Origin of the sequence: Streptomyces sp. NPDC088254 (assembly GCF_044740925.1) — a bacterium.
GTDB lineage: Bacteria > Actinomycetota > Actinomycetes > Streptomycetales > Streptomycetaceae > Streptomyces.
Genome location: NZ_JBIURQ010000006.1, coordinates 227278 through 280381 on the forward strand (window position 1 = coordinate 227278; position 53104 = coordinate 280381).

General features: G+C 67.3%; 68 protein-coding genes and 1 pseudogene (1 of these 69 cut by a window edge). 28 read left to right on the forward strand and 41 right to left on the reverse strand.

Annotated features, from left to right (window positions below; translation table 11 throughout):
* Positions 1-63 precede the first annotated feature (63 nt).
* The 8 genes from ACIOC0_RS19325 to ACIOC0_RS19360 form a co-directional block, all read right to left on the reverse strand.
* The gene (locus ACIOC0_RS19325; RefSeq protein WP_402156255.1) at positions 64-654 is read right to left on the reverse strand and encodes a hypothetical protein; all 591 of its coding nucleotides are present in this window, start codon (positions 652-654) and stop codon (positions 64-66) included.
* A 585-nt stretch (positions 655-1239) separates the two neighbouring features.
* Entirely contained in the window at positions 1240-1833 is a 594-nt protein-coding gene (locus ACIOC0_RS19330) for a hypothetical protein (RefSeq protein WP_402156256.1), read from the reverse strand.
* A gap of 182 nt (positions 1834-2015) precedes the next feature.
* Positions 2016-2174 (reverse strand): hypothetical protein, encoded by a 159-nt coding sequence (locus tag ACIOC0_RS19335; RefSeq protein WP_402156257.1) that lies wholly within the window; start codon positions 2172-2174, stop codon positions 2016-2018.
* 10 nt (positions 2175-2184) lie between these two features.
* Positions 2185-2709 carry a hypothetical protein gene (locus ACIOC0_RS19340; RefSeq protein ID WP_402156258.1) on the reverse strand — a complete coding sequence of 175 codons (525 nt, stop codon included), beginning with the start codon at positions 2707-2709 and terminating at the stop codon, positions 2185-2187.
* 55 nt (positions 2710-2764) lie between these two features.
* A complete protein-coding gene (locus ACIOC0_RS19345) occupies positions 2765-3019 on the reverse strand; it encodes a hypothetical protein (protein ID WP_402156259.1) in 255 nt (84 codons plus the stop codon).
* A 4-nt stretch (positions 3020-3023) separates the two neighbouring features.
* Entirely contained in the window at positions 3024-3299 is a 276-nt protein-coding gene (locus ACIOC0_RS19350; protein WP_402156260.1) for a DUF3039 domain-containing protein, read from the reverse strand.
* The gene (locus tag ACIOC0_RS19355; RefSeq protein ID WP_402156261.1) at positions 3296-3742 is read right to left on the reverse strand and encodes a hypothetical protein; all 447 of its coding nucleotides are present in this window, start codon (positions 3740-3742) and stop codon (positions 3296-3298) included. Before ACIOC0_RS19355 ends, ACIOC0_RS19350 begins: the two co-directional genes overlap by 4 nt.
* The gene (locus ACIOC0_RS19360) at positions 3742-4056 is read right to left on the reverse strand and encodes a hypothetical protein (RefSeq protein ID WP_402156262.1); all 315 of its coding nucleotides are present in this window, start codon (positions 4054-4056) and stop codon (positions 3742-3744) included. Before ACIOC0_RS19360 ends, ACIOC0_RS19355 begins: the two co-directional genes overlap by 1 nt.
* Before the next feature lie 650 nt (positions 4057-4706).
* Between ACIOC0_RS19360 and ACIOC0_RS19365 the strand changes: the two genes are divergently transcribed.
* Complete coding sequence (locus ACIOC0_RS19365) at positions 4707-4970, forward strand: hypothetical protein (protein WP_402156263.1); 264 nt, start codon at positions 4707-4709, stop codon at positions 4968-4970.
* 18 nt (positions 4971-4988) lie between these two features.
* Here the strand turns inward: ACIOC0_RS19365 and ACIOC0_RS19370 are convergent, their stop codons facing one another.
* From ACIOC0_RS19370 to ACIOC0_RS19415, 10 genes and pseudogenes are all read right to left on the reverse strand, one after another.
* Positions 4989-5912 (reverse strand): hypothetical protein, encoded by a 924-nt coding sequence (locus ACIOC0_RS19370; RefSeq protein ID WP_402156265.1) that lies wholly within the window; start codon positions 5910-5912, stop codon positions 4989-4991.
* A complete protein-coding gene (locus ACIOC0_RS19375; RefSeq protein ID WP_402156266.1) occupies positions 5909-6172 on the reverse strand; it encodes a hypothetical protein in 264 nt (87 codons plus the stop codon). Before ACIOC0_RS19375 ends, ACIOC0_RS19370 begins: the two co-directional genes overlap by 4 nt.
* Before the next feature lie 100 nt (positions 6173-6272).
* Entirely contained in the window at positions 6273-6821 is a 549-nt protein-coding gene (locus ACIOC0_RS19380) for a hypothetical protein (RefSeq protein ID WP_402156268.1), read from the reverse strand.
* A gap of 97 nt (positions 6822-6918) precedes the next feature.
* The gene (locus ACIOC0_RS19385; RefSeq protein ID WP_402156269.1) at positions 6919-7458 is read right to left on the reverse strand and encodes a hypothetical protein; all 540 of its coding nucleotides are present in this window, start codon (positions 7456-7458) and stop codon (positions 6919-6921) included.
* Positions 7459-8042: 584 nt separating this feature from the next.
* A complete protein-coding gene (locus tag ACIOC0_RS19390) occupies positions 8043-8201 on the reverse strand; it encodes a hypothetical protein (RefSeq protein ID WP_402156270.1) in 159 nt (52 codons plus the stop codon).
* A 58-nt stretch (positions 8202-8259) separates the two neighbouring features.
* Complete coding sequence (locus ACIOC0_RS19395) at positions 8260-8739, reverse strand: single-stranded DNA-binding protein (protein WP_402156271.1); 480 nt, start codon at positions 8737-8739, stop codon at positions 8260-8262.
* 440 nt (positions 8740-9179) lie between these two features.
* Complete coding sequence (locus ACIOC0_RS19400) at positions 9180-9497, reverse strand: hypothetical protein (protein ID WP_402156273.1); 318 nt, start codon at positions 9495-9497, stop codon at positions 9180-9182.
* A gap of 136 nt (positions 9498-9633) precedes the next feature.
* The gene (locus ACIOC0_RS19405) at positions 9634-9831 is read right to left on the reverse strand and encodes a hypothetical protein (RefSeq protein WP_402156274.1); all 198 of its coding nucleotides are present in this window, start codon (positions 9829-9831) and stop codon (positions 9634-9636) included.
* 209 nt (positions 9832-10040) lie between these two features.
* Positions 10041-10967, reverse strand: coding sequence for a hypothetical protein (locus ACIOC0_RS19410; protein WP_402156276.1), 927 nt, complete (start codon positions 10965-10967; stop codon positions 10041-10043).
* Positions 10968-11001: 34 nt separating this feature from the next.
* Positions 11002-11376 (reverse strand): annotated as a pseudogene (locus tag ACIOC0_RS19415) (IS110 family transposase); the annotation flags it as partial.
* A 476-nt stretch (positions 11377-11852) separates the two neighbouring features.
* Between ACIOC0_RS19415 and ACIOC0_RS19420 the strand changes: the two are divergent.
* The 3 genes from ACIOC0_RS19420 to ACIOC0_RS19430 all read left to right on the forward strand — a co-directional run bounded on the left by ACIOC0_RS19420 (position 11853) and on the right by ACIOC0_RS19430 (position 14063).
* Positions 11853-12314 (forward strand): hypothetical protein, encoded by a 462-nt coding sequence (locus tag ACIOC0_RS19420; protein ID WP_402156277.1) that lies wholly within the window; start codon positions 11853-11855, stop codon positions 12312-12314.
* Positions 12315-12455: 141 nt separating this feature from the next.
* Positions 12456-12863 (forward strand): hypothetical protein, encoded by a 408-nt coding sequence (locus ACIOC0_RS19425; RefSeq protein ID WP_402156278.1) that lies wholly within the window; start codon positions 12456-12458, stop codon positions 12861-12863.
* A gap of 450 nt (positions 12864-13313) precedes the next feature.
* Positions 13314-14063: a transposase family protein gene (locus ACIOC0_RS19430; RefSeq protein ID WP_402156280.1), complete on the forward strand. Its 750-nt coding sequence runs from the start codon at positions 13314-13316 to the stop codon at positions 14061-14063.
* A 30-nt stretch (positions 14064-14093) separates the two neighbouring features.
* On the opposite strand, the gene ACIOC0_RS19435 is transcribed toward ACIOC0_RS19430, so the two are convergent.
* The 17 genes from ACIOC0_RS19435 to ACIOC0_RS19515 all read right to left on the reverse strand — a co-directional run bounded on the left by ACIOC0_RS19435 (position 14094) and on the right by ACIOC0_RS19515 (position 21851).
* The gene (locus ACIOC0_RS19435; protein WP_402156282.1) at positions 14094-14654 is read right to left on the reverse strand and encodes a hypothetical protein; all 561 of its coding nucleotides are present in this window, start codon (positions 14652-14654) and stop codon (positions 14094-14096) included.
* 2 nt (positions 14655-14656) lie between these two features.
* The gene (locus ACIOC0_RS19440) at positions 14657-14959 is read right to left on the reverse strand and encodes a hypothetical protein (RefSeq protein ID WP_402156283.1); all 303 of its coding nucleotides are present in this window, start codon (positions 14957-14959) and stop codon (positions 14657-14659) included.
* 22 nt (positions 14960-14981) lie between these two features.
* Complete coding sequence (locus ACIOC0_RS19445; protein ID WP_399978097.1) at positions 14982-15146, reverse strand: hypothetical protein; 165 nt, start codon at positions 15144-15146, stop codon at positions 14982-14984.
* 51 nt (positions 15147-15197) lie between these two features.
* The gene (locus tag ACIOC0_RS19450; protein ID WP_402156284.1) at positions 15198-15506 is read right to left on the reverse strand and encodes a hypothetical protein; all 309 of its coding nucleotides are present in this window, start codon (positions 15504-15506) and stop codon (positions 15198-15200) included.
* Positions 15507-15582: 76 nt separating this feature from the next.
* Positions 15583-15891, reverse strand: coding sequence for a hypothetical protein (locus ACIOC0_RS19455; protein WP_402156286.1), 309 nt, complete (start codon positions 15889-15891; stop codon positions 15583-15585).
* Positions 15888-16340, reverse strand: a complete 453-nt coding sequence (locus ACIOC0_RS19460; RefSeq protein WP_402156287.1) for a hypothetical protein — start codon at positions 16338-16340, stop codon at positions 15888-15890. Before ACIOC0_RS19460 ends, ACIOC0_RS19455 begins: the two co-directional genes overlap by 4 nt.
* 48 nt (positions 16341-16388) lie before the next feature.
* Positions 16389-17072 carry a hypothetical protein gene (locus ACIOC0_RS19465; RefSeq protein WP_402156289.1) on the reverse strand — a complete coding sequence of 228 codons (684 nt, stop codon included), beginning with the start codon at positions 17070-17072 and terminating at the stop codon, positions 16389-16391.
* A complete protein-coding gene (locus tag ACIOC0_RS19470; RefSeq protein WP_402156291.1) occupies positions 17053-17664 on the reverse strand; it encodes a hypothetical protein in 612 nt (203 codons plus the stop codon). The genes ACIOC0_RS19465 and ACIOC0_RS19470 overlap by 20 nt, the downstream gene beginning before the upstream one ends.
* Positions 17665-17799: 135 nt before the next feature.
* Positions 17800-18057 (reverse strand): hypothetical protein, encoded by a 258-nt coding sequence (locus ACIOC0_RS19475; protein WP_402156293.1) that lies wholly within the window; start codon positions 18055-18057, stop codon positions 17800-17802.
* A 2-nt stretch (positions 18058-18059) separates the two neighbouring features.
* Positions 18060-18431 carry a hypothetical protein gene (locus tag ACIOC0_RS19480; protein WP_402156294.1) on the reverse strand — a complete coding sequence of 124 codons (372 nt, stop codon included), beginning with the start codon at positions 18429-18431 and terminating at the stop codon, positions 18060-18062.
* Positions 18432-18539: 108 nt separating this feature from the next.
* On the reverse strand, positions 18540-19229 hold the full coding sequence (locus ACIOC0_RS19485) for a hypothetical protein (protein WP_402156296.1): 690 nt from the start codon (positions 19227-19229) through the stop codon (positions 18540-18542).
* A 2-nt stretch (positions 19230-19231) separates the two neighbouring features.
* Positions 19232-19699 carry a hypothetical protein gene (locus ACIOC0_RS19490; RefSeq protein WP_402156297.1) on the reverse strand — a complete coding sequence of 156 codons (468 nt, stop codon included), beginning with the start codon at positions 19697-19699 and terminating at the stop codon, positions 19232-19234.
* Between the two features lie 2 nt (positions 19700-19701).
* A complete protein-coding gene (locus tag ACIOC0_RS19495; RefSeq protein WP_402156299.1) occupies positions 19702-20103 on the reverse strand; it encodes a hypothetical protein in 402 nt (133 codons plus the stop codon).
* An 81-nt stretch (positions 20104-20184) separates the two neighbouring features.
* Positions 20185-20670 carry a hypothetical protein gene (locus ACIOC0_RS19500; RefSeq protein WP_402156300.1) on the reverse strand — a complete coding sequence of 162 codons (486 nt, stop codon included), beginning with the start codon at positions 20668-20670 and terminating at the stop codon, positions 20185-20187.
* An 86-nt stretch (positions 20671-20756) separates the two neighbouring features.
* Positions 20757-20972: a hypothetical protein gene (locus ACIOC0_RS19505; protein ID WP_402156301.1), complete on the reverse strand. Its 216-nt coding sequence runs from the start codon at positions 20970-20972 to the stop codon at positions 20757-20759.
* On the reverse strand, positions 20960-21349 hold the full coding sequence (locus ACIOC0_RS19510; protein WP_402156302.1) for a hypothetical protein: 390 nt from the start codon (positions 21347-21349) through the stop codon (positions 20960-20962). Before ACIOC0_RS19510 ends, ACIOC0_RS19505 begins: the two co-directional genes overlap by 13 nt.
* Before the next feature lie 52 nt (positions 21350-21401).
* Positions 21402-21851, reverse strand: coding sequence for a homing endonuclease associated repeat-containing protein (locus ACIOC0_RS19515; protein WP_402156303.1), 450 nt, complete (start codon positions 21849-21851; stop codon positions 21402-21404).
* A 761-nt stretch (positions 21852-22612) separates the two neighbouring features.
* Between ACIOC0_RS19515 and ACIOC0_RS19520 the strand changes: the two genes are divergently transcribed.
* The 3 genes from ACIOC0_RS19520 (at position 22613) to ACIOC0_RS19530 (ending at position 25166) form a co-directional block, all read left to right on the forward strand.
* A complete protein-coding gene (locus ACIOC0_RS19520; RefSeq protein ID WP_402156304.1) occupies positions 22613-23314 on the forward strand; it encodes a hypothetical protein in 702 nt (233 codons plus the stop codon).
* A 296-nt stretch (positions 23315-23610) separates the two neighbouring features.
* On the forward strand, positions 23611-24018 hold the full coding sequence (locus tag ACIOC0_RS19525; protein WP_402156305.1) for a hypothetical protein: 408 nt from the start codon (positions 23611-23613) through the stop codon (positions 24016-24018).
* Positions 24015-25166 (forward strand): hypothetical protein, encoded by a 1152-nt coding sequence (locus ACIOC0_RS19530; RefSeq protein ID WP_402156306.1) that lies wholly within the window; start codon positions 24015-24017, stop codon positions 25164-25166. Before ACIOC0_RS19525 ends, ACIOC0_RS19530 begins: the two co-directional genes overlap by 4 nt.
* A gap of 451 nt (positions 25167-25617) precedes the next feature.
* On the opposite strand, the gene ACIOC0_RS19535 is transcribed toward ACIOC0_RS19530, so the two are convergent.
* Complete coding sequence (locus tag ACIOC0_RS19535) at positions 25618-25989, reverse strand: nucleic acid-binding protein (protein ID WP_402156307.1); 372 nt, start codon at positions 25987-25989, stop codon at positions 25618-25620.
* A 269-nt stretch (positions 25990-26258) separates the two neighbouring features.
* Here ACIOC0_RS19535 and ACIOC0_RS19540 point away from each other — a divergent pair, with 269 nt between their 5' ends.
* The 4 genes from ACIOC0_RS19540 to ACIOC0_RS19555 all read left to right on the forward strand — a co-directional run bounded on the left by ACIOC0_RS19540 (position 26259) and on the right by ACIOC0_RS19555 (position 30460).
* On the forward strand, positions 26259-26543 hold the full coding sequence (locus ACIOC0_RS19540) for a hypothetical protein (RefSeq protein ID WP_402156309.1): 285 nt from the start codon (positions 26259-26261) through the stop codon (positions 26541-26543).
* A 250-nt stretch (positions 26544-26793) separates the two neighbouring features.
* The gene (locus ACIOC0_RS19545) at positions 26794-26967 is read left to right on the forward strand and encodes a hypothetical protein (RefSeq protein ID WP_402156311.1); all 174 of its coding nucleotides are present in this window, start codon (positions 26794-26796) and stop codon (positions 26965-26967) included.
* Between the two features lie 284 nt (positions 26968-27251).
* Positions 27252-29627, forward strand: a complete 2376-nt coding sequence (locus ACIOC0_RS19550; RefSeq protein ID WP_402156313.1) for a DNA topoisomerase — start codon at positions 27252-27254, stop codon at positions 29625-29627.
* A 413-nt stretch (positions 29628-30040) separates the two neighbouring features.
* Positions 30041-30460 (forward strand): hypothetical protein, encoded by a 420-nt coding sequence (locus ACIOC0_RS19555; RefSeq protein ID WP_402156315.1) that lies wholly within the window; start codon positions 30041-30043, stop codon positions 30458-30460.
* A 58-nt stretch (positions 30461-30518) separates the two neighbouring features.
* Here the strand turns inward: ACIOC0_RS19555 and ACIOC0_RS19560 are convergent, their stop codons facing one another.
* On the reverse strand, positions 30519-30683 hold the full coding sequence (locus tag ACIOC0_RS19560) for a hypothetical protein (protein ID WP_402156316.1): 165 nt from the start codon (positions 30681-30683) through the stop codon (positions 30519-30521).
* A 1002-nt stretch (positions 30684-31685) separates the two neighbouring features.
* Between ACIOC0_RS19560 and ACIOC0_RS19565 the strand changes: the two genes are divergently transcribed.
* Positions 31686-32474: a hypothetical protein gene (locus ACIOC0_RS19565; RefSeq protein WP_402156317.1), complete on the forward strand. Its 789-nt coding sequence runs from the start codon at positions 31686-31688 to the stop codon at positions 32472-32474.
* An 87-nt stretch (positions 32475-32561) separates the two neighbouring features.
* Positions 32562-33647 carry an IS630 family transposase gene (locus ACIOC0_RS19570; RefSeq protein ID WP_402156319.1) on the forward strand — a complete coding sequence of 362 codons (1086 nt, stop codon included), beginning with the start codon at positions 32562-32564 and terminating at the stop codon, positions 33645-33647.
* Positions 33648-33731: 84 nt separating this feature from the next.
* Here the strand turns inward: ACIOC0_RS19570 and ACIOC0_RS19575 are convergent, their stop codons facing one another.
* Positions 33732-34562 carry a hypothetical protein gene (locus tag ACIOC0_RS19575; protein ID WP_402156320.1) on the reverse strand — a complete coding sequence of 277 codons (831 nt, stop codon included), beginning with the start codon at positions 34560-34562 and terminating at the stop codon, positions 33732-33734.
* Between the two features lie 490 nt (positions 34563-35052).
* On the opposite strand from ACIOC0_RS19575, the gene ACIOC0_RS19580 reads away from it, so the two are divergent.
* The 6 genes from ACIOC0_RS19580 to ACIOC0_RS19605 all read left to right on the forward strand — a co-directional run bounded on the left by ACIOC0_RS19580 (position 35053) and on the right by ACIOC0_RS19605 (position 43494).
* Entirely contained in the window at positions 35053-35298 is a 246-nt protein-coding gene (locus ACIOC0_RS19580; RefSeq protein ID WP_402156322.1) for a hypothetical protein, read from the forward strand.
* Complete coding sequence (locus tag ACIOC0_RS19585) at positions 35295-35630, forward strand: hypothetical protein (protein ID WP_402156323.1); 336 nt, start codon at positions 35295-35297, stop codon at positions 35628-35630. The genes ACIOC0_RS19580 and ACIOC0_RS19585 overlap by 4 nt, the downstream gene beginning before the upstream one ends.
* Positions 35631-36222: 592 nt before the next feature.
* Positions 36223-37158, forward strand: coding sequence for a hypothetical protein (locus ACIOC0_RS19590; RefSeq protein ID WP_402156325.1), 936 nt, complete (start codon positions 36223-36225; stop codon positions 37156-37158).
* A 172-nt stretch (positions 37159-37330) separates the two neighbouring features.
* Positions 37331-39508, forward strand: coding sequence for a hypothetical protein (locus tag ACIOC0_RS19595; protein WP_402156326.1), 2178 nt, complete (start codon positions 37331-37333; stop codon positions 39506-39508).
* Entirely contained in the window at positions 39505-42912 is a 3408-nt protein-coding gene (locus tag ACIOC0_RS19600; protein WP_402156327.1) for a hypothetical protein, read from the forward strand. The genes ACIOC0_RS19595 and ACIOC0_RS19600 overlap by 4 nt, the downstream gene beginning before the upstream one ends.
* Positions 42913-43014: 102 nt before the next feature.
* The gene (locus ACIOC0_RS19605) at positions 43015-43494 is read left to right on the forward strand and encodes a hypothetical protein (protein ID WP_402156328.1); all 480 of its coding nucleotides are present in this window, start codon (positions 43015-43017) and stop codon (positions 43492-43494) included.
* Positions 43495-43566: 72 nt separating this feature from the next.
* Here ACIOC0_RS19605 and ACIOC0_RS19610 read toward each other — a convergent pair whose 3' ends face one another.
* Positions 43567-44136 carry a hypothetical protein gene (locus ACIOC0_RS19610; RefSeq protein ID WP_402156329.1) on the reverse strand — a complete coding sequence of 190 codons (570 nt, stop codon included), beginning with the start codon at positions 44134-44136 and terminating at the stop codon, positions 43567-43569.
* Here ACIOC0_RS19610 and ACIOC0_RS19615 point away from each other — a divergent pair.
* A complete protein-coding gene (locus ACIOC0_RS19615) occupies positions 44135-44422 on the forward strand; it encodes a hypothetical protein (protein WP_402156331.1) in 288 nt (95 codons plus the stop codon). The genes ACIOC0_RS19610 and ACIOC0_RS19615 overlap by 2 nt on opposite strands.
* Complete coding sequence (locus ACIOC0_RS19620) at positions 44415-44741, forward strand: hypothetical protein (RefSeq protein ID WP_402156332.1); 327 nt, start codon at positions 44415-44417, stop codon at positions 44739-44741. The genes ACIOC0_RS19615 and ACIOC0_RS19620 overlap by 8 nt, the downstream gene beginning before the upstream one ends.
* 482 nt (positions 44742-45223) lie before the next feature.
* On the opposite strand, the gene ACIOC0_RS19625 is transcribed toward ACIOC0_RS19620, so the two are convergent.
* Entirely contained in the window at positions 45224-45817 is a 594-nt protein-coding gene (locus tag ACIOC0_RS19625; RefSeq protein ID WP_402156333.1) for a DNA-binding protein, read from the reverse strand.
* A gap of 749 nt (positions 45818-46566) precedes the next feature.
* On the opposite strand from ACIOC0_RS19625, the gene ACIOC0_RS19630 reads away from it, so the two are divergent.
* The 7 genes from ACIOC0_RS19630 (at position 46567) to ACIOC0_RS19660 (ending at position 52181) form a co-directional block, all read left to right on the forward strand.
* On the forward strand, positions 46567-46923 hold the full coding sequence (locus ACIOC0_RS19630; protein ID WP_340375923.1) for an SH3 domain-containing protein: 357 nt from the start codon (positions 46567-46569) through the stop codon (positions 46921-46923).
* A gap of 190 nt (positions 46924-47113) precedes the next feature.
* A complete protein-coding gene (locus ACIOC0_RS19635; RefSeq protein ID WP_402156335.1) occupies positions 47114-47644 on the forward strand; it encodes a hypothetical protein in 531 nt (176 codons plus the stop codon).
* Positions 47645-47901: 257 nt separating this feature from the next.
* Complete coding sequence (locus ACIOC0_RS19640; RefSeq protein ID WP_402156336.1) at positions 47902-49182, forward strand: MFS transporter; 1281 nt, start codon at positions 47902-47904, stop codon at positions 49180-49182.
* 121 nt (positions 49183-49303) lie between these two features.
* The gene (locus ACIOC0_RS19645) at positions 49304-50473 is read left to right on the forward strand and encodes an MFS transporter (RefSeq protein ID WP_402156337.1); all 1170 of its coding nucleotides are present in this window, start codon (positions 49304-49306) and stop codon (positions 50471-50473) included.
* Positions 50470-51189 (forward strand): HAD family hydrolase, encoded by a 720-nt coding sequence (locus tag ACIOC0_RS19650; protein WP_402156338.1) that lies wholly within the window; start codon positions 50470-50472, stop codon positions 51187-51189. The genes ACIOC0_RS19645 and ACIOC0_RS19650 overlap by 4 nt, the downstream gene beginning before the upstream one ends.
* 246 nt (positions 51190-51435) lie before the next feature.
* Positions 51436-51585: a hypothetical protein gene (locus tag ACIOC0_RS19655; protein ID WP_351836617.1), complete on the forward strand. Its 150-nt coding sequence runs from the start codon at positions 51436-51438 to the stop codon at positions 51583-51585.
* Between the two features lie 125 nt (positions 51586-51710).
* A complete protein-coding gene (locus ACIOC0_RS19660; RefSeq protein ID WP_402156339.1) occupies positions 51711-52181 on the forward strand; it encodes a hypothetical protein in 471 nt (156 codons plus the stop codon).
* A 50-nt stretch (positions 52182-52231) separates the two neighbouring features.
* On the opposite strand, the gene ACIOC0_RS19665 is transcribed toward ACIOC0_RS19660, so the two are convergent.
* A protein-coding gene (locus ACIOC0_RS19665; RefSeq protein WP_402156581.1) for a recombinase family protein crosses the window boundary here: on the reverse strand, positions 52232-53104 show its 3' portion. 540 nt of this gene lie beyond the right edge of the window; 873 of the gene's 1413 nt are visible here — the last part of the coding sequence; its start codon lies off the right edge, out of view — the gene reads right to left on this strand; its stop codon occupies positions 52232-52234.

The window sequence follows — 53104 nt, forward strand, 5'->3', positions numbered from 1 at the left end:
CGTGGTGCGATGGGTGTGTGGGTGGCGTCCGGCCGCCCGTGGACGGGGCAGCCGGTCGCGGGGTCAGCGGGTCTCGGCGGTGAGGTCTACCACGCGCTGCTGGTAGGCGACCCAGACGCTTTCGGTGTCCAGGCTGGGGCCGGTGGTGTAGCCGGTGGGGGAGGAGGCATGCGCCCACGTGCCATGCGCGGTGACGACTTCCCGGTACTCGGTGCGGCTGGCCGGGTGGGAGGCGATGGTGACCCACTGCGCGCCGGTCAGGGACGGATAGGCCGCCAGGTGGGCGGCGACGGCCGATGCCATGGCATCGGCGGCGGCGGCCGGGTCGGTGATGTCGGCGGGCGCCTCGGTGAGGTCGCAGTGCACGTGACGGGTGTTGAAATCGTCGGTGATCACGGCACTGATGCCGAACAGTCCGGCCAGCGGTACGTCATAGCCGGACACCGTGTAGTGGCCGGTGTGGGAGTGCGCCTCGATCCACACGCCCGGCTGGCCTGCAGCGGTGGTCACCAGGGAGGCACCGGGCAAGGAACGCCAGGGCTTGACCACGCGGAAGGTGACACCGTGCTCCGTCAGCGCGGCCTTGAGGATCGCGCCGGTGCGCTCGGCGGCGGCGGGGGCGGTCTTGCTCAGGTCGTGGGGCCAGGAAGTCATGGTGTACCTCTCACATCGATGGGGTGTGGGTGGGGCTGAGTGCGTGCGGCCTGGTTTGACCGGGCAACCGGCCTACCGGGCGGCGCGGGTGGATCAGAAGAGCGGTGCGTCCTGGTCCGTGCGGAGCGGCAGGGACCAGACCGGCGCTGATCGCCATACGGCGCTCGGGGCTCACCCGCCGCTGGGGGGGCACGCGGGGTCCGTGCCTCTGGGGTGGGGGCGGCCCGACCGGCCGCAGCCTCCGCCGTGGCCTCCGTGCGCGCGGTCTCGGCCGTCTCCTGCTCCTGGGTGGCCTCCGCCTCGACCGGCGCAGCCTCCGTCTGCCCGAGGGTGCCGCCCGCTCCGTTGCGGTACTCCGCCGGGGCCGGAGCCTCAGGGGTGTTGCCGTCGTGCAGTTCGGCGACCGCCGCGATGCGGGCCGCCTTGCCGCGCGCCGTGCACGGGTCCTCTGTCCTGAAGACCAGACCGGATCAGCTCCGCTGATCAGGCAGAAAAAGAGAGACCCCCGCCCGGCGAGCACCATGCTCAGTCGGCGGGGGCTCTGCGGAATTCACCTGCCGACGCCCAGAGGCAAGCCCCAGTCGGCTACGGCTGGATGCTGCCGTCCGGCACGAGGATCGTGATCCGGTCCTGGCACAGCTGCTGGCTTCCTGCGTCCGTGCCTTCCTGGTCGGGCCCGATCTTCAGCCGACTCCTGTCGTGCGGGTCGCCGGTGTAGCTCGGCTTCGACGCATCGACGGGCTCGACCGTGCAGCGCAGCCGCTCGACGCGCGGCGTTTGATCTGCTTCGTGTGGATCGATGAGTCGGACCGTGATGTCGTTGTCGAAGGTCTTCTGGTACCAGAGGAAGCCCGTCGGCCTCTGCTCCTGAGTGGTCACCGTGCCGGGCACGACGACGTCCTGGTCCTGGACCGTCGTGTAGTCGTAGCTGATGTCGGACGGATACTCCGAGGCGGTCGTGGCCCTGTAGTAGCTGCCGTCGGTGCGCTTGACGAGCTTCTGCACGGGGTCCGCGACGTAGACGATCTTCGTGTTGGCCATGGCGGCGCGGTCCTGGGTTTCCTGGCTTCTCATCTGGTTGCCCCAGATGACCAGGGTCGCGACCAGGGCGGCGATGGCCGCGATCGCGATCGCCCAGCCGCGAAGGAGCGAGCGCCTGTGTAAGGGGATGTTGTGCATGGTGGTGGTCTCTCTCTTTCTGCTGGTGCTCAGGCGGTTCCGAGGTCGCTGCGCATGCGCAGCCGCTTGGCGAAGAAGCCGGCCTCGATCTCGAAGTGGCCCTGGTGCAGCTCGTAGAGCGCGGGGCAGACGGGCCCGGAGGCCCAGGCCTGGACCGCTTCCGGGAAGAGGTCTCTGCCGTCTCAGGCGAGGTGCCAGGCCTGGCAGTAGTAGACGAGCTTCTGGAGCTTCATCGCGGTCATCGCCGGCCGATCGGGCTCGGCCGCGGCGCGCTTCTGCAGGATGTACTCGGCGGCGGCGAAGACGGATGTCTGGGACTCGGCCACCGCTTCAGCTGTCATGTCGCTCTGGTCACCACCAGTGCCGGAACAGGTAGTGGCCGCGCGGCAGCACGCCGCGGCGGATGAGGTCGGCGAGGACCAGCCTCAGCGACGGCGAGAAGGCGCGATCGGCGAAGAACCGGTCCTCGAACACGGCGTTCTCAAGGTCTTGCGTCGCCGGCGGGTTCGCCCCGACGGTGGCTGGTGTGTTCTCGTCGGCGACGCGGATGCTCAGCCAGTAGTCCAGCTCCGTCATGCCGGTCTTGAAGGCGCTCGCGCCGGTGCGGGAGTCCCAGCCCAGGTAGATCTTGGCGCCGTCGAGGTCGCCGAGTGCCTGCAGGTAGTCCTCATCGGAGGTGAGTTCGTAGAGCTTCACGCTGTCATTGCCGATGTGCTCGTCGTCCCGCTGGCATCCGCGCAGCGAGCTGTACGGCTTGCCGTAGACGCGCTCGACGATGGCCTCGATCGCAATGTATCCGTTCTCGGCGGTCACAAGATCAGCGTGCGGTTCCAGCGTGTAGATGCTGCGGGGCGTGTATTCGGGCGCATCAGGCATGACGGAGCCTCCTATGGGTGGTTCGGTGGTGGTTGCGGGGACGAGCGCGTGCGGCTCAGTACTCGCCCCGCAGGAGGTCCGCCAGAGCCTGGGCATGGGCGTTCTTCGCCTGCTCGACGGCGGCCTGCTCCTGGAGCGAGTGGATCTTCTCCCCCGCCTGGATGCGTTCCTCGACCGCGTCCATGGCGAGGATCGCCGCAGCGAGTTCGAGCCGGGCGTCTGCCAGGCGGCTCTTCAGCTTGGGGTGCTTGGAGGTCATCACGCCGAGGCGGTGCACGGCGGCGACCTTCTGCTCTTCGCTGATGGTCATGGTGCTACGCCTCCTTGAGGCTCTCCCAGATCTCCCTGCACTCCGGGCAGACCGGGTACTTTTCCCGGTTCTTCGACGGGACCCACTTCTTGCCGCAGAGGGCGAAGACGGGCTCACCCGTCGTGGAGGAGCGGACGATGTCCTCCTTGCCGACGTAGTGGCTCAGGCGGTTGTGGTCACCAACGCCGTCGTCCTTCACCCGCTCCTCGTTCTCGACGATCAAGTCGAAGAGGGCGTCGGTGTCCGTGTTGGTGCCAGGGTGGTCGAGGGTCGTGCTCATGCTGCGGGCTCGACGAGGTCGATCTTCCGGCCGCGGGCCAGCTCGGCGGCCGGGACGACGATTCGGTAGCCGCCGACCGGGTAGCTCGGGTGGTCGGAGTACACGACGGCGCAGGTCCAGGAGCCGGAGTGGCGCTTGCGCGGCACGGGCTCTTCCTCGACGCCGTCGGGCAGAGCGTCATTCCGGAACTCGATCGGCACCACGACGACGCGGTAGGACTGGTTCGTGCGCGGCGGCTCCCAGGGCAGCTCGACGAGCAGGTCCTTGGGCCACTCTTCGATGGTCACGGGAAGGGTGGACAGGTAGTGGTTCAGCGAGCCTTCGGGGGCCTGGGTCAGCCGGGCCTGCTCCTGCTCTTCGGTCTCGATGAAGCCGATGCGGCTGAGGAAACTGTGGCCGCACGGTAGCGGCCCCGGCGGGTGGTCGGTGGTCGGGCGGGTCATTACCAGTCGTCGCCCCCGGCCACGGGGCCGTCAGGCGTGATCACGACCCCCCGGCCGTCCCACAGGGCGTCGTTGAGGTCCTGGTCCTGGTCGGTGGTGGGGTCGGTGTCGGTGGTCATCGGTTCCTCCTGGGGCCAGGCGCCGGCATTTCGTGCAGGGGCCCGGCGGCGTTCGGTCAGGCTGCCGTGGTTCTTGGCCTTCGGCTTCCGTCCGATCAGGTCCGGCAGGAGGAAGGCGAGTCCCATCGTCGCGAGGGCGGCAGCGAAGACGATGAGGATGATGGGCAAGCCGGGCATGGTCTGGAGCGTGTTCATCGGCGTGGTTTCCTTCGCGACCGCAATAGAGGGGAAGAGGAAGGCAGGGCGAAGAAGCCGCTGGTCAGCGCGTCTCGCTGTAGCCGCACTCGGAACACGTGTGCGTGACCTTCTTGGCCTTCTTGCTGGCGCGGACGCCGTGGGCGTTCGACTCCATGTCGACGGCGCAGTTCGGGCAGTTCATGGCTCGGCTCCTGACGTGACGAGGATGTTCTTCAACGCCAGATCCGGATCAGCTCCGCTGATCCCTTGCGCTCACTGCCTTCACGGGACGAGCAACGCGAGCCCGAAGAAGAAAAAACAGCACCCCGGCGCAGCTGCTGCCCGAAGGCAGAGCGCGCACCGGGGTGCTGGGGAAGCCGGAGCCGCGGAGATCTCCAGGGACGCGCCGCAGGGATCAGCTGCAGCGCTCAGGAATCGAACCTGTTCCGCGGTCGGTCTGCACGGTGTGCCCACTGGCGTACGCCGAGGATCAGTCGGCGCACTGCGGATTCGAACCGCTCCGTGCAGAAGTCTGTGGCGGGCCTACTGGGTCAACCGTCAGGCGGCTTCCCGGAATTCCTCAAAGGTGACGGGCTGCGCCGCCTGGCGGCCAGAGCCGAATGCGCCGGCCCAGCGGCTCAGGTAGCGGGCCGCGGTCTAAAGAGCGCATGGATATCGCGCTCGAGCGGGATAGCGCGGCACTCCGCAGGGGCGTGGATGCGCTGACCCGCGAGTGGGCGCACACCATGACCGGGCTCGGCGCAAGTTACCGCACGCTGGCCGACCCATTCGAGAAGATCGTCATCGTGGACCGGCGAGTCGCATTCATCCGTGACTATGTCGGCGGGGACCAGACGCCGGAGTATGCGGCGTGGCAGGTACCCGACCGGCCCGTGGTCGCGCTGCTCGGCGCCGTGTTCGATGAGCGATGAGGACGATGATGAACGGGGTCAATGCGGGTTCGTCTCCTCGATCTGCTTGGCCACCTTGATGGCGTTGGCGACCCACCAGCGGTGCTGGCTGGCATGGATGGTCTGGTCGGTGGGGATGCCGTGCCTCTTCGCGATGTTCCACAGGCCCTGGTCACCAGTACAGTCGTTGTCGTCGTGGACGTGACCGGGTTCGGTGTTCTCGCAGTTCCAGCCGACCAGGACGGCCCACAGCAAGGCGTCCAGCTTGTCGGCAGTCCAGTCCCGGGAGTCCAGGGTGAGGCGGGTGCGGAGCGCCTCGAGGGAGGCCTTGACGCCGAGGAGGGCGGGGACTGCGGTCGTGTAGCCGAGCATCGCGGCCCGCATCACGTCCCGGGTGTCCTGCTGGTCGGCTTCCGCGTCCTCGACACGGTCGTACAGCTCGGTGAGCGTGCCCTCGGTGTGCTGCTCGAGCGGGATCCGGTGTGCGGGTTCGGGGATGGGTGGTGCGGGCGGCAGCTTCCCGAGTTCGGTGAGGAGGTGCTGCTCCCACAGAGCGCGCAGGACGCCGTGCCAGCGCTGCGGGGCCGGAGTCCATTCACACGCGCAGTCCACAGACCAGCGGTCGTTGGGAAGTTGCACGCGGCGCGGCCAGTGCGCGGTGACGATGTCCTTGTGGTCGGGGCAGATGTGCCCGCCGGCGGGGAAGATGGTTCCGGAGCCGAGTGTGGCCCATCCTTGGCCGGACCATTCGGGGCGGGCCGGCTGCATTCCGGTCATGGTGGCGATGGAGTCGTACTGTTTGAGGCAGCCGGGCACCAGGCAGTTGCGCAGGGCGGGCTGATTGAAAAGCGCCTCGTGGATGGCGTCGTCGACAGCGTTCTCGGGGGTGGTGTCTTGGCTGGCTGCTTCGGTCGGGCTGATCAGGTTCAGGAGCCGCTCTCTGGCGGCAGTCGTGTTGGTCACGTGGTGGGCTCCTTGTTCTCGAGGGTGTTGCGTACGGCGTCCATGGCGGCGTCCCAGCCGTTCTGCCACTCGCCCGGTCCGGCGACGTCGCTGGGCGGGTCCGCCTCGATGACGTCCGTGACGCGCTTCTTGGCGTGCTTGTAGGTGTCGGACGCGACCTCGGCGAGCTGGTGGGCGAAGGCGTCGGCGAGCTGCTCGGCGCGCTCCTTCCCGGTGACGTAGGCGAGTTCCTGTACGAGTTCGTCTCGGGGTGTGGTCATCAGGTCTCCGGGTTGTTGGTGTGGGCGTGTTGGCCGATCCAGTCGACGGTGGCGAGGAACGTGAACGCGACGGTGATCGCGGCTATGAACAGGCCGGCCATCAGGTGTCCTGGCGCACGGGACCGAAGACGTCCGGGTGATCGGCCTTCCACTGCTGCCAGTGGGGAGACGGCTCGTCACCGAAGGAGTGGACGCGATCCATGACCTGCTCCAGCGACAACCTGCCGGTGACTTCCCGCGACTCCGATCCCGGCGGGCCAGGCACGAATGTTGGCCCGTAGATCCACGAGCATCGGCGGTAACCCCAGTCGTTCTCCGCGTACTTCAGGAACACTGTGGTGTTCCAGCCGGAGTCGACGTCGAGCGCGCGCTGGTCCATCTTGCGGGCGTAGCCCTGGTTGCCGAACCAGTAGTGCCGGTGCTCCTGGAGGAAAGAGACGAGCATCTTCGCTTCGGCGTCTGTCGGGCGTTCGGCGCTGGCGAACGGCCACGGTGGGTCGAAGGTGTTGCCGGTGTCGGCGCTGGTTCCCAGGTACGCGGCGACGTAGTGCCAGGTGGGATTGAAGCTGGTGACCACTGGGATGCGTAGCGCGGTGAGCGGGTCGTCCTGCTTGGCGTCCGTGCCGAAGGGCCAGTCGGTGTCGGTCATGGGGCGGCTCCAGAAGGCGGGGAAGGCGCAGTTTTAAGGTGGCGTGGTTGCGGGCCGACGTTGCCCCGGCCACGAACGGGGCCGGGGCCGGGGGTGGTTAAGCGGCTGCGGGATGAAGCGCGGTGACTGATCCGATCCCGACGTGCAGCGCGATCGGCCGCCAGTCGCCGATCGGCACCAACGCGTACCCGTTGCAGTCCCAGTGCTGGCAGTCGTCGAAGCGTGCGCACTCGTGCACGCGGAACTCCTGGCCGTGAAGCTGCTCGATGGAGCCGTGGTAGCGGACCTGCGTGCCCTCCTCGAGCCATACCGGGCGGACGGGCTGCGGGGCCTTGACGGGCTCCGGGGCGACGTCCACGGGCACACCGTGGCCGGCCTGCTGCCGGGCGTGGACGACCTGGGCCGCGCCGTGGCGCAGGTTGCGGGTCCAGGCCGCGGAGAAGAAGTCGGCGTTGGCCGGGTCGTACCACTCGACGTGCACGCGGGTGCCCGCGCCCTGGAACAGCACGCCGACGACGTCGCCCTGGTGGACGACCTTCCAGCCGTTCACGGTGAGGCGGAACGCGTCCTCGTCGATGCCGCGGGTGTTGAGTGCGTCGGTCGCCCATTCCCACTCGGCGACCTCGGCGCGGGTCATGGCCTGGTCGCAGCGGGGAGATCGCGGGCGCTGGCGACCTTCAGGCAGGCCGCGGGCAGGTCAGTGAATGCGTCCGAAGTCCGTGAGCTGGACTCCGTGTTCCCTGGCGACGGCCATGAGGTCGTCGAGCAGGTAGTAGGCGGCGGTCCTCTGCGCCGGGCTGACCTGGACGGAGGCGGCGGCCGCCTCTCCGGCCGTGCGTGTAGTTGCGCTCGTCGCTCATCTCAGAGACTCCTACTGGGGGTTGGGGAAGCCGTGGGAGCGCAGGACGTACTCCGGGTAAACGTGCCAGCCGGTGTCCTCACCACGGTGCCGCTGGGGTGTTGAGGTGCTCGGCTGCCAAGCCTCCAGACGTGACAAGGATGTTGTTCATTGCCAGATCCGGATCAGCTGCGCTGATCCTCTTCGTGGTGACACGAGGCTCAGCGAAAACGAAGATCCCCGGTGACGGAGCGGGGCAGGCTCCATCACCGGGGATCGCTGTATTCGGTTCTCGGTATTCGGAAGCTGGGCCATGACTACGGCGAGTGACGGAAAACGGCGAAAGGGGCCCTGGAAGCAGGGCCCCTTTCCATTCCGGGTGTTCAGCTCTTCTTGCCACCCAGGTTGGTACGAACCCGGGAGGCCGGCTTCTCCGCCGCCTTCGAGGTCTCGCCGACATTGATGCGGACGCGGGACGTGGGAGTGCCAGCGGTCTTGGTCTTGCTGCCGAGGTTGATGCGGACGCGGGACTGCTTGCTCACGAATTGCTCCTTCATCGGGACGGCGAAGACTCCACCACCAGGTGGTGTCAGGCTTGGCTCAGCCGAACGGCAGCTGCTCGTCCACGGCGCTGGCGTGCGCGACGGCCGGGGCAGCAGCGGCGATGGGAGCAGCCTGGGCCTGCAGGTTCTGGTTCTGGGCCTCGGCCTTGGTAACGCGCTCGGCCAGGCGGGCCTGGGTGGTCGCGCGGGACTCCAGGAAGGAGATGTTCTGGATCTCGAGCTTGACCTCGAAGACCTCCACACCGTTCTTGGTGTAGCGGTTCATGCGGGGCTCGTAGCTGAGGGAGACCAGGTCGCCCTTGTGCACGTGCGCGAAGGGGCCGGTGCCCGGGGTCTGGGCGCGGACGAATGCCTCGAACGGAAGGGCGTCGGAGATGCGGTTGCCCTGGGCGTCGGTGTAGCTGCGGTCGACGAAGACGGTGAGCATGACCTTCTTGGAGCCGTCCTTGTTCTCGAAGACCTTCGGGTCGTTCGCCAGGCGGCCGATGACGGAAGCGGTGCTGTTCGGGTTCGACATGGTGGATTCTCCTTGAATACAGCGCAGCGCCCGGATCGACGTCATCGTCCGCGCGCAGTTGGGTGGGTTGTTGAGATGTCCAGTTGTCTGTCATGCCACCATCCGGATCAGCTTCGCTGATCAGATGATGTTCTCTTTCAGTGCTTCTTCCGAATCAGCTATGCTGATCGAATGCTTGTCATTCCGAGTCCCGAATCGGCTTTGCCGATCAGACTCGTGTTCTTCGCTGGGTTACCGGCCACTCCCCCGACCAGACCTCCGGCGTGATGCCCGGATGTCCCGCAACTCGGCCTTCAGTTGGTCCGCTCGTGCGGTGTCGTCGACCTTGCAGGCGAGCCGGTAGGAGTGTTCGAGATCGACGATCTTGCCTCGGTGGACGACTGCCAGGGTGAACCAGAACATCAGCAGGACCAGTCCGACGGCGATGGGGATCCCGAGACTTACAGCGTCACCTGCACTTCGTAGGCCGTTGAACCGAAGGGTCCGACGGTGAGTGCGTGCACCGGCTTGACCAGACCGGCCCGCTCCAGGCGAGCCGTCAGGCCCGAGTGCTCGGACCAGTCCTTGATGAAAACGTTCCCGGGCTCGGGCGTGAGGCCGTAGCCCTGCAGGCTGATCGAGATGGGCTCGGCGGGACCCTCGGCGTTTTCGAGCTCCAGCACGCGGAACTCGTCGTCGTGTACGAGCGCTCCGGTCAGCTCGATGCAGCCGAAGTCGACGGTGACGTCGTGCTTCACGGTGGTCGTGGACTCAGCCATGGTGGTCTCGCTCTTCTCGTGATGTGGATTGGGGACGCCGACAGGCGCGATCAGCTGATGCCTCCGCTTTCGCATGCTCCGTGGGCCTGAAGCACGAGCGACAAGGCGGGGGCGGCAGGCTGGTGGCGGTTCGCGGTCACGGCTGGTCCCCTTGGAGTACGGCGCGCAGCCGGGCGGCCGTGTCGGTGTCCTGACCCTCCAGCAGCGCCAGGGCCCGCTCGATGCGCTGCTCGGCCGTCAGGCGCCGGCGGCGCTCGGACTCAGCACGCTCGTGCAGCTCCTGGATCGCGGTGTTGAGCTGCCGGTTGGTGCGGGTGCGGAAGATGGGGAACATGACGTGCTCCTGGTTCAGAAGGTGATCTGTCCGATGGAGTGAGCGACTGCGGCGGCGCCGGTGTTGAGCTCGTAGCGGCAGGAACACAACCGACCTCATGGGCTCCGTCACAGCGGTGGGATTCGAACCCACGAAGCGATCGCGCCCGTGGGCGAGGGGGATGCCGATGGCCCTGCAGATCACTTCCGGATCGACTGCGTCGATCCAGATCAGTCACCGACCGGAACCTGTTCGCGATACAGCTCGCTGATCCGGGCAACGGCTTCAGCTGGAGGCTCATAGACCGGCGGCAGCTCGCTGAGTGCGATGTCGAGGTCTCGGGCATCCGGCAACGGTTCAGGTCGGAGCATCGCTGCTCCGTCGGCAGTGCTCAGGTAGAGCTCGATCGCGCGCCCGATACGCCTGTTGCGGGTCAGCACTCTGCTGATGCCGTTGACCTCGTCGAGGGCCAGGTCGAGGGTCACCGCCCGGTTGAGCGCCCGGCGTACGCGGTGCTCGATGGTGCAGTGCGCGTTCAGATCGATGGTGGTGTCCTTGTATCCGAGCAGCACCGTGTCGAAGACGCCCTCGATGCTGTCCGGGAGCTGCCAGCCGGGGAGATGTCCCAAGGTGCCGTCCGTCTCGCGGTCGTCGGCGTCGAACAGACGGTTCCAGTCGTCGCGCCGGCGCATCCACTCGTCCTTCCGGATCTCCTTCGGTCGATCAGCCTGGTTCTGGTAGTGGTAGTCGACGAAGAAGGGCCGGCCGTCGGCTTCGAGAGCCATGAGCGCGTCGGTGTACGCGCGGTTCCCGGCGAAGGGGTACGCCAGCCGGCGCGTGCCGTAGTCGTCGTCGACCTGGCCGAAGACGATGCTGAAACGCAGCGGGTCATGGAACGTCATGCGGTCATCGAGCCCGGCCTGCTCGTCGAGCCAGAGCTTCCGGGCCCGGTAGACGGTGTAGTTGTGCAGGGGGCCGCCCATGTCGCGTTCGCGCACCTCGGTGTCATCGACGACGCGGGCGACATTCCTGGCGATGACGGGCACAGCCAGCTCGCGGAAGACCTCACGCATGCGCTTGGAGATCACGCGGGTGAGTTCGAAGAGGTCGGGCGCGTGCGCGGTCAGCCGCAGCCCGTCATACAGCTCGGTGCTCATCGGATTTTCCGTTCTCAGGATGCTCCTAGAGCTGTCAAGCATCTGGAGCGAGGTCGTTTTGAGTGATGTGCGTGGCCGGTGTGCTGGTCAGGGCGCGGTAGACCTCGCGGGCGGCGAGTCGCTTGAGGCAGCGCATGATGTCCTTCTTGGACAGCCCTTCCTTGGTGCGGCGTTCGACGTAGGCGCGGGTGCGTTCGTCGAAGCGCATCCGGACCAGCACGATGGTGTGCAGCACGTTGTTCGCGGCCCGGTCACCGCCGCGGTTGAGGCGATGGCGGTGGGTACGGCCGGCCGAGGCCGGGATCGGAGCGACACCGGCGAGGTGCGCGAGCGCCCTCTCGGACCGCATGTGTTCGGGGTTGTCCCCGGCCGAGGTCAGCAGCTGGCAGGCGGTCTCGCGGCTGACGCCGAACAGATGCAGCCCGAGCCGTACACCCGCCCGCATCGCCCGCGTGACCGGGGTCGTGCCCGCCGCCGAGCAGCACCTCGCGTCCCGCCCCGCCGCCCGGCATGCGCGTGATCGGGTATGTGCGCATCGACGGCATGCTGCACCCGCAGTACGGGCCCGAGTATCAGCCGGTCGCCTACGCCCCGCCCCGGCGCCGTCCGGGCTCGACCCGCAGGCGCAGCGCACAGCCGCGAAGGGCGTGTTCGCTGTGGGCGCGGGCGCGGGCTCGTACTTCGGCATGCTCGCGCTGCAGATCCTCGTCGGCAACCTCGTGCGGCTACTCGCCGCCGCCGCAGTGGTCGCCGTCGTATGGTGACCGCGGGCGGCAGACGTGGGGGCGCGTCGACGACATACGTCACGAACAACCGCGGGTTCCTGGCAGGTTGAAAGTCGCAGAATGGGCGGCGCCGTTGACCTTGGAACGCGACAATGCGGCCATGACTGCTTATCTGCTGTCGATCAACGGGGCATTCACGCGGCACGCGACGATCGAAGAGGCCGGCGAGGCAGCCATCGCAGCGATTGACAGTCGCCTCGACCGGGCGACAAGCACATTCGTACGTGATGCGAGGATCGTGAAGCGGGCGTTCGCCTCCGGAGACGTCAAGGCCGCTACGCGTGAACACGGAGAGTGGTACGGATCCCTGGGCAGTTCCGGCGATGCCACGATGCATGTCCGAGTGATCGAGGACGTGACCGGGAAGCTCTGGGCGGAAGTAGCAGCAGAGGCAGCCACGATCGACGACATGGACGCCGAGCCGGACGCGCACCGCGACACGCTGCTTGGACAGCACTTCGGCGGGCTCAGTGAGGAGTCGGCCGACGCAGTACGACGTGAGATGCAGCGCCGGGAAGACGCCGGGCTGCCCGCAGTACCTGAGATGCACTGGGAAGACTGACCGGCCGCCCCTGCAGCACCCGCTCGGCACCCCGCCGGGCGGGTCCCGCAAGGCGCCACGGCACATCCCGAACAACCGTGGGGTTTCTGGCAGGCTTTCGCTCGCAGAACGGCCCGCGCCGATGAACACCGGAGAGACACCTTGACCGAGCAGACCAGCCACCAGGACGACCGCGGGACGCGCGTACGGCGCCCCTTCGGCTACCGGCCGTACCTCGTGCCCAACGACGCGGGGCGCCTGCTCGGCGAGCTGACCGCCATGTACGCCGACGGCGACGTCGGCCTCGAAGGGATCGCGAAGGTTCTCAAAGCGTCTGACGACGCCGGCCGCACCTTGGAAGACAACGCCCTCGGCGTGCTCGACGTGCTGCGTGCCGAGGGCACCCTCGACGCCGCGACGTACGAGCGGCTGCGGGGCGCCGTCGAGCGGGCGGGCGATGAACAGGTCGGCGAGGCCGGTGCGTACGTCATGAGCACCCGCGAGCGGACAGACGAGCCGGCCGGCGAGGGCGGTTTCGTCGACGACTTCACGTCGGCCAAGGGGGACTGACCCGCCGTTGGCCCTTCTGAGCCCAGCGGCGTTCATGCGGTCCGGTCCGGACGGTCCATGTCCCCAACGGTGACACCGGCGGCAGCCAGCACCCGGGCGAGCCCGGCACCGTAGGCGCCGAAGTCCCCCCTCCACACCGGCCGGGAACGACGGAAGCAGGCGGTGTCAGCGCTCCTCGCTGATCTCGATCAGGTCGGTGCGGATCGCGCCCATCGGGTCCGGCGCCTGCACCCGCAGGCGCACGGGTTCGCCAGGCACCGGCGGGATCGGTTCGACGGTCAGGATGTCGCCGTATTGTGTGCCGGCCTTCTTGTTCAGCGCGGTATGGATCAGTGAGCGTTTTCAGAGCGGCCACTGATCGGGTGACGGGCTGGTGTCCCGCAACGCACGAAGCTCCTGTGCCGTTGAGAGAGGTGTTCGACGTCTCAACTCATCAGCGCAGGAGCCTCGTTGGTTCCCTATCCTGCCGCACTCGACCTGCCTCACGCGCTGGTCGAGTGGGTAACCATGCTCATCGTCACCCGTGAGGGTGACCGCCGTTGCAAGCTCCCGCCTCACCAGCGTGCTCTCGTCGGCCTGGTCTACCTTCGCCGGCACGACCCGCTGACGCAGATCGCCGCCGGCTTCGGCATATCCGTCGGCACCGCCCACGCCTACGTCACTGCCGTCGTGAACCACCTGTCCCGGCGGGCGCCCGGTCTGCTGCGCGTCCTGCGGGAGACCGACCCCGACTACGTCCTGCTCGACGGAACCCTCGCCGAATGCGACCGGGTCGGTGACAGTCGGGCTGACTTCTCCCAGAAGCACCGCCGCCACGGGGTGAACGTGCAGGTCGTTGCCGATCCCGCGGGCAACCTGCTGTGGATCTCGCCCGTCCTGCCGGGCCGCACCCACGATCTGACCGCGGCCCGCACCCACCGGATCATCCGGATCTGCGAACGCCAGGGCGTTCCCGTGCTCGCCGACCGCGCCTACATGGGCGCCGGCCCATGGGTGACCACACCCATCAGACGTCCACCCGGCCGTGACCTCACACTCACCCAGCGAACCGTCAACCGCGCGCTCTCCGCGGCGCGGGCTCCGGTGGAACGCGGTGTGGCGCGACTGAAGTCCTGGCGGATCTTCCGCAGGGCCCGGTGCAGCCCGAATCGAATGTCGTCAATCGCCGCAGCCGTCCTCACCCTGGAGCGGCACCGCTGAAAGAGCTCAGTGTGCGCAGCTCGATCGGGCTCATCGCCGGACCTCCTTGACGCTCGGGGTGCCGTTGAACTTCGCGACCCACGCTCCGGGCAGTCCGGTCAGGCGGGCCGTTGCGGTGCCGTCCGGGTTCGGCGCCCAGCCGGCCATCGCCGTCCGGCGCGCGTCCTCCTCGTCCAGCGCACGGACGGTCGTGGTGATCGGAGCCGTGATCGTGACGGTGAACGTCTTGAGCGGCGGCGCCGTCCTGCGCCACTTACGGTACTGAGCAACGGCATGCTGGTAGCGCACCATCTCCCGCACGTACTGCTCGATGCGTACGAACCCGCGCGCCGCGTCGTGGCCGGTGGTGTCGATGTCGCTGAACCGCACCCACTCCCCGGTACCGACCCCGCAGGGACCCGAACGCTCGTACAGGGTGTCCAGCGGGGCGCCTGCGGCCTTCGCCTTCGCGCACCGATCCTTGATGTACTCGGCGTGGGACCCGATCTCTACGGCCCAGGCGACCATGTGCAGGTAGCCGTTATGCTCGGCGGGATCGGTGACGTGGCTGATGGCGCCACCGTAGGGCGGGTTGAACTTCGGCTCCTGCACGGTCAGCTCTCCTTGATCGCGGTGTCGGGGGTGGTGGTCGGAATGTAGAGACGGCGTCCGTCGACCCTGCACTTCGAGGAGAAGCCGGTCAGGTGCGCGACGCGGTTCGGGTACAGCGGCTCGACGCCTTCGTTTTGGACGCAGGCCCAGTCGTTGATCTCGTTCGCGACGGTGTCGGCCTTCGCGTAGTCGTCGAAGATCACGCCCATATGCTGCTTGGCCCTGGCCTCCAGCTTCGGGGTGACCGCGATGGCGACGACGAAGTTAGCCAGGTTCTCGTGCTCGACGAGGGTGTAGCGGGGCATGGTCAGGTCTCCTTAGGGGTTTTCAGGAGGTGGGTCGGCCGAAGAACCCGGCGCTGATGAGGTCCGTGTTGTGTTTGACCATCAGGTCGTAGAAGGCGGCCCGGGCTCGGTTCATCACCTCGATCTCGTCGGCCAGTGCGCCGTGGATGGTCTCGACGGCGACGTTGTCGTCCTTCCGGCATAACAAAAGCGGCCCACCGGAATGGTGAGCCGCTGAGTTGTTGTGGCGTCCTTGGGTCTACTGCTCTTCGTGACAGAGCCCGTTGTCGATCAGGTACGTCTTGTCGGCAGCGAGCTGCCGGATCTTCTCGATATAGCTGGAGCTGGTCCTGGCCCGTGTTGCGGCTGCGTCCGTGATGATCCTCATTGCGGACTGCCACTCTTCTGCGCTGCCTTCTGTCTGGTGCGCCTGCTGCAGTCGTCCGATCAGGCGGTAGGACCGCACGAGATCCTGGGCCAAGTCGCTCGGTGCGGGAAGCGGCATGTGGTGGAGGCTGCTCCACGGCGTGGTGAGCAGCGCGGTCGAGCTGACAACGGCGATCTTCATTGGTCAGGGGTTCCTCTTGAAGATGAAGACGCGCCCGTTCTCCTGGACGAAGGCCTCGTCTTCCCTGAGCACGTACTCAGTTGAAGCGGGTGAGGGACGCGTACGACTTCTCGGCCTCGATCCGAACGTTGTGGGCGAGCTGCCTGTCGAACTGTACGTCCGTCAGCTTCTTCGTGCCGTCGGCTGCGGCCACGCCGACGTTCTCTCGGACTTCCTCGACCGTTGTGAACCGCTGCTCGTCGGCGTCAGCGTCCCAGCGGGAGCACCGGACGGCGCCCTCCCACATCCGGATGCGGACCCACACCTTCTCGATGTTCCGCACGGTGATCTTCTCGATGCCGACGATCCGCAGCATCTTCGCCAGGTGCTCCTGCACGTTGCTCACCGGTGCCCCTCCTGCTCGATGATCGCGGCCAGCGTCAGCTCGGCCCACTGCTTCTTGACGTTCTCCACTCCGAGCCTGGAGTTCGGGTAGCCCTCGCGCGGGTTCGGCACGTTCTCGCGGATCGTCATGCTGCCGATACGCGAGCCGTCGCTGAGGCTGAACCGGCGGCCGTCGAACTCGGCGTACTCGCACGCCTCGGTCGACTCGCAGTTACAGACGCTCGTGATGCTGTCGGCGAAAATGCTGTTGCCCTTGAGGCTCTCTCCGAAGTACTTCACGGCCAGGGAGCGACGGACCTCGCCGAACACGTCCAGTGACATGTTGTGCTCGTCGGCGTACTTCTCCAGCAGGACCACGTCCGTCTTGCGCTCCGCGGTCTCGTCCTGCCCCGGGCCGCCACGCGGGTCCCGGTAGTACCAGACCACTTCAACCGTTCGAGCCGGGCTCACTTCTCCGCTTCCTTCCAGTAGTCGCTCTCGGGGTGCGCTTTTCCTTCGTCATGTCGTGACCTCCCTGACCTTCTTCAGTTCCTCGACCCACACCAGGAGGCGGACTGCCGTCGTGGTGGTGGGCTGGCAGAGAATGAATCCGGTGTTGGCACCGATGTCGCCGTAGTCCTGGTCGACCTGGTCGTAATTGACCACCAGCAGGTTTTCTCCGCCGAAGGTGACCAGGTCGCCGGGCCCGATCCCGAAATACGGGGTCCAGTGATCGGCGGCGCAGTACGCCAGCCACTTCTCTTCGATTTCGGCGGGCCGCTGGTAGACGCCCTCGAAGCCGGGGCCGGCCAGCCGGTTCGGGCACTCCGTGATGACCTCGCCGACGCTGTCGATGATGTCGATGACGTACACCTGGAGCAGACCCGCGCGCATTTCTGCTGCGTCCTTGACGTCCCACCAGTCGCTATCCCGGGGGTACGCGTCGGGCTCGTCGTCGAACTGAATCCGGACCCTGATCCTTGGCGACATGCTCTGCTCTGCGGCACCGTTGCGGGCCAGGCACGGGCGCCAGCGCTTGACCCGGTTGGTGCGCATGTAGCTGTTGCCGCATTCCTCGCACACCTGGTCGTGCACCCGGCGCACGTTGTCCGCGAGCGGGGAGTCGTCGTTGTACTCCAGGAGGTGGGTCGCCTTGTTCTGGCAGCCGCCCGTCGTGCACGTCTTACGCAGCGGTGCCCGCACTGTGCTGCTCCTTCCATGCGGCGTACACCTCGGCTGCCTTGGCCGGGACGAGCCAGGGGAAGGTGTCAGCGAACTCCCGGTACACGTCGGCGTCGGTCTTGTCGTAGGAGGAGAAGGGGTCGCCGGTCGGCCCGGTGATCAGCTCCGGGTTCGCGCGCAACTCCAGGATCGTGGTCTTGCAGTTGCGCTGGTACCACAGGACCTGGTGGCCGAGCCGGGCCAGTTCCTCGGGCTCGTAGCAGTCGTTACACAGGCGCACGAGCTGCCGGGACAGCTTGTGGATCACCATGACCTCGGCGCCCTTGTAGGTGTAGCCGCCGCAGCGCAGGCACTTGAAGTAGAAGTCGTTCCACTCCCGGGCGTCCTTGTGGATCTCGGAGTGGTCGGTGATGATCTCGAAGTCCTCGACCGCCGCCGTCAGTTCAGCCAGCGGAATGACCTGCGTGCTGGCGTGGTCAGGCTCCAAGAAAGCGGCGTACGGCTTGGTGGGCTTGCGCCGATACCAGTTGCCGTCCCGCTTCCGGAACTGCTCGATCCTCGCGTAGTGATGCTCAGTGAAACCGTCCTCAGTCTCGATGCTGATACGGACCATGTCGCCGATGGAAAACACTTCTTCCCCTCCCTAAAAACCGGCGGACGAAATGTGAGTGCCCAGTGCAGGAATCGAACCTGCCGAATGCCGCATAGAGGAGGACAGCTTCCGCTGTTCGTCGGCCGGGCCCGACATTTAGGCGTCGACCAGAACGCCCCAGACGTTATCGATGATTTGCGCGCCCTCGTCCTTGACGTACGTCTCGTACGCCTCTTGCAGCGCGCGTTTGTGGTCGTCGACCAGGAAAGAGGCGGCCCACGCCATGCTGTCCTCGTCGTCCCGCTCGTCGACCGGGGCGGTGATGGTCTCTTCCGGCATGTCGTCGGGGAACTCGTCCGACGACTCGATGATGAGATTGCCGCCGTGGTCCCAGCGACCCATCAGAAGAATCACGGTCAGATCTCCCAGCCTTCGAAGACCCCGTCGAGAACGCCGAGGATCTGAAGGTGCTTGGCGTCGTTCTCTGCTTCGCCGGCCGCTCGCTCCAGTTCCTCGCGTTCGGCGCGCGGGCTGTCACCCTCCGACTTGAGCTGCTTCCATGCTTCGAGCGCCGACCGCAGCTCCCCGCACTTGACCTTGAGGATGTTGCGGTTCTCCTCGGAGATCACCCGGTCCCCTGAGCGGACGAGCACCGTCATGTGCGGGTGGTCGGTCTGCATGCCGGGCTTGGCGTGCCAGGCGTCCGGAAGCTGGCCGCCCTCTCGGGCCGCTTTGTCGATCGCGCCGAAGTGCTCCAGGAATCCGCTCTGAACCGGCGTCAGCTTCACGCCTCGGCCTTGAGTGCTGCGGAGCGCTGCGCAGCATGCCGGTCAGCACGTTGTGCGATCCGTTGGCGTCGTACGGCTCGGAGACTGCGGGCATGGGTGTTTTCCCTCTCATGTCGTGGGCTTGGCCTCACGGAACTTGATCTGTCCCTTGACCTGGACCTCGTGGCCGTGCAGCGCATCGGCCGGCACGTGGTTGCCGCAGGTGGTGCAGGTGAACGTGTGCTTCTCCCAGGGCTGTTCGCAGTAGAAGCAGGGGTCATCGTCGTACTGTGGCGTGCGCATCAGCGCGATGCGCTGCGGGTTGCCCTCGGCGTGCACGGTGGCGTAGTCATGCGGGAACATCACGGCGGCCTGGCGGACGTTGTCCTCCGTGATGAACTCCGGGTGCGACAGGCCCCACTCGCGCAACTTCCTGGCGATCTCTCGGGCCAGGGCCTGCGGCAGCTCGTAGTCGTCGCGAACCCAGCGAGTCAGACCGGCCTCGGTCGGCGACTTCTCCCCGAGCTTCATCCACTTCCCGCACCGGTCGCACTTCTCGTCCTCGATCTCGCCGCGCTCTCCGTCCGGCAGCTCGGTCAGCTCCGTGCGGGCCTGCTGGCTGGTGATCGGCTTTGGGAAGTCGCTGGCGTCGTAGGAACGCTCGTCGCTGTAGTCGACTCCGACCCGCTCGGCGGCCCGTCGGATGGCCTCGTCCTGCTCACTGCTGCGGGCGACCTTGATGCCGTTCGCTCGCATCCGTCCGACCGTGCAGGAGGGGCAGAGGTTGTCGTGTGCATACGTGTAGCCGACGACTGCCATGTTCAGCCCTCCTGCTTCTCGGTGCTGAACTTGATCCACGAGCCCTGGAAGGCACCGAACTCCGCGCCGTCCTTGAGGCGCATCGATCCGCGCGTCCCGGCGACGAGCCAGCCCACGTGCCGGATGCCGTGCTCTTCGGTCGCCTCGACCAGGCGGTGGTAGCCGATCAGGTCGCCGAGTCTGATCAGCTCGGCCTCTTTCCTCAGCAGGGCCTCGTCGACCGGCGGGAAGACGTCCCGCTCCAGGTGCTCCCAGATGAGCTTGGTCAGCTCGCCTATGTGCTCGTACGAGGGCTCGGGCGTCTCGAACCCGCACGCACACATCCCCGCATAGCCCTCGTATGAGGGCAGCCGTCGGAAGCTGTGGTAGCCGGGCTCACCGCTCTCGACGATCATCTGCTTCGCCGTTTCACGGGCCCACTGCGCGCCGGGGAGGTCATCGTCCAGCCCCAACTCAGGGATTTTCGACATGATTACGCTCCTTCGAATTCTTGAATTCCGCTCTTGCCTTCGCATGCTGCGCATTCGCACAGGTGCACCTTGTGCAGTTCGCTCGGCTTGAACGCGCCCGTCATCGACCATGGAGCGCTCGCCGTCTTGCAGGCGAATTCGACCGCCACCAGGCCGGGGCAGATCACACTCTTCACGTAAGCCTCGAAGGAGAACGGCGAGCGGACTACCGAGAGGAAGCTCCGACTGGTCGGCACGTGGTAATGCGGCCGGGCCCGCACCAGCGTCCCGTTCTCCGCCAGCATTTCCGCCGAGTCCTCGGCATGAGTGATCGGCTCACCGATCGGCCGAACCTCCCTGCTGAACGCCGAATACCTGACATACGTCTCCGGCTCGTTATCCGTCTCGGTCCCCTTGTTCGCCACGTTCACTCCTCCTCACTGATGGGCATGCGCGTTCCATCGACGTGCACAACAAATGCCTGACTGAAATTGCGCCCCTCGTACTCACGGACCTGCATTCGGACCTGAGGCTCGCCCTTTTGCTGATGCGCTCGCGTCTTCGACCTCGATCACCTCGACGCCCGACACGTGGGCGTAGATGTCCTCGACCGTCCGCAGCAGGGACCGGGTGTCTTGCTCCTTCACGTCACCGGCGTCCAGATCGAGGAGCATGTCGTCGATCACGATGCGTGCGTACGTCAGCTGCTCCCGGACCGTCGGCTCACCCTCCGAGCGCTCGGTGGGCCGCTCGGTCATGCGTGTCGCCCGCGACAGCACGGACTTGACGACGTCCCGAGCGCTGCGCCGCTTACGCCGCTTGACCTCCCGCACCACCGGCCGGGATGCCGGATCGCTCTGCCCGTAGACGTACGGCTTGGTCAGATTCACCGGCGCCAGGTGCGACTTGTGACGGGTCGGCGACTGGCCGCGCGCCATGGTCCCTTGCCGACCCTCGACTGTGGTGATCCGATTCCGTCGGGAGTTGGTCATGCGGTGCGGATTCCTTCCTTTTCGATGATGGACGGCAGCCCCAGGCGTGGGAGTTGAGGGCGGTCAGATGAATGGAGTGCTGGTCTTCAGAGACCGTGCTTCTCGTGGTCGTAGGGCTCGTTCGGCCGGTGGACCGCGATGCGCGCGATGGGTGTGGACCCGTCGGTCTCCGGGCGCTGCGCGGCCGGTGCCGGCGTCCGGGTCTGGGTGCTGATCTCACGGGCGATCCACAGGATGCAGGCGACGATGGCCAGCACGATGAAGAGGAGCGCCAGGCTCTGTAACGCCGTCAGGGGGTGCATGGGGAAGGTCCTTTCGGAGAGTGGAGCGTGGGAGCCGCCGACTCACAGAGCTCGGCGAGGGTGTGGCCGCAGGAGAGGTAGGTGACCTCATACAGCGGGCCCTGGCCCCAGCGCGGGTCCCAGTCCTCGGGCGGCAGGGCGGGTTCGACGGTGCATTTGACGATGTCGCGGGGCAGGCCAGGCTCACTGGTCTCGTCGTAGGAGCAGAAGGGGCACCACTCCCGCTCGGGCAGCTGCGCGGCGACGCCGTGCAGTTCAGGCGCGGTGACCGTACGGGTCATCGCGGCCGACGCGGCGTCGGCCGGGAGGAGGTCAGCGATCGGTGCGACGATGACGGTCATGGGGTCCTCGGCTCGGTCGTAGTGGGATTTGCGCACGGCTGAACAGCGCGCAGCGGGAAAAGAACGCTTGTGCAGATACCGATGGATTTCAGCCGCAAGCCAGCTCTGTGGCCCGCGACCAACTGCCCATCCGGAAGCGGATGGTGGTGGCTGGCGGGACATCACCCTTCAGGTCCGCCGGATCCGTGCGCCATGCCTCGTAGGCCGCCAGCGTCGTGGATCCTGTTTCCAGCAGACACCGGCGGATCGCGGCGATGAGCTGCTCCTGGGTCCACTTCGTCGTCGCATCCTGCAGCTGTTTGGGCTGTGCGACCGTGTCGAGGCCCGCGAGCTCTAGCGCGCGGTTCCAGCTGCCGAATCGGCGCTCGTAGAGCGGAGCTGATGGATCGGCATCCCTGCGGCGCCGCTCGAACGTGCGACGTCCGAGGGTGCTGTCCCCCTGCGCCATACGGATCAGCACTCGTAGGAGCTGCCGGTCGGTGTAGACGACCGGACCGGGCTTCATGGGCGCGGGGACGTGCACAGCAGACAGAGTCATGGTCCGTCCTATCTCTCGTTCTGAAAGCCGGATGCGTGTCAGAGCGTGTGCACCTGCACGAGCTGCTGGTCATGGGTGATGGACGCGAACAGCGCGTTGAAGGTCCGAGGGAACTGGCCGCAGCAGGTCGAGTCGTCCATCTCGACGTCGAGGTACGGCCCTTCCTTGAGCCAGGCGGCGGCCTGCTTGTCGACGTAGACCGGGTTCTCGCCCTCGAAGACGATCGGTACCGGGTCTTCTGGTCATCGCTCACGTGCAGCGTGAGCGTCAGCAGATCGACGTCGGTTGTGGCCCGAACAGAAGCAAGAGCAGTCATGTCGAGCAGTCCTTCGTAGGAGGAGATGAGAGGCCCACGAACAGCCGCCCGACAGAGGGGCCACCCGCAGCCGAAACGCGCACGAGGTGTCGCAGAGCCCTCCGGATCAACTCCGTTGATCCCCAAGCGCCAAACAGGCCCGCAGGCACCCTGCGGGCCCGAGCCCCGCTCGGCGCGCCCTCTGCACCCCCTTACTTCGCGACATTCTGACTCATCACAGACTGCCATTCAATAGGCATTCGCATAAGATACCCTCGAAGACCAGTCGATCCAATCGGACTGGCCAGCGACAGGCGAGGCGAGGCGAGAAGTGATGAAGACCTGGAGGACGAGGAAGGCTGCGCCCGCGGCCGCAGCACTCGGTGTGGCCGCGGGCGCTCTGCTCGCCGGATGCGCCAGTGGCGACGGCAGCACAACCCAGGCGCCATCTGCGCCGAGTCCGACCATGAGCACCGCCAAGGTCACCGATATGGCCCTCGGCGAGGCGCTGGACAAGCTCGCCCTCCAGGGCACTGAGAGTTCCAGAAAGGACGGCGGAGCCTGCCTAACCAGAGCAGTGCGGAAGGCGGGAATGCCGGAGGAGGCACTGACCCACATCGTCAAGGCCGACAGCGACGACATGGGTGCAGTCATCGACGGACTGAACAAGGTGAGCGAGGACGACGCCGCGCTCCTGGCCTCGCGGTCGCTGCGCGAGGACTTCGACGCGTGCATCGACAAGGCCGTACTTCCGAACGGCAGCAGCCCCAAGACTCGGAGCTACGCGCCGCCGAAGGCAGCCGCGAAGCCTGTAGCCGATAAGCCGAACCTGAAGCCGGCTTACCCGGTCCGCGCGGATCAGCCGGTCAACTCGTCCATCGAGCTCACCAAGGGCCTGGTCTCCATGTTCTCCTCCTACGCCCGGGACGAGGGCCAGAAGAAGACCTACGCGGCAGCCGGCCAGTGCCTGTCGACCTTGGTGTACAACGCGGGCTTCAGCCAGGAGGCGCTGCACTTCTTCGCCGGCGGCGCGCCCCTCGGCACCGGGTCGATCGTCGAACACCTGCCGAACGACAAAGACAAGGCGATCTGGCAGTCGCCGAGGTTCACCCACGGGCTCGTCGACTGCGCGACAAATGCGACCCCGACTCCCATGCCCGGCCCCTGAGCGGAGGTCCATCAGACAGACGAAGGGCCCGGTGCGCCATGTGTCGCACCGGGCGTTTTCTCTTCTCGCCGTCACGCGAAGGCAGGTGTGGTCCACAGCAGGTGACCCCGCCCGAGAGGAAAGGAATCGAGCAAGGCCACCTGCTGCGGCGATGCGCCACCAAGGGGGGACTGACTAGGCGCGGCTGCGACTCTACTGGTATTCGAACGGAAGCACAAAGAGTGCAGATGGCTTATCAAGTAGCGTTGATAAGATGACCTCATAGATTAATCAAATAAGGCAAGGAGAAGCCGCGCATGACCGTCACACAGGAGTGGGAGAAGACGACGCAGCCCGCGCGCGGCACGAAGAAGAAGCCGCCGGGCGCGACACAGAGCAGCAGTAGTGGGCGCCAGGGCATGTTCATCCGGCTGGATCCGGACGACAAGCAGCGCGCGAAGTACTGGGCTGACAAGCGCGGGTTCTCCTCGGTGAACGAGTACGTGGCCGAGGCGGTGGTCGAGAAGATCCGACGCGAGAACCTCGACTACGACCTGCCGACCCTGGAGATCGCGCGACTCAACGAGCTTGTCGACCAGGTCGCGGCGCTGGCGAAGAACTCGGCGAACCTCGAACGCGTCGTCACCACAGGCTTCGACTCCCTCATCGGGCTCACCCGCGGCGACAACTACCTCCTGGATGACGAGGACGGCGAGCTCGGATGAGCCGGGACTTCGCAGAGATGCTGGAAGCGGCCACACCCACCGCCGAGGTGATGGAGGTGGACACGTCCTTCCTCGACGCCTACCGGCGCGGCGGGAGCGAGGAGCTCAAGCGCGTCCAGGCCCAGGCGGCACAGCCTGAGCCTGAGGTGGCAACGCCCGAGCCAGAGGCGCAGCTTGACGAGGCCGGCGACGTCGACTCTCAACCCGAGGTTGAAAGTCTGCAGGCTAATCCCGATGAAGACGCCGAAGAGGATCGTCTGGACCTGGAGCCGGACTACGAGCGGGCCGGCGGATCCAACCAGCGTGGTGGTGGTGACGGCGGTGGACAGGGAGGAACTGCCGGGGCGCTCCCGGGCGGTGCGCCGGCAGGCCCTATGACTGATGTTGTTCCGGCTCCCGGGGCACAGCCGGACCTCGAGGACGCTGCCGCGGCTGAAGTCACTTCTCACGACGTCGTCGCCACACCGGATGAATCCGAGCACGTAACGCCCGGCTCTCTCCAGCTCACCGACCATCAGGACGCCGTGCAGAGTGCGGCAACGAAGGGCGGATCGGGCAGCACAGCCGAGACCGCCACGCTCCCCCAGTCGGGCTTCCGGCTCGCCGGCGTGCAGAGCCAGCCGCACATCAAGGCGCTGCCCGAGAGCATCATGAACGCGCTGCGGGAGCAGCTGCGAGCAGCCGCGGTCCGTGAGTTGGGCGTGAGCGACAGCACTGCTCGGGAGTTCAGCCAGCGGCTGAGCCAGGGCACGCTGGTGACGGCGTTCCTGCTGGCGCAGCTCGACCTGCACCTTGATGCCGATCCTGCCACCGAGCGCGCCGTCGAGCTGTTCCGCTCCCGCGACCCGCTGCTGGGCAGCGTGGTGGCACGCCTGGCGAACATCGAGGCCGCTGAACGCGAGCGGGACGGGGTGCTACGCAAGCTGCGTGACGAGCTGGGCGAGGTGCGCCAGACCAGCGCGGTGATCGAGCAGGCGCTGGCGTACTCCATCGCCGACCGTACGGAGAACTTCCTGCGGGGCTCGCACAACCTCCACGACGCTCCGATCACGCACAAGGAGGCGATCTACTTCCGGGACAAGGCCCGTGAGGCGACCAGGAAGCAGCTGAAGCTTGAACGCGAGCGGGACGGACGGCCGATTCGATGACAACGGCGAGCGAGGAGAAGCTCTTCCCAGCCTGGCATCGCTGCAAGACGTGCGGCAAGGGTCTGGGCCTCCGCGCCCAGGACCCGGTGTACCTCGGCCTGTACTGCAGCCCGCGCAGTCAGCCTGACCCCCGTTGTTCGCGGGCGAAAGCCAGTGGACGAAGACCCGCCGGATACCGGAGCCGCACGCGCACGAGGACGACCTGCGCCACCTCGCCTACCAAAGATGATGGACGCCGCCGGCCTCCAGCGCGGCCGCCTGCGGGGCCTTGCCCTCTGAGCCGAGCACCTCATCGACGGCGCCGACGCTGCCGAGCAGATCCCCCTTCGACCGGGCCCGTGAATCCCGGCTCGTGGCCGAAGGTGCCGTCGACCGGATCCGCGACAAGTTCGGCGTCGCATCATCGCTCCTGCCGCGGTTCACCGCCGCGTGTCCTGACCCTCGCTCGCAGCTACGCCTCCTGCTCCCCGCCGTCCGGGCCCGCGGCCGCCGCCAGGGCGGCGTGCCTGAGACCGCTGCGTGCGTCCGGGCGTTCCGGTTCGGCGACCGCGCTCCAGAAGCCGTGCGTGATGATCGTGGCGGCCAGTTCGCGCTCACGCTCGCGCAGTTCGGCGACTTGCTGCTGCTCCGAGTCCGTCCAGCCGGGAGAGTCCGGGTACGCGCGGGGCGCGGCGAGCCAGTAGCCCTCGCGCTCCCAGGCCTCCATCGGCTCCACGCTGTAGGGCAGCTTCTTGAACAGGGACGCAAGGTCGGCGCGCACCGCGTGGAGGTCGCGCTGCGCGTTGAGGAGATCGTCTGGGTAGTCGTACTTCGCCTTTGCCACGTCGGGATATTAGTTCGACCCCGCGCGGCCGGGAGCTCGGCGTGCCGGTCGCCGGCCCTGCGGCGCAGGCGCCGGGCAATCACGTTCGATCTGTCGCTCATCAGGGTGGCGAGCGCCCCCGAAGTGCTGTCACAGAGCCCCTATAGGTACGCGCACGCCGCGGCCGCGCATCGGTCGGTGGCGCACCGCCCACCATCCCGAGCTGCTCCCCGTACGCCCCGTGTACGGGGTGCAGCTCTGTTCACCATCGCCAGCGCAGAGGAGACCGCATGATCACCATCCACAGGGTGGCGCTCGCCACCCCCGCCACCATGGACGCCGACGCCTACCGGGAGTTCTGCTGGGGCGCTGGCCTGGAGCGCACGGACACCGGCTACGGGCTGCTCCTGGTCTTCGACGACATCGGTGACGAGTTCACCGCGGTCGTCAACGACGTGGAGTACGTGCGGCTCCTGACCCAGATCTCCGGGATCGCCGTACCCGCCGACAAGGTCACCTACATCCTGCGCAAGTGGCCGGACCTGCGGCCCGAAGCCGCCACCGTCTGGCCCTGACACAAGGTCACGCCCGGCCAGGAGGCCGGTCCGGCCGAGACGTCGCGCAGCAGGTCGGGGCCGGCGCCGTCCGGGCCGACCCGCCCCTGCACCGCCTTGATGCTGGTCAGGCTCCCGCCGATTCGCGAGATGGGGATCGGATGCGTCGGGTGGTGGGCGAAGTGCTGCTGGATGTCGTCGTGAAGATGCGTCGACGAGCTGGTACTGGTGCGAAGAGAGCTGTGGCGCGATCCGCGTCGGCCACACGCGCATGGGTGAGCGGGAGAAGTTCCGGATGTTCGAGGACCTCGCCGCGGACCTGCCGGATCTGCTGATCAAGCTCAGGGGTCAGGCCACGCGCAAGGAGGTCGCCGAGATGGCCGGCGTGCGGCCCATCCGGCTGAAGGTGCTGAAGGAAGGCCCGAAGCACCGTGAGGGACTCTAGACGCTCGGCAAGGTGCTGCGGTTGTACCGCGTCCGGCCCGGCGTGGCGTTGCCGACTGGGCGGTGACAGCGCTCGACAGATGACGACCCCGAGAAGCACAGCTTCTCGGGGTCTTCTCGTTTTTCGACGAGCGGCGATTGCTCGAACAGCGTGCCGGCGCCGGCCTTCTTTACATGACCCTCGCACCATTCAGAATCCTTTCAGGACCCTTTCAACTCTCATTCAGTCACCCTTTTTGAGTAGGCTCGTACTCGTTTCCAAGTCAACGACGATAAGGAGTCGACATGGTCGCGATCGTGGTCGCAGAGAAGCCGAGCGCAGCGAGGAACATGGCCAGCGCCCTCGGCGGGACGAAGGGCAGCTACAAGGGCACGGCCTACGAGGTGGCGAGCCTGCGGGGTCATCTCTACGAGTTCGTCCAGCCACACGCGATGGTGGACTCCTCGCTCGCGGACGCCTATCAGAAGTGGGACCTGGGCAATCTGCCGTGGAACCCACAGGATCTTTCGTGGAAGCGCGAGCCGCAGAAGAACGTCGCCGACGTCATCAAGACTCTGCGTTCTGCGCTCAGCCGCGGCGACGAAATCGTCATCGCCACGGACCTGGATCCGTCCGGCGAGGGCGACCTGCTCTTCTGGGAGGCGATCGACGAACTCGGCTTCCATGGCAAGCGGTTCAGCCGCATGGAGTTCACCGACGAGTCGAAGGCCTCGATCCAGAAGGCCTTCGAGCAGCGCCGGCCGGTGAAGTCCATGCAGGACGAGGGCGATTACCGCAAGGCGATGTACCGCTCGCAGTGGGACTTCCTCTCCATGCAGTTCACCCGTATCGCCACAGCGATGGGCCGCCAGTCCGGTCGGGACCTCGTGCTACGCCAGGGCCGGCTGAAGTCGGCGATGGTCTTTCTCGTCGGCGACCAGCAGAAGGCCTATGACGCGTACGTCAAGAAGCCGTTCTTCCAGAACCGCTTCCGCGACGAGAACGACGTCATGTACACGAACCCTGATGAGCCGCGGTTCGACCAGAAGGGCCAGGTGCCGCAACAGTACGGCCCCTCCCCTGTCGTCCTGGACAGCAAGGCGGGCAAGAAGACCGCGCCGCCGAAGCTGCTCGACCTGGCGTCCCTGTCCTCGATGCTCGTCGGCAAGGGTGTGAAGGCGAACCTGACGCTCTCGACCTACCAGAAGATGTACGAGGACCAGGTCGTCTCGTACCCGCGCACGGAGGACAAGACGATCACGCCCGAGCAGTTCAAGGACCTCGCCCCGCTGGTCGACAAGATTGCCGCCGTGGTCGGCGTCGACGCTGGGCTTCTGACGCACCGCCAGCCCCGGTCCACACACGTGAAGCCCCAGGGCGCGCACGGCGCGAATCGTCCGGGCCTGAAGGTGCCTTCTTCGCTGGACGAGGTCGAGCACAAGTACGGCAAGGCCGGGCGGCTCATCTACGAGATGCTCGCGAAGAACTACCTGGCCATGCTCGCCGAGGACTACCTCTACGAGCAGCAGAAGGGCCACGTGGAGAAGTACCCGGACTTCGTCGGCATCGCCAATGTGCCCAAGAACCCCGGCTGGCGGGCTGTTTTCGATCCGGACGCCGGCGACGACACGGCTGAAGGCGACGAGAACGAGTCCGGCAAGGGCCTGGGCCAGATCGCGGAGCCGTTCATCTTCGAGGGCGCGAACAAGCGCCCCGAGCATCCGACGATGAAGTGGCTGATGAAGCAGCTGGAGAAGCGCGACGTGGGCACGGGCGCGACCCGCACCTCGACGTATTCCGAGGTCACCAATGGCAAGGCGAAGTACCCGCTGCTGACGGAGAAGGGCCGGAAGCTCAGGCTGGCGCAGGCCGGCGAGATGAGCTGGCGGCTCCTGCCGGGCACGCGCATCGGTGACCTCGGGCTCACCGAGAAGGTCTACGCCGACATGCGCGACATCGCCGCCGGGACGGCGACCGCCGAGGAGCGCCTGGCCGTCGTCGCCGACTGGGTGCGCGAGGACATTGCCACGATGACGAAGAACGCCGCGTCCATGCGCGCCGAGCTGGGCCTGAAGGAGCAGGTGGTCGCTGCGCGCGCCGAGGGTGTGTGGCAGGCCGCTCCGGGCGGCCCGAAGAAGGTCGCCTTCAAGAAGATCTGGTCGGGCCACGAGTTCAGCGATGATGAGGTGGCGAAGCTGCTGGCGGGCGAGACGATCTCGTTCGAGGCCACGAACAAGGCGGGCAAGCCCTACACGGCCACCGGAGCGCTCGGCCTCGGCGACTACAAGGGCCGCAAGTTCGTCGGGTTCCAGCTGGAGGTGCCGGACAAGCCGACGAAGTGGTCCGGCCGGACGTTCACGCCGGCGGAGGTCACGGCGCTCTTGGCGGGCCAGTCGCTGGAGATCGACGACTTCGTCAGCGCGAGGACCGGCAAGACCTTCGGCTGCAAGGTCAGCTGGGACGCGAAGGCCAAGAAGATCGTCCCCGACTTCGGCTCCGGCGACGAGCCGCCGCGGTCCTGGTGCCAGGTGACCTTCACCGATGCGCAGCGCAAGGACCTGGCAGCCGGCAAGACCATCCAGGGCACGGGGTTCGTCTCATCGAAGGGCAAGACCTTTGACGCGAAGGTCGCCTGGAAGGAAGAGGGCGGCAAGAAGAAGATCGTGCCGTCGTTCGGCTGATGCCCGGACAGGCACTGACGAGCAGCAGCGGGTCCCGGACCTCGGGACCCGCTGCTGCCTTTTCACGACAGCGACATTCCCTGTCACGTCTGAGCGTGTTGCGACTTCTCTACGTCAGTCTTCCAAGCCCAGCCACAGGACCTCGATCCACTCACGAACCGTGACCGGAGATCGAGCACTCTCCGGAGTCAGGGTGGATTCCTGGGACAGACATAGCAGAGCCCTGGGGACGCGACGATGAGGTCGGTCTCCAGGGCACTCGGGGTCGTACGAGGTGAAGCTCGTTCACCAGCCGATGGTCAACCGGGTGTCCGGGCGAGCGACCCTGGCACCGACGGCGAGTGAGTCGTCTGCGGTGGTGGCCGGGTGCTAGAACGCGCGGACGGATTCGATTGTCAGTGGTCCGCGCGACCATGGCGTCCACGACGCCGGAACCCTCCCGCTCCGCTGCCGTGCGGCAAATCCCCGTCTGGGCCGCCACCGTCGGGCCCGGATGGGCCGCTCTGCTCGACCGGTTACACCACGGCCTGCTGGCCCTGGACGCCGACTACCGGATCGAGTCGTTCGGCACGAAGTTCGGCGGCCTACGCATTACCGTCGCCGACCGCTTCATCGAGGGCGAGTTCGACGGGGAGTTCGCCGACCGGGCCACCGCGCTGACCGACGCCGCCGAGACGGACTCGGAGCACACCTGTGAAGCCTGCGGCGAGCCCGGCCGTATCCGCCTGCGCGGCGACGGGCCGCGGGTATGGATGCAGGCCAGCTGCGGCAACTGCCGCGTCCCCGCCTTCTCCCGGTCTGCTTCGCCACCCGGGGCCAGCGGCCCAACGTGAAAGGTCGACGTCGCGCCCGCAGCCATCGGCCGGTGCGGTGGGAATCAGGTAGGCGTGTTCACTCCCGGGTCGCCTGTTCGCGGTACTTGCGCTCCTTGTACTTGCGGATCAGATGCCAGGGGCGGGGGTTGTAGGCCAGGTCACGGCGGGCAGCGTCCAGGAAGGCGCTCTTGGTCTCGACGCACTGTTCGTGCTCCGTGGCGAAGTCGTCCACGGGGAGCATGGCCCTGGTGTCGCGAGCCTAGAAGCGCGGGATGGCGGCGACGAGGTCCTCAGCGGCGGCCAGAACAGGAGCCGGGGCACACAGTCGTATGTCGAGAAGTGCAGCAGGTACCTCGTGCTGGGCCTGGTTGTAGTTCCCCAACGCGTCCTCGCGGAGATCGACAAGTCGGGCGTGTAACCGCCTGTGGCGTCGGCCCCTACGGCCTCGTCGTCGCGGCGCCGGTAGAAGTAGACGATCTGGGTGTCGATGACGTGGGCGATGGCCTCGAGGAAGCGGCGGTAGCTTCGGGCACGGTCTTCGGCACTGCCCACGCGGGCGACCCCGGCGGAGCGGTAGCGGCTGATGGCGGCCTTGGTGACCACGCTGGCGGCACAGACGGCTACGGGGGTGAGAGGTTCCATCCCAATGTTGTCCAACGGCCCCGTCTGATTGCCGGGGGGGTGCTTCTTCATGTAGTCGTCCGCGGATAGGTCCGCGCACTCCGGTGCGCTGTCGTCCGCACCGGCGGCGATCGCGTCGGTGCACGCCTTGATCTGGTCCGCCACCGATAGCTCCGCGCGGGCGCTCGACGTGGCGGCCGGCTTCGACTTCGCGGGCTCGGGCTTGTCGCTGTCGGAGCTGGAGCAGCCCACGAGTGCGAGGCAGGCGGCGGTGAGCAGGGTGGCGATGGCGCGACGGCGCATGAATCCCCCGAGGTGGAGCGTGCTCTGTCGAGGCATCACCAGCCCATAAGGTCAGGGCGTGAAGATCGTGTGATCAATTCGTGACCGATCGCGGGTTCTGGGCTCCCCCGCCCCGCCGTGCCAGCTCTACCCTGCTGCCATGACGCCCCCCGCGACACCGGCCGCCCTCCGCCAACTCCACACCGCCCTAAGGCGGGCCCTTGCCACCCCTGAGATCAACACTGGGGAGAAGCGCGCGGAGCGTCTCCGGACGACGGTATCCACGCTGGAGCGCGCGGCCGCGGACCTACCGGCGGAGGCCCTGCGGAGCCTGGCAGCGTTGTTCCGAAACGACGTCCTCGGCCACCCGAATCAACCCGGCACGGTGTTCGCCCGGATCGCCGCCGGGGAGTACCGCACCCGCCCGCCCTACGGGAGGCCGCTCACCTCGGCGTCGCAGCGGTACCTCATGGACGGCATCGTCGACCTCAACCGGGCCGCCCGCCGCGGGCCGTTCTGGTGGGAGGTGCCCGGAGCCCGCCCCTGGTCCAAGCACACGCGTGTCCCGCTCGAGCCGGGCCAGCACATAGCGCTCCGCCGTACCCTCACTACCCCTGTGGAGGACCGGCGCGAGCCGTACCGGCTGCGGCTCCTGGCCGCACTTGAGGTGCTGTGGGCAACCGGCGTCACGAGGGAGGGCCTGGTCGCCGCTGACACCACGCACCTCTCCCCCGATCTGTCCACGATCGAGCTGACTATGAACCCGCCCGGCCGTACCGAGGCCACCGTGCAGACGCTCCCCCTGCCGGCGAACGCCCGGGCCGTGCTGCGGCTGTGGCTCCCCGTCCGCCGGGCGATCGTCGTAGAGCACCTGCGGGAGGGCCCCGACCACCCGGCGAACCAGGGTCTGTTCGTGACTCTCCGACACACCGTCGGCGTCTACCCGGACGGCTCGCCGCGCAGCGTGCCGCCCGGGGTGCGCATCACCGGCAACGGGCTGGAGACCAGCTACTCGGAGTGGGCCCGCCGGCTCAACGGGGAGCACGTTGGTCAGCCCGGCTGGCCTGTGTCCACCGACCTGTACCTGATCGCCCGCGGCGGCGCCGAGCAGCTAGTGACCCGGTCTTGAGTTCTTGTCTCGCCTCGTGAGTCGCCTTCCGTTTCAGATTCGGGCGTTTGCCAGTCGTGAGGTGGCTGGGGGCGGTGTCCTGGAGGCATGGGGGACACCAGGCTGGAGCCGCTCGTGCTGTCCGGGGATGAGCGGTCGATCTTGCGGAACTGGGCCCGGCGCCGGTCGACGGCGCAGGGCCTGGCCAAGCGGGCCGCGATCGTGCTCGCCTGTGCGGACGGGCTGAGCAATACCGCGGTGGCGGCCCGGCTGGAGACCGACCGCAAGACGGTGCGCCGGTGGCGCACCCGGTTCCTGGCCGAGCGGCTCGACGGCTTGTCCGACGAGCCGCGCCCCGGGGTGCCGCGCACCATCACCGACGCGCAGGTCGAGGAGGTGGTGGTGCGGACGTTGGAAACGGTGCCGGAGGGCGGAACGCACTGGTCCAAGCGGGAGTTGGCCCGCCAGGTGGGTATCTCGCCGACCAGCGTGCACCGGATCTGGCAGGCGTTCGGGCTGGCGCCGCACCGTACCGAGACGTTCAAGATCTCCCCGGATCCGCTGCTGCTGGACAAGATCCGGGATGTGGTCGGGCTCTATCTGGCCCCGCCGGCGAACGCGGTGGTCTTCTCGGTCGACGAGAAACCGCAGATCCAGGCACTGGAACGGACCGCCCCCGTACTCCCGATGCTGCCCGGTGTCCCTGAGCGGCGCAGTTTCGACTACATCCGGCACGGCACCACCGATCTGTTCGCGGCTCTGGACATCGCCACCGGGAAAGTGATCGGCAAGGTGTCCGCCCGCCACGCCGCCGTGGACTTCCGCGACTTCCTGGACCTGCTCGACCACGAGGTGGAGCCCGGCCTGGCGGTCCACGTGATCTGCGACAACCTCTCCGCGCACAAGGCGCCGGTCGTGCACCAGTGGCTGGTGGCCCACCCACGTTTCGCTCTGCACTTCACGCCCACGTACTCCTCGTGGATCAACCAGGTCGAACGCTGGTTCGCGGAACTGCAGCGCCGCTGCCTGGAGCGCGGGGTGTTCTGCTCGGTCGAGGCGCTCCAGGCAGCATTAGAAAAATGGATCGAGGTCTGGAACGAACAGGCCCGCCCGTTCCGCTGGACCAAGACAGCCGACCAGATCATCGACCGGATCTGCCGCTACTGCGACAGGATCTCCGGACCGGGTCACTAGAAGCCGCGGGGCAGTAACGGGGTCGCCGAGATAAGCTCCAAAGCGGCTCGCGTTGGTCTTGAAGCCTCTGGCGGAAGATACAGCTCAAGTGATTTCTGGTTGGGTGTCGTTGAGGTAGATCCGGGCGACCTGGACGAATCTCGCCGCCGTTTCCTCGAACTCGCTGGTCACGTGTAGCACGCGTTCCAGAGCGTTTTGGGGGAAGAGGGACGCGTCGAGGAGGAGTTCCTCGGCCTGGTCATCGGTCAGCAGCCCGCCGGTGTCGTACACCGCCTGTCGGGCTTCCTGGTAGGCCGCAAACCAGCGGGCCGCTGGGGTCTGGAGTCCGTTCTCATGGTCTTGCCGGGCTTGGTCGTTGCGGTTGGAGAGGGCCCCTCGCTCGTCCGGTTGGGTCTGGGCGAGGACGCGCTGTACGTCGCGGAGCGCTTGGAGGGCGGTGGTGGCACGCTCCTGGGTCCGGGCGGCGTTGTGCAGGGTCCGCCAAGCCTCCATCAGCTCGGCGTCGTTGTAGATGAACTGGGCAAGGGCCCCGCCGGTGGCCACCACGGCGTCGGCGGCGGTGAGGACGGAGGGTGGACCTTCGAGTTCAACCGCGATGTAGGCGTCCCGGAGGGCGCGCTGCGCCTCGCGCAGTGGGTCGGGGTTAGTTCGGCCTGGGACCTCACTTCTCAGCGTCTGCCGGAATCCGTGCGTGGCCGCGATGAATCCCACGTACGCGGTGCGCTGGGCGATGCGGTTCTGCTGTTCCAGTGCTCCGGCGTACTGGAACCTGGCCGTAGTCACCGCGGCGCGTACGGTGGCCTCGGCCTGGTCCTTGCTGCCCTTACGCTGGATGTGGGCGGCGGCAAGCGTGCCAGCACTACCCAGGACGACGCCGACAAGCCCAGCACCAGCGGCGACGAGTGCGGAGTCCACAGTCGTTTCCCCCTTCTCACGCGGGATATCGCGCCGCCTGATCGCCCACGTCGGCATCATCGAACTACCTGTCAAAGCTTCAAGATCATGCCATGGCCCCTTTGGGAATTGTCTCGGCAATCCAGTACCGGCCCGCGAGCGCCTCACGGATGCTGGCTACCGAAGGCGTTCCAAGGGGACACCGGCCCGCAGTTGACGATGGCGCGTAGCCGCCCGTTCACCATCGAGTCAGGCCGTCTCGATCCCCCTATTACTTGGACGGCGTATCGGACACCAGGAGATGCCGCTCACCCGGCCCAGGCGGGATGGGGTAGGGGCACCGTTACAAGCCCGACGCCCCTCCCTCGGACACCAGCCGCGAGGTACGGCGTTGGTATTGAGCGACGCTAGAACCCTCAACAGATAGAGCGGCAATGGCCCCGCTATCCTTCCCTCTGCCCTCCGGCCAGCCTCACCCATGGCCGGGCAGGGGCAGACGAAGAGGGGAGCCGTGGACGGGGAGCTGATCACCGCGATCGCCGCAACGGTGGTGAGCGCGGTCGCCACGGGCTACGCCGCCAGGCAGGCGCACATCGCCAAGGGTGCCGCCCGGTCTGCCGAGGCCCAGGTAGCCCTGATGCGCCGGCAGATTGAGGGGGAGGAAGCGGATCGCTTCGAGGCCCGCGGACCACAGTTCAGTATCGAAGCGCCCTCACCGATGAATCCGACGTCAACGTGCCGCGCGGAAAGCTGGTGATTAAGCAGGACTCCGGACCGCCGCTCACCTCGATCACCGTGCGCGCGACCGGCGAAGGAGTGGAGGGCATGCGGGGCGCATACATGTACGACCCGCACAGCCACACGGACTACGGCCGTGAGCAGACCATCGACATCGGCCCCATGGCCGCTGGCGGGACGCACGACGTCTACGTTGATCTGGACTACCACACTCGCGACACGACCGTTCACCTCAGCTTGGAGTGCCAAGGCCAGGCTGGCGACACCTGGCAGCGTGCCATCGCCGCGCGAGTGGAGCCGCTGCCCGAACCACCGCTCTGGCGAGGGAGAGGCCAGACGGCTCGCGGCTGAGCGCTCTATGCGGCTCTCCCTCCCCTACCTTGCGGCTGGCTCAAGCTCCGGGGCCTACGCGGGGCGTGGGCTGGGCCGGTGCCGTCGTAGGGGACGGCATGGCCGGCGGTGAGGAGGTTGGTGTTCAGGCAGGCGCCATCGGCGCTCATGAGCGTGGCGAGCCAGCGGCCGTACTTCTCCCGGCGGTGGGTCCGGACCACCAGCGCGGCGGCGTACCGCTCGAGCCACTCGGCGGCCCAAGCGTTGCGGGCACTACCACTTCCGTCACTCGGAGCGGGCCGTGCTCGATGGGATTCCGGTGCGTGCGTCAGGAGATCCTCGACCGGGACGGCTCGGCCGATGCGTTGGCGGTGCTCGACCTGGACGACGATGTCCCCGCGCTTCGAGGCGGTAGCGATGGGCTGAGCGCCTCTGCTCCCGCGGCGCGACTGGTTTGTCAGCCGCTCAGGCAACGCCCGATGACTCGGAACTGCTAGTCCGAGTCATCGGGCTTCGCCATTCAAACCCCTTTCATTCTCGATTCGAATGACCTATATGAGATAGGATGCCATCTACACACCTCATACGTGAGGGCTTTTCGATAGACCGAGCAATGACCATTGTGATCGCAGGGGGAGACGAGGGGTTCATGGCGAAACTGTCCTATAAGGTGCCGAGTTCGCTGAACAGGAGCTTCCTCGACCACGAGATCACGCTGAGCAAGGGAGGTTGGGCGGCCAAGCCCTCCCCGATCAAGCAGCTGCTCTTCTTCGGCGGCGGCATCCTCGCCCTGCTGTGGTTCAGCACGTCGACGTTCGTGGCGAGCTCGGGCCCAGTCGCCATCACGTTCTTCGTTCTTTGGGGACTGGCGGCGATCGCCTACTTCGGCGGGCTGGTGAAGACGAAGGAGCTGCGCATTATGCGCGTGCCGGCCTTGCTGGCGTATCTGCCCCGGAAGGCCCGCCACGTCTTCACCCGTCGTAGCTCGAACCCCACGGACTTCTACTCGATCGTCGGCATCGACGGGATCGACGAGGACGGGCTGATTCACTTCTCCGACGGCGGCGAAGGCCGGGTCTACCTGGTCGTCGGCTCGGCTAGCTACCTGCTCTTCGACGAGGACCGGGTCGGGATCCTCGATCGGGTCGACTCCTTCTGGCGCAAGGTCGAGACGGCCTGCGAGCACAGCTTCATCACGACGAAGGAGCCGCAGCGGGTCTACCACCAGGTGGCGAACCTGGAACGGCGCAACCAGACCCTGCAGGTCCGCGATCCCGATCTGATCGAGCTGCAGAACGAGCAGTACGACATTCTCACGCAGCACGTGGGCGGGAAGTTCACCTCGATCCACCAGTACCTGCTACTCAAGGGCAAGAACGCCGACGCACTGCGCAAGGGGCACCAGGTCCTCCAGGCCGAGGTCGGCGGCTCGACTCTGATGATCAAGGAAGCCACCATGCTCGACCGCGAGGAGGCCCTGCCGATGCTCCGGGTCTTCTACCAGGGCATCGACGACGAACTGCTCGATCTCGAGGCGTCGCTGAACTGACCAGCGCCAGGCCGGCCACCACGACGAGGAACGAACGAAGGACACCATGGCGCTGATGACGAAAGTCCGGGCACAGCTCGGCATTCCGGGAAAGAAGCCTGACGAGACGAATGAGACCGCGGAGCTTGTGGTCGATGATCCGCGCGCGGATGGTGCTGCTCAGGCTGAGGGCGTGCAGGACGCTGCGCCGGCGGACGGCGCAGCCGATGAGGCCGCCGAGCCGAAGACGAACTGGTGGCAGCGCCGCCGGGAGGTGAAGCACCTCCAGGGCACGTTCGACGCCTACCCTCACCTGCTCGCGCTGAAGCCGAAGGAGAAGTACCTCTTCCGCTCCGACTACTTCGAGGTCGACGGCTCGGTCGCCTGCATCCTGGCGTACTTCCACGACGACGCCGCGCACGACAATTTCGCCGCCTTCTGGGGTATCGACCGGATCCCGGACGGCCTGGACGAGCGGGTCACCGCCGTCGTGCTTGAGCAGGTCAAGCGGATGGATGAGAAGTGGATCGACTCGTACACCAAGCAGTCGGAGAAGCTGGACAGGCTGGATGCGAACGAGCAGGAGGAGACGGGCACGACCTCCTCCAGGCGCAAGGCCGCGAAGATCTCCGGTGACCTCGGGATCACGATCGGTGAGATCCAGGACGGTGCGAGCTACCTCTCGGTGCACAACCGGCTCTTCCTCAAGGCCCCCGATCTGGCGACCCTGGACGACACGATCGACCGGGTCACGCGTCTGTACATCGACCGATTTGGCACGCTGAAGGCTGCGCCGTACGCCGGCGAGCAGCGTCAGGAGCTCTCGGGCCTGTGGAAGAACAACGAGAAGAAGAAGGGCGCGGGCTTCCACTTCACCTCGACCGAGCTGGCCGGCTCGTACTCGCTGGTGACCAATGGCCTCAACGACCGAGGCGGCGAGTACGTCGGCTACATGGTCGGCGACGTCAACAACAGCGCCGTGCTCATGGACGTCAACGCCTACGACCACCACGCGATCGTCGCCGACGCCACGCTCAGCGAGTACCTCGACCGCCAGCGGGTGGCCAACATGTGGTGCTCGAAGATCTCTCAGGCGGCGCTGCTGAACAACGGCCAGGTCGTCCACCTCATCCTCGACGGAGCGAACCTCGACAAGCTCGGCCCGAAGTTCGAGCGGCTCACCTCGCGCGTGGACCTGAATCAGGGCGACGTGAACATGTTCGAGATGTTCGGCGAGGAGGAGGACGAGCTGACGGTCTTCTCCGCCCAGATGGAGAAGCTCAAGCTGATGTTCGAGCAGCTCTACGAGACCAGCGACGGAGCGATCGGCTCGATCATCCGCAGCGCCCTCGAAGACACCGCGACCGACTTCTACATCGAGCAGGGCATGTGGCGGCACAACGCCAAGGAGCAGCGTCACCGCCTGCGCGTGGTGAACATCCCGCACACCCAGGTGCCGCGTCTTCAGATGTTCGTCTCCTACGTGGCAACCGCGCACAAGGCACTGCTGAACTCCAGCAAGACCGACCCGGACCAGCTGCGCGCCTACAACGTGCTCAGGGGCATCGCCAACGCGATGCTGAGCACCAACGGCGACCTGTTCAACAACCACACGGCCTCGGCCGTGGACGGGGTCCGGGATTCGCGGCGCGTGGTCTACGACTTCTCGCGGCTCATGCGCCGCGGCAAGGGCGTGGCGATGGCGCAGCTGGTGAACATCGTCGGCTTCGCCGTCGGCAAGCTGGGGCTCGGCGACACGGTGATCATCCACGGCACCGAGCACATCGACGACCGGGTGAAGAAGTACATCAAGGACCAGTTCGACCATATGCACGAGCGCGGCGGCCGGGTGGTCTACAGCTACAACGACGTCGACAAGATGCTGGCCGACAGCGACTTCAACAAGTTCGACGCCGCGGACTACACGCTCTTCGGCCCGATGCGCGACGGCACGGTGGCGGAGTACCAGAAGCAGCTGCACCAGCGGATTCCGCCGGATCTCGCCCAGCTCATCACGACCAAGGGCGAGAACCTCACGTACCTGCGCCGGGGCGTCTCCAACGTGGTCTTCCACCTGGACCTGGCACTGGGGATCAACCCCTACCGCGAGGCCCAGCGCAGGCAGGTACGCCTGGAGGCGGCCAGGGCCGAAGAGGCGGCGCGGATGGACGCGATCATGCACGACAAGCCGGCACCGGGCGCGAACCTCACCAGCATCCGGAAGCACAGCGAGGGCGGCGACGGCGAGGCTGACGCGGGCCAGAGCGACGGGGGCAAGCGCCGCGACGGCAAGAAGAGCCTGCAGCAGCCCGAGGATGGCGCAAGGCGACCGGCGAGGAAGTCCAAGCCGAAGAAGCTGGTCCAGGCATGAGCGAGGTCAGCACTGATACGGAGGCGAGGAGTAGGGGAGAGACGATGAACGGGACGATCGCGGCGGTGGCGCGGCTGCGGGCCTGGGCCGGCCACGGCGGTGGCGGAGCCCGCCAGGGCAGGCTCGCGCGCGGGCTCGCCCTCGTGCTCCTGGCCGCGCTGTTCGTGCCGGTCCTCATGATGGCGACCTCTTCGCCGGCGTCCGCGGACGACGAGAAGGAGCGCGACAACTACAGCCTCTACCAGCTGGCTTCGAATGCGAGCTCGTACTTCAGCGAGGAGAACTCGCCGTCGAACGACAAGGGCATGCACGAGAACTGGAAGCCGGTCACGAGCAGTCCTGCTTCGGGTGGTTCCATGCTCGGCTACGCCGACCCGGACTTCAGCCTGGGCAACATCGTGGGCTGGTTCTTCGCCGAGGTCTCGGGGTCCTCGCAGACCGTCACGTACGAGACGCTGGCAGCGAAAGACGACAAGGGCAACGCGAAGTACTCGGGCATGCTCGACTACGCGCACTTCGGGGCGGCGAACGCTGACCTCGGCCTGGACACGATGTCCTCGGGCATCGGCGGCCAGATCGTGAGCGTGATTGGAGGCTCCGTCATCTGGGTCCTCTACGCCCTGGCGCTGGCGGTCGGCACGCTGTTCTACGTCATCCTCCAGTTCCTGAAGCTCATCAACCCCTTCATGTGGTTCTACCAGGCGGTCAGGGCGGTCAATCCGACCTTCGCCGACGGGATGACGGGAGGTGACACCGGAGGCGGCGCGCTCTCGGGTCTGCAGCACTGGATCAGTGGCTGGTATGGCCTGCTTGTCGATATCTCGTGGCAGGTGCTGGTGCCGATCTTCATCGGCTTCCTGCTCATCGGCCTGGTCATGTTCAAGAAGATGGACCGGGGTTCGGCGATCAAGAAGCTCATCGTGCGCGTCGTCTTCATCGGCGTCGGTCTGCCGCTCATCGGGTCGATGTACACCAGCGTGCTCGACAAGTTCGACAACTCGGTTCTCGGCCAGCATGCCGGTCCGACGCGCGTCGTGCTGAGCACCTACGTCGACTTCGAGGCGTGGATGATGAACGACCGCCTCGGGATCCCGGACCAGGCCACTGTCTCCTGGAACGGCGACCAGGCGAGCTCTGACGCGATGATGTCGGTGCGCACGAGCGCGCTGGCGATCAACAAGCAGTCCCATGGAGCGACGTTCAACGGCATCAGCATCGGCACGAAGGTCAACGACGCCGAGTCGGCCTGGAAGGACGGCACGGTCTCCGTCGGCACCGGTGCGTCGGATGACTTCAAGGCGGTGTTCTCGACCTTCGGGATCATCGGCAAGTACATCGGCAGCAACGAGATCGCAGCTTCCGACTTCGAGTCGGGGATCAAGAGTTCGATCACGCAGCTGGACGAGAGCGCGGAAGTCAAGAAGAGCTGGTTCGTCGACAAGGACAGCTACGGCGACGTGGAGGATTTCGGTGAGGAGGAGGGGCCGAAGCCGGTGGATCACCCGGTGATCTCGACCGACGGCACGGGCCTGACCTCCTCTCGTCCCGGCAAGGACTCGACGGTCTTCACGACGATGGGGACAAAGGCCGGCTGCGGCTTCACGGTGGGCAAGACGCCCTCCTCGTGCAACCTGTCTCCCCTGGCGGCGTACAACTATCTCAACACCGGGTTCAGCCCCAGCTCGCTGAGCATGTACAGCTCGAACAACGCCACGTCCGGCTTCACGCGCGAGAACCACATGGCCGTCAGCCAGGTGGGCACGGGGCCGGCGAAGTTCATGTACTGGTCCAACTCAGCCACGGTCCTGGGTTCCATCGTTCTGCTCGGCTTCTGGTACGCCATCGGCATGCTGGCCGGCTCGGTCAAGCGGATTTTCGGCCTCGTAGCGGCCGTGCCGTTCGCGACGCTGGGCGCGCTGGCCGCGATCGCCAAGGTGATCGTCTACTCCATGGCACTGATCCTGGAGGTCCTCGTCACGCTGTTCATCTACCAGTTCGTCTCGGAGTTCCTGATCTCGGTCCCGGACATCATGGCCGGGCCCGTGTCGAGCTTCATGAGCCCGGGCGGCCTGTGGGGCAGCGCTGCGCTCGGCGGGATCATCGTGGTGATCCTGACGCTCATCTCGTCGCTGCTGATCATGGGCATCACCTTCGCTCTGCTGCGGGTCCGCAAGACGGTGCTGCAGGCGATGGACGAAGTGGTCACCAAGCTCGTGGACAAGTTCCTGGAGACCAACACCACGCCGAAGCCGGACAAGGGCGGGCTGATGCCTGCTCTGGCCGCAGGTGCAGGGGCCGGCGCGGGTATGGCCATGGGCAACAAGCTCGCCAACGGGTTCAACAACAAGACCAGCGGCCCGGCGTCCCCGAGCACGGGCAAGCCCGCGGGCAAGACGGCGTCGACGAACGCCGGCGGCACGAACGGCGACGCCACGGCTCTGACTGCTGGCAAGCAGGCGCTGGCCCTGGAGGGCGGCGGCGAGGGTGGTCCAGGCGATCCGAACAGCCCGGCACTGGACGGTGGTCCTGGTGGCGGTGGCTCCGGTGGCGGTGGCGGTCCTGCTGGTGCTCTGGGCGTGTCTGGCCAGGGCGACGGTCCCGACGACAAGGGCGGTCCGCTGCAGCTGACCAGTGGCGGAGCGGGCAGCTCGCACTCGGACAAGCAGACGGCACAGAATCTGAGCAACCAGGGCGGCCTGTCGAATCTCGGGTACACCTCGGATGGCAACAAGGTCATCCCCGGCGAGGTTCTGGCCTCGTCCACGGAGCCGTCGAGCTCTCGCGGTGGCGCTCAGGGGCAGAGCAGCGTCGGCGGCGCTGGTTCTGTTCCGACCAGCGGAGGCCGTAGGGCCGTCGCCGGCCAGACGGACCCGACGCAGTTCGGCACGGGTGCCCAGGGTGCGCAGAGCCAGCAGGGCAGCAACCAGCAGGCTGCACCGCAGCGCTTCAGCGGCGGAGCTGCTTCTGGTCTTGTGCCTGTCCCTGCTTCCGGGCAGCCGGCCGCGCCGAGCACGCGTCCGACGCGATCCGCTCAGGACACCCCGGCTCCGAGGCAGCTGGGAGCCGGAACGTCGGCTCCTCGTCCCGTGGCCGCTCCGGTTTCGGGTCAGACTCCGGCTGCGCCTGGTGCGCGGACACCGGCTCGGACGCAGGCAGCGCGTCAGCCGGGTTCGACTCAGGCGTCGACGCCGACACCGCGCCAGACGCCCGCGCCGCGGGCTCAGGCACCGCGGACGTCGGCTCCTGCACCGGCTCCTTCGCCGCGGCAGGCTCCGGTTCCGCGTCCTCGTCCCCGTCCGCGCCGGGTTGCCGATCCGGCCCCTCAGAGCGTGGAGACTCCGGAGCCGCAGCAGCGGCCGGCCGGTGGTCTTCGCCGGGGCCGGCGCGAGAAGCCGCAGGACTGATCGGGCGAGCGTGGAGGGCTGACGCACCCGGTGAGGACGACCATTGCGATCGTCCTACCGGGTGCGTCGTCTTTTGCGCGGCAGGAGGAGAAGGGGAAGAGGATGAGGCTCGGATCGAGGCTTCGCGGCGAGTTCCCGCGCGGCTGGTGGCGCTCGGCGCGATGGTGGATCACCGGGATCCGCGACCTGGCATTGAGCACTGCGGCGGCCGTGGTCACCGTGGTGTTCGTCGGCGAGGTGAAGCGCGCTGTGCGGCATCGCGACGAGCCGCGGACTCTGGCGCGCCTGTCCGGCACGTTCGAGGGGTTCGTGGCCAGCCTCTTGGGCAACAGCGCATGCTTGGTCGTTCTGGTCACCATGGCGATCGAGGACGGTCTGCCTGTGGTGCTGACGGCGTTGCTGGCTGGGTGGGGTCTGCTCAACATCGCCATCAGTGCCACGGTGTTCGTCGTGGTCGCCCGGTCGAGGATCCGGCAGTCGGCAGCGTGGGCTGAGCTGGATTTCGTCGAGCAGCACGCGCCGAAGTACGGCCGGCCACCGGAGGCGATTGAGGAGTACCGGGCGCAGCAGCTCCAGGAGTAGGCGTCAGAGAAAAGACAGAACCCCGTGGACGTGATATCCACGGGGTTCTGTGCTGCCTGGGTGGTGCGGCAATCAGCTGTGCTGGTTGCAGTCCTTGGCCATCAATGCCTTCGCCTGGTCGCTGTCGGCCGGGATGAGCTGGACCTGGTCGATCGAATAGGCGAAGGTGTACCCGAACGTGATCATGCTGTTCGACATCGAGATCGAGCCGGATCCCGGGTCAGTGCCCGTCTGGTCGGAGCCGTTGACGTCGTCCCAGAGCACACTGGTCCGGCTGTCGTTGATCGTGCCGGTCGAGAGAACCTGGTACTGACCTTTGTCGGTCGTGCCGTCCTTGACGATCGAGCCGTGCTTGATGTCGCCGAGGGCCTTCGTGGTCAGCTGGCACTGCTGCTCACCAGCGGTGACGTTGATGTACGTGATCTTGTGGCCGTCGATTGCGGCGATGCCGCCGCGCGCCCCGTCGGTGATGGAGATGTAGGCACCGTCGAAGCTGGAGGCCTGGCTGCTGCTGGGGCTCTGCGAGGAAGCAGCATCGCTGCTCCCGCTGCAGGCGGTGAGCATGAGAGCACCCGCGGCCAGGGCCGCGGCGGACACGGCGATCCTGGTCCGCGTCGCACGTGCGGTCCTGGTGGAGTTCATGGTGTTCTTCCTTCCTTCGTTCTGGAAAGCCGGTTTGGGTCAGCTCGCCCGCCCGGACGGGGGCGTAGCGGGTGCCGCTGACGGAGCCCATGGTCCCGAAGCCGTCGATCACGCCGATCAGGCCGGCGACGATGCCCACGACTCCGGCGGTGATGCGAGACCAGTTCGCCTTGCGGATGACTGCCACGACAGAGGCGGCGATGGTCACGAGCATGATGAAGAGCAGGAAGCCACCCTCACCTCCGGCCTCGTCGCTGAAGTAGTTGACCGAGAAGCCCATGGCTGAAGCGACCGGCATGAACAGGGAGATGATCGCCAGGAGCGCCGCGATGGGAAGGATGAAGGTGGCCAGCTCCCTCAGCTTGGCCAGTCCCGGCCGCGAGGTGCTCTGCTGCATCGAGCGCGCGGCGCTCTGCGCGGCGGGGGCAACGCGGTTGCTGAGGAACTCCTTGGCTCCAGAGTTCTCGAGGGCCGGCGCGACCTTGGTGTTGAAGAAGTCCAGGGCACCGTTGACGACTTGCTTGGCTCCGTCTGCCATCTGCTGCATCGACGGATCACGAGGCCGGCGCTCGGGAGCGATCAGTCCGGCAGGAACGGCGGCCTGATACTCGGACATCGTCGGCTCGCGGTGATGCGTCTGCTGGAACCCGACGCCCCACTGCTCGGCCGTGACAACGGGCGGAACCTGCGGCCTCGGCGGCACGGCCTGTGAAGCTGTTGCATGGCCCTGTGTCGGCTGCTCGGGTAACTGAGGCTGATCCTCAGTCATGATCGCCCCCGCTTTCTCTCGTTCAGTCCTGCGTGTCCAGGTGGTGCCCTCTTCGCAGGGACCGGCGTCTCGGCTCCACAGTTCCACACTGCAACCCCGAGACCCGGATCCCGACCACGCCCGGGAGCCGAAGCCGGTCCGCTTGAGGACCCCTCGACCGATTTCTGAGCTTTCTTCTCGCACTTCAGCACTTGCGAAGGCATTCACAAGCGCACTGTCAGTATTGCAGATTGATGTACCGGATGTACCACCTAACGACTGAAGGCCAGTCAAAGTCACCTATTGATAGGCAACTTTGACTGGCCAGAACTCAGTCTGTCAGGCGCCTTCTCGGAGGTTGTCGAGTCGATGCTCAGTCAGCGCCAGTGCGACTTCGGACTGGTTGAGCGCGTGCTCGCCGTCCTGAATGCGCCATTGAAGACGCTGCACGGGCGGGGCGTCTGCTTCCTGGAGCGCCAGGTCACCGAGCTCACGCAGCTCCGCGTACGCGCCCTGCAGCTGCTCCTCGTGGTGCGCCGACCGGACTCTGAGGCGGGCGACCCGCTCTTTCCACCAGTCCACCCGCGACTCGCGGTCGAGCGTGGTCTTTCCCTCAAGCCAGGCGCGGAGCTCGGCTTGGTCGACGTCGCCGGGGAGCCCGGTGGCGAGGGACCCTTCGGGTTCCGGCATGTCGATGGGGATGTGCGACAGCAGCACCGCGGGGGTCGTGTCGAGCGCGTAGGCGATCGCGACGAGGTCGTCGACGGTCACGGGGCGAGCGCATCGCTCCATCTCCGCGAGGGCGTCGGCCGAGATCGGGTGATCGAGCATCCGGAGCACATAGGCCAGCTCATCGACGGTCAGCTCGCGCAGCTGGCGGTAGTGGGTGATGGCGTCGGACACAGCAAGGGACGTGGGAAGGGACGACGGCATGCATCGATCATAGGCGCGCTCGGTGCGGCCCCCAGGTGATTCGTCACATAGCCCCGAGCCGTCGCCACGTAGACGCACGACGGGCCCCGGGAGCGGCGACCTCCGCGCCCCCTCGGGCCGAGTGCAGGCGCCAGAAGAGGCGCACCTTGGCGAAGAAGTTCAGGTCAGTCTTGTCGTCGCAGCCAGTACCGCAGATGCCCCGCGCAGTGGCGCTCATCGAGTAACAGTCGACTGCCTATTGAATGGCATTACGAGTCGTGTTTCAATAGAGCCCAATAGGCACTCGGTCCACTCTATACAAGGCGGGCAACATGTTCGGGGACGACTCTTCCGCTGATTGCGGCGTGGTCGTGACCGAGCATGCCTCCTCGGCGAGTCGAGTGCGAGTCTCCACTGCCGCGTCTCGCGCAGTCTCGCTTCGCCCGATTCCCATGGAGGCCATTCAGGTCGGAGCCACTGCCGCTGCATCCATTGCCTTGCGGCGCGATGCCATGACGACAACTCAGGCCTCGGTCGCACGCCGGAGGAAGGCCGCATAGAACCGCCGACGCCTCGGACAGCCATGCCCACGTCCGTGCCGTGGACCGTCTGCCAGTCCCCCGCGTCCAGCACCGAACGCACCGATTCCCTTTCCAGGCCGGCCATCACGCCGCAGTCCTGCCGCAGGGGCCCCGGCCCGCCACCGGCTACGCCCTGGCCGGGCCGGGGCAACACCCGCCCCCTCCTCCCTTTCGGAAGGTCGTATCCCGATGATCCGCAATCTCGCCCTCCGCTCGGTCGCACCCGCCGCCCTCGCACTCGCGGCCGCTGCCACCCTGACCGTGACCACCGCCCCGGCCGCGCACGCCGTCGGCGAACACAGCAAGTGCACCACCAACTGGACAAACTTCCAGGCCACCGTGGCCAAGAATGGCTGGAACTACCGCACCGGCCCGGGCACCACCTACGCCAGCCGCGGCCTCCTGTACCGGGGCGACAAGGTGACTGTGCTGTGCAGCCGCGGCAACTGGGACTACAGCCAGCTCACTCAGCGCTCCAAGTCTGGCATCCCCAAGGGCACCCGAGGCTGGGTGCGCGACGACGGCCTCTACCAGCTGGCCGGTTGACCAACCCAGTCCGCATCCCGTGCGGGATCCCGTCTGAGGACGACACAGAGCCGACTAGCCGCAGCAGTGCTGGTCAGGGCCTCACCGCGGACACCCGGCCGCGGAATCTGACGCTCACCGCCCCTTATCAACGGCCAGCCCACGAACAACGGCCCGCCGACCCCACTCGCCTTCCGGAGGAAACACCTGCATGCCCGCGTTCAAGCGCACCGCCATAACCCTGCTCGCTGCCGGAGCCCTCGCCGGCACCACGCTCGCCACCGCGACCACGGCATCCGCCGCTGACTACAGCTGCAAAACCAGCAGTGCTTCCGTCGACAATCCGGCCTACTCCGGGCCGTGGGCCGACAACTACAACTTCGACGTCACGCTGTGCGCCAAGCGCTCCGGCGGCTACATCTACGCCTACGCCAACGTGAAGTTCGAGGGACCCGTCTCGTACGTCAACATGACGGAGACCCTCGACGCCGCTCGCTTCCACCTCCAGATCAAGAAGTCGGCCTCCGGTCCCGATCCTGTCGTGAAGTGGGCGAACTACACCGGCCTTGAGTACAAGCTCGAGCACGGCAACATCGCCGGCAACGGCAGCTACAAGACGGGGACACTCAAGTACCGGGCCGGTTCGGGCCGCTACCTGGCCGACGGCTTCATCCAGCTGGACTGGAACAACGACGGCAAGGGCTACCGCAACACGAACTTCAGAGCCTCCCCGACCGTGTAGCCGCACCGAACTGCCCGGCCGGACAGAGCGTCCTCCGCCGATCTGGCACCAGGCGCAGCCCGGCCCCTCTCTCCCATCCCCCTGGGGCGACATCCCCGCGTCCTTCCGGCGCGGGCGCTGGCCCGGCTGCTCAGTGGGGGCGTCGTCCGCCCACGGCGACGCCCCCACCCACTCCGCCCTTCCCGTCCGGCGCCCGAACCAGCTGACGCCGGCCGCCCCACCAGGAACGTCTCGCACCTGCTTTCCCTGGAGCGTCTGTGTCAGCCACCACCATGCCCGTCTCCACCACCAAGGACGCCGAACCGTCCCGACCGCGGCCCTGGCCGCAGGCGATCTGGGCGCTGCTCGTCATCACCCTGGTGGCGCGCGGCTTCGGCTTCGCCTATCCCTTCCTCAGCTATCACCTCAAGGACCTGGGCTACACCACCGCCGCCGTCGGCCAGGCCCTCGCGGTCTTCGGCATCGGATGGCTCGTCGGCCAGTTGCTCACCGGCTGGGCCGCCGACCGGCTCGGCCGGCGCCGCACTCTCATGGCCGCCATGCTCACAGCCGCCGTCTGCCTGCCCGTGATGTCCCAGGCGCACGCGTTCGCCGCCGTGTGCACCGGAGCCCTGATCGCGGGCATCGTGTACGACTCGCCGAGGCCGGTCGTCTCCGCGGCCATCGCCGACCTCATCACCGACGACGGACAGCGCGCCGCCGTCAACGGCTGGCGCCACGGGGCCGTGAACATCGGCGCGGCGATCACCGGCGCAGGTGGCGGCCTGCTGGCCGGACAGCTCGGCTTCCCTGTGCTGTTCTGGTTCAACGCCGCCGCCTGCGCAGTCTGTGCCCTGCTCGCCCACCGCTACCTCGACGACGACACCCCGGCCGCCTCCGCCCGCCTCAGCGAGCCCACCGCGCACATCCCGCTGCGCTCGGCCGTGCTCGACGCACGCCTAGGGCTGCTGTGGATGGCCAGCGTGGCCGCCCTGACCTGCGCTGCCGGCATGTTCACCGTGCTGCCACTGCTGATGGAGGACGACGGGCTCGCCGCCGACGCCTACGGATGGACACAGGTCGCCAACGCCGGAGCCGTCGTCGTGCTCACCCCGCTGCTCAACCCGTGGCTGCGCCGCCGCTGCGACGGGCCCCAGCCGGTCACCGGCCTGCTCGCCGTCGGCTCGCTCCTGCTGGGCGCGGGCATGGGCAGCGCAGGCCTCGCCGACACCACGGCCGGCTACAGCCTCGCCGTGGCGGCCGCCGTCCCCGGGGAGATCGTCTTCTTCATCGCGGCCAACGACATCGTCACCAAGATCTCGCCCGTTCACGCCCGCGGTCTGTACGCCGGGATCTGGGGTTCAACCCTCGCCGTCGCCGTGATCATCGCCCCGGTTCTCGCGGCTGTGTCCCTGGCCTCGGGCGGTGGGGTTCTCGCCGCGCTGACCGCCCTTGCCGCCGGCGCCATGGGCGCAGCCCTGTGCGTGCCGCTCGCTGGCCTCACCCACCGCCGCACGGCCTCCCGTGTGGCCGAGAGCCCTGTCCCCGCCGCTACCTGACCGCCGAATCGGAGAACCGGACCATGAGACACAGCACCACGCGCCCCAACTCGGGGGCAGCAGCGCCCAGACGGGCTCCCGCTTCGACAGCCCTGCCCACGCCCGCGCCGGGGACAAGCCGATGACCGCGATCGCTCCGGCCGAGCAGTCCGCACCGCCGACGGGCGACCGACGGCTGCTGCTCGGTGTCTTCGCCGTGATGGGCCTCGTCATGGCGGTGTGGGGCACGAGGATGCCCTCAGTGCAGAGGGTGGCCAACCTTGGGACGGGCCATCTGTCACTCGTTCTTCTCGGTGCCGCAGTCGGCATGGTCGCCGGACTCCAGCTCGGCGGGCGCCTGGCCGACCGGCACGGTTCCTCCCGACTGCTGGTCGTCCCCGCCGTCGTTTTCGGCCTCGCCCTGGCTCTCCTCGGCCAGTGCCGCACGCTGCCGACTCTGATCGGGGCTGCCGTCGTCTTCGGCCTCGCACACGGGCTGCTTGACGTCGGTTGCAACGTCTCTGCCGTTCACTGCGAGATCGCCTTCCAGCGGTCGATCATGTCCGGGCTGCACGCCGCCTACTCGATCGGTGCTCTGTGCGGGGCCGCGCTCGCAGCCGTGACCACCTGGATGTCCCACGAGGTGCTGTTCGCGATGGTCGGTGCCCTCACGGTGCTCGCCGCTGTCACCGCCGTTCCAGCCGTACGAACGGCAACCTCCCTCGACCACGCACCCGCGCGTCCCGAAGCGGTTCCGGACGAGGCAAAGCCGGCGCAGATCTCCCACGCCTCGGTGTGGCTGCTCGGTGCCCTGGCCGCTGCGTGCCTGCTGGCCGAGGGCGCCGCCGCCGACTGGTCGGCAGTTCACCTGCACTCCCTCCACAGCTCCGAGGCAACAGCGGCAGCCGCCTACGCCCTCTACAGCGCCGCCATGGCCGCGGGCCGACTCGCGGGCGACCGGCTGACCGGCCACTACGGAGCACCCGCCCTGGTACGCATCGGCGCCACCCTGGCCGCCGCCGGACTCGGCGCTGCACTGATCGCCGGCAGCGCCCCGGCCGCCCTGCTCGGCTGGATGGCCCTCGGAGCCGGCCTGTCCACGGCCATGCCGGCCCTCATCACAGCCGCCGGCCGGGGAGGACCACGCGCGGTGGGCACCGTCGCCACCATCGGCTACCTCGGCCTGCTTGCCGGACCGGCCGCCATCGGGGCGATCGCCTCGCTCACCAGCCTGACCACCGCGCTGGCCCTGCTCGTCGTCCTGACCGCGACCGTCGCTGTCGTCTCCCACCGAGCCTTGGAGTCCCGTTGACCTCTTCCCAGCCCACCACCCCCAGCGGCGCCGACCTCGAGGCCGTGATCCTCGACTACAACGGGGTCATCGGCCGCCAGCCCGGCCCGGCCCAGTGGGCCCGGCTCGCCGAACTCGCGGACTGGCACCCCCAGGAGACCCACGCCTTCCAACAGGCGTTCTGGCAGCGGCGGGAGCCCTACGACCAGGGCATCGCCACCACCCACACGTTCTGGAGCGGACTGCTGCGCAACGGGCGCACCGCGCCCGTGGGCAGCACCCTCCTGGCCGCTCTCGCACGCGCCGACATCGACATGTGGACCGACACGGACCCCGCCGTGCTGGACCTCCTGCACACAGCCCACGCCACCGGGCTGCGTCTCGTACTCCTGTCCAACGCGCCCAAACCGCTGGCCAACACCCTCGACGACGCCGAATGGTGCGCCACCTTGTTCAGCCGGACCGTCTACTCCGCCCGCATCGGAGTGAACAAGCCCCACAGGCGGGCCTACGAGGCAGCGCTCGAGGCCGCCGGAGTGCCCCACCCCTCAAAGACCCTGTTCGTCGACGACCGGCTGGACAACGTCGAAGCCGCCGAGCAACTCGGCCTGCAAGCCCTGCACTACACCGGCGACCCGGCCGCACTCGCCCGCCGGCTTCCCCGTCAGCCCGCCGTCACACACCCGGCATGCTCGACGGGTCCCGGGAGTGGCACCACCCGCGCTCTTTCGGGCTGAGGGTGGGCGCCAGAAGAGGCGCACTCGGCGAAGAAGTTCAGGTCAGCCTTGCCGTCGCAGCCAGTACTGCGCATGTCCCGCGCAGTGGCGCTCATCGAGTCGGAGTCAGCCGCCTATTGAGTGGCATTCAGACTCATGTTTCAATAGGGTATTGATAGGCATTCGGTTCACTCTATACAAGGCGGGCAACATGTTCGGGCACGGCTCTTCCGCTGATTGCGGCGTGGCGCTCCAGAAGGTGGCCTGATGGCGTTGACCGCTGCGGAGATCGCCGACATTCGGCGCTACGCCCAGGAACTGGCCGACCAGGCGCCCCCGCTCACCCCCGAGCAGCGGGACCGCCTGAAAGCCCTGCTCCGGCGCAAGCCGACCGAGTCGAAGCCAATCGCCGCCTAGAAGCGGCCACCGCCCCTATCCACTCGCGCGGCGGCCCTGCCCGCAGGGGGCACCCTCCCGCCTCGCCTCGCGAAACGGATCCCGGTGCGCCTACGAGAAGGGGTATCGGCCCCGGCGACGGCGCTGTGTACGACGTCCGCGACCTGGCCGCGCTCGTCGCCGACCACGCCCCCGCAGCACGCGAGATCCTCGCCCAGGCGGCACAGGAGAAGCAGGACCGGAAGAAGCAGCGGCTCGGCCTCACCACGCCGGCGCCCCGTCGAACACGGCCCGCCATGTGGCAGCAGCCAGCGGGTGACGGCCCCCTCGACGTCCTCGCCGCCGATCTCCAGTTCGCCGACATCCTCGAACCCCACGGCTTCACTTTCGTCGGCACCGACAGCGAAGGCCGCCAGATGTGGAAGCGGCCGACCGCAGGCGCCGACTCCTCAAGCAGCGCCTACAGCCTGCTCTGTGACGACCACGTGGCCGTGAACTGGTCTGAACGCTCCGACCTTCCCGTCGGTGCCCAGCCGTCCGGGCGGAAGCGGACCATCGGAAACCTGTGGGCCCCTGCGAATCAACGGTTACACAGGGGCGAGCGGCATCCGCCGTAAGGGTGCTCGTTGAACACGCACCCTTTGCGCGGGCTGCTCCGCCCGAGGGGTCAGCCCATCCCCTGGAGCGGCTCGATCCGTACCGAACGCGGATCGAACGGCGCCCTGCCCGGACGGCCGGGCAGGAGCGTTACCGTGGCCAGCGTCTCGACCACCGCGCGCTGCCGGTCCAGCGTCAGATCCTTCCAGGCCTTGGCGGGATCTTCGGCGGTCACGATGTCCACCAGGATGCGCGCCCGCCGCGGGTGGGCCATCTGCGCCTCGACATCAGCCAGCCGGGCCTTGATTCTGCGGGTAGCGGCCTTGAATTCAGCGGCGTCCGCATCGTCGTCATCCGCGAACTCGTCGGTCAGAACCCTGATTCGGGATCGCAGGGCAACGGCCTTCGCCCGCAGCTCCTCCGTCCCCGGTGCGCTCTCGTCGACGAGGAGATCGACGGCGTCGGGGCGCGACAGGCGCCGGATCACGTACTCCTCGACGGTGAGGTCGATCGGTTCCGTACCGCGCGCCAGGTGCTTCGTCGTCCGGCACCGGTACAGCGGCGTCGTGAGCCCCCGCGCGCCTTTCGGGCCGCCCCGCGACCCGGACGTCACGGTCGTCCCGTCGTCGCAGACACCGCACCGGGCGATCCCAGACAGCAGCCACCGCCGGCCCGGTCCCGGGCTCGTCCTCCGGCTCTCGTCCTCAAGGACGTGCTTCGCCGCCCGCCATGTGGCCTCGTCCACGATGACCGGCCACTTACCCGGGTGCAATTCGCCGCGGTACTGACGCAGCCCTGCGTAGCGCTCGTTCAGGAGTACGCCGCGGATGGCGTTGTGTGACCAGGGTTTGCCGTTGCGGTTGAGGATGCCCCGCTCGTTGAGGTCGGCGGCCATGCCGGAGAGGGTCGCTCCGGCGAGCAGCGCGTGAAAGCAGTCCTTGAC

Excerpts from the sequence above, each read along its gene's own strand:
- ACIOC0_RS19655 (WP_351836617.1), top strand. The coding sequence starts at position 51,436 with ATGGCGTTGACCGCTGCGGAGATCGCCGACATTCGGCGCTACGCCCAG.
- ACIOC0_RS19560 (WP_402156316.1), bottom strand. The coding sequence starts at position 30,683 with ATGCTCCCCGTGGACGACTTCGCCACGGAGCACGAACAGTGCGTCGAG.
- ACIOC0_RS19360 (WP_402156262.1), bottom strand. The coding sequence starts at position 4,056 with ATGAACACGCTCCAGACCATGCCCGGCTTGCCCATCATCCTCATCGTC.
- ACIOC0_RS19520 (WP_402156304.1), top strand. The coding sequence starts at position 22,613 with ATGAGCACCGCCAAGGTCACCGATATGGCCCTCGGCGAGGCGCTGGAC.
- ACIOC0_RS19620 (WP_402156332.1), top strand. The coding sequence starts at position 44,415 with ATGGCTGAAGCGACCGGCATGAACAGGGAGATGATCGCCAGGAGCGCC.
- ACIOC0_RS19540 (WP_402156309.1), top strand. The coding sequence starts at position 26,259 with ATGATCACCATCCACAGGGTGGCGCTCGCCACCCCCGCCACCATGGAC.
- ACIOC0_RS19500 (WP_402156300.1), bottom strand. The coding sequence starts at position 20,670 with ATGACCAACTCCCGACGGAATCGGATCACCACAGTCGAGGGTCGGCAA.
- ACIOC0_RS19490 (WP_402156297.1), bottom strand. The coding sequence starts at position 19,699 with ATGTCGAAAATCCCTGAGTTGGGGCTGGACGATGACCTCCCCGGCGCG.
- ACIOC0_RS19635 (WP_402156335.1), top strand. The coding sequence starts at position 47,114 with ATGCCCGCGTTCAAGCGCACCGCCATAACCCTGCTCGCTGCCGGAGCC.
- ACIOC0_RS19630 (WP_340375923.1), top strand. The coding sequence starts at position 46,567 with ATGATCCGCAATCTCGCCCTCCGCTCGGTCGCACCCGCCGCCCTCGCA.
- ACIOC0_RS19605 (WP_402156328.1), top strand. The coding sequence starts at position 43,015 with ATGAGGCTCGGATCGAGGCTTCGCGGCGAGTTCCCGCGCGGCTGGTGG.
- ACIOC0_RS19345 (WP_402156259.1), bottom strand. The coding sequence starts at position 3,019 with ATGACCATCAGCGAAGAGCAGAAGGTCGCCGCCGTGCACCGCCTCGGC.
- ACIOC0_RS19625 (WP_402156333.1), bottom strand. The coding sequence starts at position 45,817 with ATGCCGTCGTCCCTTCCCACGTCCCTTGCTGTGTCCGACGCCATCACC.
- ACIOC0_RS19515 (WP_402156303.1), bottom strand. The coding sequence starts at position 21,851 with ATGACTCTGTCTGCTGTGCACGTCCCCGCGCCCATGAAGCCCGGTCCG.
- ACIOC0_RS19470 (WP_402156291.1), bottom strand. The coding sequence starts at position 17,664 with ATGGTCCGTATCAGCATCGAGACTGAGGACGGTTTCACTGAGCATCAC.
- ACIOC0_RS19410 (WP_402156276.1), bottom strand. The coding sequence starts at position 10,967 with ATGAGCACCGAGCTGTATGACGGGCTGCGGCTGACCGCGCACGCGCCC.
- ACIOC0_RS19440 (WP_402156283.1), bottom strand. The coding sequence starts at position 14,959 with ATGCCCCGCTACACCCTCGTCGAGCACGAGAACCTGGCTAACTTCGTC.
- ACIOC0_RS19340 (WP_402156258.1), bottom strand. The coding sequence starts at position 2,709 with ATGCCTGATGCGCCCGAATACACGCCCCGCAGCATCTACACGCTGGAA.
- ACIOC0_RS19350 (WP_402156260.1), bottom strand. The coding sequence starts at position 3,299 with ATGAGCACGACCCTCGACCACCCTGGCACCAACACGGACACCGACGCC.
- ACIOC0_RS19600 (WP_402156327.1), top strand. The coding sequence starts at position 39,505 with ATGAGCGAGGTCAGCACTGATACGGAGGCGAGGAGTAGGGGAGAGACG.
- ACIOC0_RS19330 (WP_402156256.1), bottom strand. The coding sequence starts at position 1,833 with ATGCACAACATCCCCTTACACAGGCGCTCGCTCCTTCGCGGCTGGGCG.
- ACIOC0_RS19615 (WP_402156331.1), top strand. The coding sequence starts at position 44,135 with ATGGTGTTCTTCCTTCCTTCGTTCTGGAAAGCCGGTTTGGGTCAGCTC.
- ACIOC0_RS19365 (WP_402156263.1), top strand. The coding sequence starts at position 4,707 with ATGGATATCGCGCTCGAGCGGGATAGCGCGGCACTCCGCAGGGGCGTG.
- ACIOC0_RS19335 (WP_402156257.1), bottom strand. The coding sequence starts at position 2,174 with ATGACAGCTGAAGCGGTGGCCGAGTCCCAGACATCCGTCTTCGCCGCC.
- ACIOC0_RS19420 (WP_402156277.1), top strand. The coding sequence starts at position 11,853 with ATGACTGCTTATCTGCTGTCGATCAACGGGGCATTCACGCGGCACGCG.
- ACIOC0_RS19550 (WP_402156313.1), top strand. The coding sequence starts at position 27,252 with ATGGTCGCGATCGTGGTCGCAGAGAAGCCGAGCGCAGCGAGGAACATG.
- ACIOC0_RS19405 (WP_402156274.1), bottom strand. The coding sequence starts at position 9,831 with ATGTTCCCCATCTTCCGCACCCGCACCAACCGGCAGCTCAACACCGCG.
- ACIOC0_RS19555 (WP_402156315.1), top strand. The coding sequence starts at position 30,041 with ATGGCGTCCACGACGCCGGAACCCTCCCGCTCCGCTGCCGTGCGGCAA.
- ACIOC0_RS19485 (WP_402156296.1), bottom strand. The coding sequence starts at position 19,229 with ATGGCAGTCGTCGGCTACACGTATGCACACGACAACCTCTGCCCCTCC.
- ACIOC0_RS19645 (WP_402156337.1), top strand. The coding sequence starts at position 49,304 with ATGACCGCGATCGCTCCGGCCGAGCAGTCCGCACCGCCGACGGGCGAC.
- ACIOC0_RS19610 (WP_402156329.1), bottom strand. The coding sequence starts at position 44,136 with ATGAACTCCACCAGGACCGCACGTGCGACGCGGACCAGGATCGCCGTG.
- ACIOC0_RS19545 (WP_402156311.1), top strand. The coding sequence starts at position 26,794 with ATGGGTGAGCGGGAGAAGTTCCGGATGTTCGAGGACCTCGCCGCGGAC.
- ACIOC0_RS19590 (WP_402156325.1), top strand. The coding sequence starts at position 36,223 with ATGACCATTGTGATCGCAGGGGGAGACGAGGGGTTCATGGCGAAACTG.
- ACIOC0_RS19325 (WP_402156255.1), bottom strand. The coding sequence starts at position 654 with ATGACTTCCTGGCCCCACGACCTGAGCAAGACCGCCCCCGCCGCCGCC.
- ACIOC0_RS19530 (WP_402156306.1), top strand. The coding sequence starts at position 24,015 with ATGAGCCGGGACTTCGCAGAGATGCTGGAAGCGGCCACACCCACCGCC.
- ACIOC0_RS19385 (WP_402156269.1), bottom strand. The coding sequence starts at position 7,458 with ATGACCCGCGCCGAGGTCGCCGAGTGGGAATGGGCGACCGACGCACTC.
- ACIOC0_RS19355 (WP_402156261.1), bottom strand. The coding sequence starts at position 3,742 with ATGACCCGCCCGACCACCGACCACCCGCCGGGGCCGCTACCGTGCGGC.
- ACIOC0_RS19395 (WP_402156271.1), bottom strand. The coding sequence starts at position 8,739 with ATGTCGAACCCGAACAGCACCGCTTCCGTCATCGGCCGCCTGGCGAAC.
- ACIOC0_RS19505 (WP_402156301.1), bottom strand. The coding sequence starts at position 20,972 with ATGCACCCCCTGACGGCGTTACAGAGCCTGGCGCTCCTCTTCATCGTG.
- ACIOC0_RS19375 (WP_402156266.1), bottom strand. The coding sequence starts at position 6,172 with ATGACCACACCCCGAGACGAACTCGTACAGGAACTCGCCTACGTCACC.
- ACIOC0_RS19400 (WP_402156273.1), bottom strand. The coding sequence starts at position 9,497 with ATGGCTGAGTCCACGACCACCGTGAAGCACGACGTCACCGTCGACTTC.
- ACIOC0_RS19525 (WP_402156305.1), top strand. The coding sequence starts at position 23,611 with ATGACCGTCACACAGGAGTGGGAGAAGACGACGCAGCCCGCGCGCGGC.
- ACIOC0_RS19450 (WP_402156284.1), bottom strand. The coding sequence starts at position 15,506 with ATGAAGATCGCCGTTGTCAGCTCGACCGCGCTGCTCACCACGCCGTGG.
- ACIOC0_RS19380 (WP_402156268.1), bottom strand. The coding sequence starts at position 6,821 with ATGACCGACACCGACTGGCCCTTCGGCACGGACGCCAAGCAGGACGAC.
- ACIOC0_RS19570 (WP_402156319.1), top strand. The coding sequence starts at position 32,562 with ATGGGGGACACCAGGCTGGAGCCGCTCGTGCTGTCCGGGGATGAGCGG.